This is a genomic window from Leptospira kirschneri serovar Cynopteri str. 3522 CT, assembly GCF_000243695.2.
Lineage (GTDB): Bacteria > Spirochaetota > Leptospiria > Leptospirales > Leptospiraceae > Leptospira > Leptospira kirschneri.
In genome coordinates this window covers 155,001-212,671 of the sequence record NZ_AHMN02000013.1, presented here as the reverse complement: position 1 = coordinate 212,671, position 57,671 = coordinate 155,001, and the positions used below count along the sequence as shown (strand labels likewise).

51 protein-coding genes and 1 pseudogene (2 of these 52 cut by a window edge) are annotated in these 57,671 nt (G+C 35.0%); 23 read left to right on the top strand and 29 right to left on the bottom strand.

Going from position 1 to position 57,671, the window contains the following annotated elements; all coding sequences use genetic code 11:
• A protein-coding gene (locus LEP1GSC049_RS210705; protein WP_004757167.1) for a hypothetical protein crosses the window boundary here: on the top strand, positions 1-740 show its 3' portion. The gene continues 373 nt to the left of window position 1, outside the view; 740 of the gene's 1,113 nt are visible here — the last part of the coding sequence; its start codon lies beyond the left edge, outside the window; its stop codon occupies positions 738-740.
• 975 nt (positions 741-1,715) lie between these two features.
• Here LEP1GSC049_RS210705 and lenF read toward each other — a convergent pair.
• The 3 genes and pseudogenes from lenF to LEP1GSC049_RS210720 form a co-directional block, all read right to left on the bottom strand.
• Positions 1,716-2,516: pseudogene (gene lenF / locus LEP1GSC049_RS210710) on the bottom strand (endostatin-like outer membrane lipoprotein LenF); the annotation flags it as partial.
• 1,594 nt (positions 2,517-4,110) lie between these two features.
• Positions 4,111-4,599 carry an immunity 26/phosphotriesterase HocA family protein gene (locus LEP1GSC049_RS210715; protein ID WP_002732428.1) on the bottom strand — a complete coding sequence of 163 codons (489 nt, stop codon included), beginning with the start codon at positions 4,597-4,599 and terminating at the stop codon, positions 4,111-4,113.
• 148 nt (positions 4,600-4,747) lie between these two features.
• Positions 4,748-6,562 carry an apolipoprotein N-acyltransferase gene (locus tag LEP1GSC049_RS210720; protein ID WP_016748352.1) on the bottom strand — a complete coding sequence of 605 codons (1,815 nt, stop codon included), beginning with the start codon at positions 6,560-6,562 and terminating at the stop codon, positions 4,748-4,750.
• A 167-nt stretch (positions 6,563-6,729) separates the two neighbouring features.
• Between LEP1GSC049_RS210720 and murA the strand changes: the two genes are divergently transcribed.
• Genes murA through LEP1GSC049_RS0206945 form a run of 3 tightly spaced genes read left to right on the top strand, consistent with a single transcriptional unit; the run spans position 6,730 to position 9,102 of the window.
• Positions 6,730-8,028, top strand: coding sequence for a UDP-N-acetylglucosamine 1-carboxyvinyltransferase (murA, locus tag LEP1GSC049_RS210725; RefSeq protein WP_016561031.1), 1,299 nt, complete (start codon positions 6,730-6,732; stop codon positions 8,026-8,028).
• Positions 8,025-8,681: a 4Fe-4S dicluster domain-containing protein gene (locus tag LEP1GSC049_RS210730; protein ID WP_004757275.1), complete on the top strand. Its 657-nt coding sequence runs from the start codon at positions 8,025-8,027 to the stop codon at positions 8,679-8,681. Before murA ends, LEP1GSC049_RS210730 begins: the two co-directional genes overlap by 4 nt.
• 40 nt (positions 8,682-8,721) lie before the next feature.
• Positions 8,722-9,102 carry a hypothetical protein gene (locus LEP1GSC049_RS0206945; protein WP_004760225.1) on the top strand — a complete coding sequence of 127 codons (381 nt, stop codon included), beginning with the start codon at positions 8,722-8,724 and terminating at the stop codon, positions 9,100-9,102.
• A gap of 401 nt (positions 9,103-9,503) precedes the next feature.
• Here LEP1GSC049_RS0206945 and LEP1GSC049_RS210735 read toward each other — a convergent pair whose 3' ends face one another.
• The 5 genes from LEP1GSC049_RS210735 to LEP1GSC049_RS210755 all read right to left on the bottom strand — a co-directional run bounded on the left by LEP1GSC049_RS210735 (position 9,504) and on the right by LEP1GSC049_RS210755 (position 12,400).
• Positions 9,504-9,992: a hypothetical protein gene (locus LEP1GSC049_RS210735; RefSeq protein ID WP_004757170.1), complete on the bottom strand. Its 489-nt coding sequence runs from the start codon at positions 9,990-9,992 to the stop codon at positions 9,504-9,506.
• Between the two features lie 9 nt (positions 9,993-10,001).
• Positions 10,002-10,337: an LIC13255 family lipoprotein gene (locus LEP1GSC049_RS210740; protein WP_004755605.1), complete on the bottom strand. Its 336-nt coding sequence runs from the start codon at positions 10,335-10,337 to the stop codon at positions 10,002-10,004.
• Between the two features lie 161 nt (positions 10,338-10,498).
• A complete protein-coding gene (locus tag LEP1GSC049_RS210745) occupies positions 10,499-11,050 on the bottom strand; it encodes an LEA/WHy family protein (protein ID WP_004755642.1) in 552 nt (183 codons plus the stop codon).
• Positions 11,051-11,054: 4 nt separating this feature from the next.
• Positions 11,055-12,077 (bottom strand): zinc-binding dehydrogenase, encoded by a 1,023-nt coding sequence (locus tag LEP1GSC049_RS210750; protein ID WP_004755640.1) that lies wholly within the window; start codon positions 12,075-12,077, stop codon positions 11,055-11,057.
• On the bottom strand, positions 12,077-12,400 hold the full coding sequence (locus LEP1GSC049_RS210755; protein ID WP_004755570.1) for a (2Fe-2S) ferredoxin domain-containing protein: 324 nt from the start codon (positions 12,398-12,400) through the stop codon (positions 12,077-12,079). The genes LEP1GSC049_RS210750 and LEP1GSC049_RS210755 overlap by 1 nt, the downstream gene beginning before the upstream one ends.
• A 408-nt stretch (positions 12,401-12,808) precedes the next feature.
• Here LEP1GSC049_RS210755 and LEP1GSC049_RS210760 point away from each other — a divergent pair, with 408 nt between their 5' ends.
• Both LEP1GSC049_RS210760 and LEP1GSC049_RS210765 read left to right on the top strand, forming a co-directional pair.
• On the top strand, positions 12,809-13,276 hold the full coding sequence (locus tag LEP1GSC049_RS210760; RefSeq protein WP_004762831.1) for an LIC13259/LIC11441 family protein: 468 nt from the start codon (positions 12,809-12,811) through the stop codon (positions 13,274-13,276).
• A complete protein-coding gene (locus LEP1GSC049_RS210765; protein WP_004755636.1) occupies positions 13,255-14,244 on the top strand; it encodes a hypothetical protein in 990 nt (329 codons plus the stop codon). Before LEP1GSC049_RS210760 ends, LEP1GSC049_RS210765 begins: the two co-directional genes overlap by 22 nt.
• Positions 14,245-14,252: 8 nt before the next feature.
• On the opposite strand, the gene LEP1GSC049_RS210770 is transcribed toward LEP1GSC049_RS210765, so the two are convergent.
• Both LEP1GSC049_RS210770 and purF read right to left on the bottom strand, forming a co-directional pair.
• Positions 14,253-15,035: a PhzF family phenazine biosynthesis protein gene (locus LEP1GSC049_RS210770; RefSeq protein WP_004757261.1), complete on the bottom strand. Its 783-nt coding sequence runs from the start codon at positions 15,033-15,035 to the stop codon at positions 14,253-14,255.
• 316 nt (positions 15,036-15,351) lie between these two features.
• A complete protein-coding gene (purF, locus tag LEP1GSC049_RS210775) occupies positions 15,352-16,824 on the bottom strand; it encodes an amidophosphoribosyltransferase (protein ID WP_016561037.1) in 1,473 nt (490 codons plus the stop codon).
• A gap of 41 nt (positions 16,825-16,865) precedes the next feature.
• On the opposite strand from purF, the gene LEP1GSC049_RS210780 reads away from it, so the two are divergent.
• On the top strand, positions 16,866-18,032 hold the full coding sequence (locus LEP1GSC049_RS210780) for a ribonuclease D (RefSeq protein ID WP_004757152.1): 1,167 nt from the start codon (positions 16,866-16,868) through the stop codon (positions 18,030-18,032).
• 31 nt (positions 18,033-18,063) lie between these two features.
• A complete protein-coding gene (locus LEP1GSC049_RS210785; protein ID WP_004764331.1) occupies positions 18,064-18,735 on the top strand; it encodes an NUDIX hydrolase in 672 nt (223 codons plus the stop codon).
• A gap of 580 nt (positions 18,736-19,315) precedes the next feature.
• Here LEP1GSC049_RS210785 and LEP1GSC049_RS210790 read toward each other — a convergent pair.
• Positions 19,316-19,504: a hypothetical protein gene (locus tag LEP1GSC049_RS210790; protein WP_004768247.1), complete on the bottom strand. Its 189-nt coding sequence runs from the start codon at positions 19,502-19,504 to the stop codon at positions 19,316-19,318.
• On the opposite strand from LEP1GSC049_RS210790, the gene LEP1GSC049_RS2000000227600 reads away from it, so the two are divergent.
• The 10 genes from LEP1GSC049_RS2000000227600 (at position 19,504) to LEP1GSC049_RS210835 (ending at position 29,270) form a co-directional block, all read left to right on the top strand.
• Positions 19,504-19,677 carry an LIMLP_16695 family PerRB-regulated protein gene (locus tag LEP1GSC049_RS2000000227600; protein WP_004755685.1) on the top strand — a complete coding sequence of 58 codons (174 nt, stop codon included), beginning with the start codon at positions 19,504-19,506 and terminating at the stop codon, positions 19,675-19,677. The genes LEP1GSC049_RS210790 and LEP1GSC049_RS2000000227600 overlap by 1 nt on opposite strands.
• Positions 19,674-20,069 (top strand): hypothetical protein, encoded by a 396-nt coding sequence (locus LEP1GSC049_RS210795; protein ID WP_004755611.1) that lies wholly within the window; start codon positions 19,674-19,676, stop codon positions 20,067-20,069. Before LEP1GSC049_RS2000000227600 ends, LEP1GSC049_RS210795 begins: the two co-directional genes overlap by 4 nt.
• A complete protein-coding gene (locus tag LEP1GSC049_RS210800; RefSeq protein WP_004755665.1) occupies positions 20,069-20,653 on the top strand; it encodes an RNA polymerase sigma factor in 585 nt (194 codons plus the stop codon). The genes LEP1GSC049_RS210795 and LEP1GSC049_RS210800 overlap by 1 nt, the downstream gene beginning before the upstream one ends.
• Positions 20,637-21,008 (top strand): hypothetical protein, encoded by a 372-nt coding sequence (locus LEP1GSC049_RS210805; RefSeq protein WP_004755554.1) that lies wholly within the window; start codon positions 20,637-20,639, stop codon positions 21,006-21,008. The genes LEP1GSC049_RS210800 and LEP1GSC049_RS210805 overlap by 17 nt, the downstream gene beginning before the upstream one ends.
• Positions 21,005-21,442, top strand: a complete 438-nt coding sequence (locus tag LEP1GSC049_RS210810) for a hypothetical protein (RefSeq protein WP_004755660.1) — start codon at positions 21,005-21,007, stop codon at positions 21,440-21,442. Before LEP1GSC049_RS210805 ends, LEP1GSC049_RS210810 begins: the two co-directional genes overlap by 4 nt.
• Positions 21,443-22,300: 858 nt before the next feature.
• Positions 22,301-23,002, top strand: a complete 702-nt coding sequence (locus LEP1GSC049_RS210815) for a response regulator (RefSeq protein WP_000795919.1) — start codon at positions 22,301-22,303, stop codon at positions 23,000-23,002.
• On the top strand, positions 22,992-24,383 hold the full coding sequence (locus LEP1GSC049_RS210820) for a HAMP domain-containing sensor histidine kinase (RefSeq protein ID WP_025182137.1): 1,392 nt from the start codon (positions 22,992-22,994) through the stop codon (positions 24,381-24,383). The genes LEP1GSC049_RS210815 and LEP1GSC049_RS210820 overlap by 11 nt, the downstream gene beginning before the upstream one ends.
• A gap of 75 nt (positions 24,384-24,458) precedes the next feature.
• Positions 24,459-25,610: a bifunctional glutamate N-acetyltransferase/amino-acid acetyltransferase ArgJ gene (gene argJ / locus LEP1GSC049_RS210825; RefSeq protein WP_016748346.1), complete on the top strand. Its 1,152-nt coding sequence runs from the start codon at positions 24,459-24,461 to the stop codon at positions 25,608-25,610.
• On the top strand, positions 25,591-26,895 hold the full coding sequence (locus LEP1GSC049_RS210830; protein WP_004757162.1) for a hypothetical protein: 1,305 nt from the start codon (positions 25,591-25,593) through the stop codon (positions 26,893-26,895). The genes argJ and LEP1GSC049_RS210830 overlap by 20 nt, the downstream gene beginning before the upstream one ends.
• Positions 26,892-29,270 carry a PP2C family protein-serine/threonine phosphatase gene (locus tag LEP1GSC049_RS210835; RefSeq protein ID WP_004755610.1) on the top strand — a complete coding sequence of 793 codons (2,379 nt, stop codon included), beginning with the start codon at positions 26,892-26,894 and terminating at the stop codon, positions 29,268-29,270. The genes LEP1GSC049_RS210830 and LEP1GSC049_RS210835 overlap by 4 nt, the downstream gene beginning before the upstream one ends.
• A 338-nt stretch (positions 29,271-29,608) precedes the next feature.
• Here LEP1GSC049_RS210835 and LEP1GSC049_RS210840 read toward each other — a convergent pair whose 3' ends face one another.
• The 13 genes from LEP1GSC049_RS210840 to LEP1GSC049_RS210895 all read right to left on the bottom strand — a co-directional run bounded on the left by LEP1GSC049_RS210840 (position 29,609) and on the right by LEP1GSC049_RS210895 (position 43,025).
• The gene (locus LEP1GSC049_RS210840; protein WP_004755683.1) at positions 29,609-30,295 is read right to left on the bottom strand and encodes a hypothetical protein; all 687 of its coding nucleotides are present in this window, start codon (positions 30,293-30,295) and stop codon (positions 29,609-29,611) included.
• 205 nt (positions 30,296-30,500) lie between these two features.
• Entirely contained in the window at positions 30,501-31,625 is a 1,125-nt protein-coding gene (locus LEP1GSC049_RS210845) for a suppressor of fused domain protein (protein ID WP_004755558.1), read from the bottom strand.
• Positions 31,622-31,876, bottom strand: coding sequence for a hypothetical protein (locus LEP1GSC049_RS210850; protein WP_004447378.1), 255 nt, complete (start codon positions 31,874-31,876; stop codon positions 31,622-31,624). The genes LEP1GSC049_RS210845 and LEP1GSC049_RS210850 overlap by 4 nt, the downstream gene beginning before the upstream one ends.
• Before the next feature lie 790 nt (positions 31,877-32,666).
• Entirely contained in the window at positions 32,667-32,894 is a 228-nt protein-coding gene (locus LEP1GSC049_RS2000000226755) for a hypothetical protein (protein ID WP_000250249.1), read from the bottom strand.
• Positions 32,895-32,972: 78 nt separating this feature from the next.
• Positions 32,973-33,329, bottom strand: coding sequence for a hypothetical protein (locus LEP1GSC049_RS210855; protein ID WP_004760231.1), 357 nt, complete (start codon positions 33,327-33,329; stop codon positions 32,973-32,975).
• A gap of 19 nt (positions 33,330-33,348) precedes the next feature.
• Positions 33,349-34,872, bottom strand: coding sequence for a thiolase C-terminal domain-containing protein (locus LEP1GSC049_RS210860; protein ID WP_016561048.1), 1,524 nt, complete (start codon positions 34,870-34,872; stop codon positions 33,349-33,351).
• A gap of 217 nt (positions 34,873-35,089) precedes the next feature.
• Positions 35,090-35,539 carry a MaoC family dehydratase gene (locus LEP1GSC049_RS210865; protein ID WP_004755619.1) on the bottom strand — a complete coding sequence of 150 codons (450 nt, stop codon included), beginning with the start codon at positions 35,537-35,539 and terminating at the stop codon, positions 35,090-35,092.
• 255 nt (positions 35,540-35,794) lie between these two features.
• A complete protein-coding gene (locus LEP1GSC049_RS210870; RefSeq protein WP_004755632.1) occupies positions 35,795-37,420 on the bottom strand; it encodes an acyl-CoA dehydrogenase family protein in 1,626 nt (541 codons plus the stop codon).
• Between the two features lie 850 nt (positions 37,421-38,270).
• Positions 38,271-40,316 carry an NAD-dependent DNA ligase LigA gene (ligA, locus tag LEP1GSC049_RS210875; protein WP_004755547.1) on the bottom strand — a complete coding sequence of 682 codons (2,046 nt, stop codon included), beginning with the start codon at positions 40,314-40,316 and terminating at the stop codon, positions 38,271-38,273.
• 18 nt (positions 40,317-40,334) lie between these two features.
• Complete coding sequence (locus LEP1GSC049_RS210880) at positions 40,335-41,306, bottom strand: M23 family metallopeptidase (RefSeq protein ID WP_004755627.1); 972 nt, start codon at positions 41,304-41,306, stop codon at positions 40,335-40,337.
• A gap of 282 nt (positions 41,307-41,588) precedes the next feature.
• A complete protein-coding gene (locus LEP1GSC049_RS210885; protein ID WP_004755549.1) occupies positions 41,589-41,948 on the bottom strand; it encodes a hypothetical protein in 360 nt (119 codons plus the stop codon).
• A 17-nt stretch (positions 41,949-41,965) separates the two neighbouring features.
• A complete protein-coding gene (locus LEP1GSC049_RS210890; RefSeq protein WP_004755621.1) occupies positions 41,966-42,472 on the bottom strand; it encodes an RNA polymerase sigma factor in 507 nt (168 codons plus the stop codon).
• Between the two features lie 7 nt (positions 42,473-42,479).
• Positions 42,480-43,025: a Spy/CpxP family protein refolding chaperone gene (locus tag LEP1GSC049_RS210895; protein WP_004760244.1), complete on the bottom strand. Its 546-nt coding sequence runs from the start codon at positions 43,023-43,025 to the stop codon at positions 42,480-42,482.
• Between the two features lie 168 nt (positions 43,026-43,193).
• Between LEP1GSC049_RS210895 and LEP1GSC049_RS210900 the strand changes: the two genes are divergently transcribed.
• Positions 43,194-43,886: a SanA/YdcF family protein gene (locus tag LEP1GSC049_RS210900; protein WP_004768240.1), complete on the top strand. Its 693-nt coding sequence runs from the start codon at positions 43,194-43,196 to the stop codon at positions 43,884-43,886.
• A gap of 1,020 nt (positions 43,887-44,906) precedes the next feature.
• Here LEP1GSC049_RS210900 and LEP1GSC049_RS210905 read toward each other — a convergent pair.
• From LEP1GSC049_RS210905 to LEP1GSC049_RS210915, 4 genes are all read right to left on the bottom strand, one after another.
• Complete coding sequence (locus LEP1GSC049_RS210905) at positions 44,907-46,040, bottom strand: sensor histidine kinase (RefSeq protein ID WP_004757291.1); 1,134 nt, start codon at positions 46,038-46,040, stop codon at positions 44,907-44,909.
• A gap of 203 nt (positions 46,041-46,243) precedes the next feature.
• The gene (locus tag LEP1GSC049_RS210910) at positions 46,244-47,374 is read right to left on the bottom strand and encodes a sensor histidine kinase (RefSeq protein WP_025186080.1); all 1,131 of its coding nucleotides are present in this window, start codon (positions 47,372-47,374) and stop codon (positions 46,244-46,246) included.
• A gap of 373 nt (positions 47,375-47,747) precedes the next feature.
• Positions 47,748-48,092: a hypothetical protein gene (locus LEP1GSC049_RS0206915; protein WP_025177969.1), complete on the bottom strand. Its 345-nt coding sequence runs from the start codon at positions 48,090-48,092 to the stop codon at positions 47,748-47,750.
• A complete protein-coding gene (locus tag LEP1GSC049_RS210915; RefSeq protein WP_004760188.1) occupies positions 48,092-48,592 on the bottom strand; it encodes an ankyrin repeat domain-containing protein in 501 nt (166 codons plus the stop codon). Before LEP1GSC049_RS210915 ends, LEP1GSC049_RS0206915 begins: the two co-directional genes overlap by 1 nt.
• Before the next feature lie 613 nt (positions 48,593-49,205).
• Between LEP1GSC049_RS210915 and LEP1GSC049_RS210920 the strand changes: the two genes are divergently transcribed.
• The 3 genes from LEP1GSC049_RS210920 (at position 49,206) to LEP1GSC049_RS210925 (ending at position 52,890) form a co-directional block, all read left to right on the top strand.
• Entirely contained in the window at positions 49,206-49,733 is a 528-nt protein-coding gene (locus tag LEP1GSC049_RS210920) for a helix-turn-helix transcriptional regulator (protein WP_004760189.1), read from the top strand.
• 882 nt (positions 49,734-50,615) lie between these two features.
• On the top strand, positions 50,616-50,735 hold the full coding sequence (locus tag LEP1GSC049_RS2000000229295) for a DUF4269 domain-containing protein (protein WP_078131458.1): 120 nt from the start codon (positions 50,616-50,618) through the stop codon (positions 50,733-50,735).
• Positions 50,736-50,910: 175 nt separating this feature from the next.
• Positions 50,911-52,890 (top strand): M48 family metallopeptidase, encoded by a 1,980-nt coding sequence (locus LEP1GSC049_RS210925; RefSeq protein WP_004755676.1) that lies wholly within the window; start codon positions 50,911-50,913, stop codon positions 52,888-52,890.
• 176 nt (positions 52,891-53,066) lie between these two features.
• Here the strand turns inward: LEP1GSC049_RS210925 and LEP1GSC049_RS210930 are convergent, their stop codons facing one another.
• Complete coding sequence (locus LEP1GSC049_RS210930; RefSeq protein ID WP_016561073.1) at positions 53,067-55,595, bottom strand: DUF1554 domain-containing protein; 2,529 nt, start codon at positions 55,593-55,595, stop codon at positions 53,067-53,069.
• A gap of 1,100 nt (positions 55,596-56,695) precedes the next feature.
• Between LEP1GSC049_RS210930 and LEP1GSC049_RS210935 the strand changes: the two genes are divergently transcribed.
• Positions 56,696-57,671, top strand: the 5' portion of a protein-coding gene (locus tag LEP1GSC049_RS210935; protein WP_004755564.1) for a 3-hydroxyacyl-CoA dehydrogenase family protein. It continues 335 nt past the right edge of the window; the window shows 976 of its 1,311 coding nt (coding positions 1-976); the start codon lies at positions 56,696-56,698; the stop codon falls past the right edge of the window.

Sequence of the window (57,671 nt, the reverse complement as noted above, 5' to 3'; positions counted from 1 at the left end):
TTGAGAACAATCGTATGTCCCTCAATTCAGAAGGAATTGAAATCCAACAAGACGTAGAGAATATTAAATTATTCTTATCTTTTAAATCCGATTTAAAACAAGGTGTTTCTCTTTCTGGGGGTAAACATACCGTCAAAGAACCTGGCGGTTTTGTTCAAGCCGACATGGCGTTTTCGTTTCAATCCGTATGGGGTTATTTGATCCAAGACGGCAAAAAAAAAGAACTTTTAGGAACCGGCGGTTTAGAACATCTTCTTACAAATTACGAAGTATACAAGTATAGTAAAAGATGGGAATTATTTCGATCAATCAACTCAAAAGAGTTTCGTTTTTATACGGGGGGTTTTTTAGGAAACGATTCTTTTCCGGGAGGTTATTTCAGAACGGCGGCGCTTTTAAATCCAGAAGGAAAAACGATTCTTTCCGGTAGAATTATAAAATTTGAAGTTTTGGATACGGAAAAAGAACCTTTTTCTGGTTATGATCTTCCTCTTAAAGAAAAATTTTATTTTGAGGATGGTTGTTCTGCGGAAATCATCCGCAAACAATCGGTGGGTAGTATTTACGTTCTTTCTAATATTTCTTCCGTTCTTCGCTTTTTTATTCGTTTGTTCTTTGCCAAACCTTACCAAATTTATTCATTAGCAGATTTGAATGTTCAGTGCCCCGGTAAAAATTTATCCTCTGATTCTCTGGAAACTTTTAGTGGAATCCTTTCGTATTATCTGATCAATCCTTAAAGAGCTTGTTTCAAAAACCATAAAATTCTAAAAGAACAAAAGTTTTAAAGAGGTCTTTTTTTTGAGACGGCCTCTTAGTTATTTTTGGTAAAAATAAATCATTCGTTTATAGTACCATTTTTATTTGTATTTACAGTAAGCTTTTATATCAAAAATAAAAATCTGTATTCAACTTTAAATTATAAAAACCATAAGAACATCAATTGGAACAATTACTAGAGTCGTTGAAAAATGAATTCGCCACTTAGTTTCTGTTTCATGAAACGGTCGATTGAAGCAGTTTTATTGATCCTCACTATAAAATTTCTCAAAAACTCTACTATATTTTTTTTGTGATCCAACAAATATTTTTTTCTATCAATAATCAAAGAAACCTTACGTTCTTTTTGAATTCCACTTTTTAGATTATCGTCAAAACGATAGCCCTCAGGTGGTTATAAAGTATTCCGAATCCGGTAATTTTTCGATCGTAAGAATACCCTCTGCCTATGATAGTAAATTCTTAGAAAAAATTTGAATTAGCAATAAGGATAAAAATAATGTTTTTTTCATTCAATATGATATTTTTTGAAAATTCCATAATTCTAATTAACCAAATTGATATTTGTTTAAACAAAATATAAACAAAGTTAAATCAAACTTTTTTTATTTACCGTAAATTAACGCGAAAGGGATCGATGCGGGGTCGATAAATTGGAACTTAAAGCGATAAATCGTATAACATTCTCTGCATGCAATTTATTGACCAGAGCAGAGAGCCCGGTCCGGCTGTTTATGGCAGCCGGATTCGCCCCGATTTTTCTTACGTCAAACTCATGTAAACACACATTTATTCAAATAAATATTCAAAAAACATAAACCTAAAAAATAAAAATAGCGGGGGTTTTTAAGTCCCGCTATCTAAATTAATTTCAGAAAATTGACTTTGTAATATTTTTACAAAATAAAATATTCTAAAATTATAATTTATTCTTATTGTTCTACACAAACCAGACCTAATTTATACGGACCATAACCTGAGCCAGCGCTAGCACAAGTTACTGTAAAGTTTCCTCCCGTCGAAGCGCTAGCTTTAAGAATTTCTGAATCTGTACTAGTCGAACTTCCAAACAGTCCATAAAGATTAAGAGCAGAACTATTCCAAGAACTACAAGTAATCGGTACACCTCCGGATGTCCAAGTAGTCCAATTCGAATTTAAACCAGTCCACTGACCTGACTCCCCCTTAAGTGCAAACGAATTTTCCAATCTTGCACCATTTGAAAAATCAAACATACCGGAACCATTGGTAGTCATTACAATCGCACCATCATCAGCTCTACGGTATTGCTGATTCGGTTGGAACACCCAATTTACTTGTCCTACTGTGGAATTCGGGCCTACCGTAGTAGCCACTCTATTGACTCCATCCACTATCATTGCTTTGTATATTCCTGTACTAGGCACACTCGAAGGAATATTGTTCTGACAAAACGCATCCGCTCCCGAAATTCCTCCAAAATTTCCATTGTGAACAGCGCCAAAAGACGATGTTGCAAAGATATACGGAAGATAACCTTGCGGAAAAGCAGCCTGTAAACTCTGTCCACTTTGAAGTTGATTACTTCTTAACGTTCGATTCTTTGAACAATCCAATCCAACACATCCTTGTTCGTTAGAAATAAGCGAAATCAATCCGCTTAAAACCGCACTGTCGTTACCAGATGACTTATCTAAACACGCAACGAATACCAGCGTAAAAGCTGATAAGATCGCAAATTTATATTTAATCTTCATAATCTTTGATTTACTCCTAAAATTACGAGAAACCTTGAATCTAATACATAAACACCAATGACTTAAAAAACATAAAAGATTCATATTTATCGTATTCTTTGATGTTTTAACAGGCTGGATTTCATTTTTTTCAAAAATTTGAAATATAATTATTTTTTTACATATTTGATACAGAATAAATCTTTTTAACTACAGCATTTAAATTTCAACTAACGTTAATTTAACGTTCCAAAAATTAATTTTACTTAAAAGTAAAATCGAAAGATTAAAACTATTATATTTTTTAATCCTTAAAAATCGAAAAATTAAGCATAAGAGCCTATTTTTATAAAATTAGAAAATCTTAATATTTTGAAAAATTTTTCTAATTCATTGAGCATAAACGAATATTTAAATTTTCACCTATAAGTAAGTAATACTTTAAGTATCTCTTACTTTTTATGATTTGATAGTTTTTGAATTACTAATCTGGAAAGGTTGAATTTTCTAGAAGTAAAAGTTCCTACATTCTTAAGGTTTCAATGTGAAATCTCAAACTTGTAAGAGGAGTTCCTATCATTTTGAAGATAAACTTTTTGTAAAATGTGATAGTCCCTACACTTTAAATAACATGAATTCATAGAGAAAGTCTGGGCGAATAAAAATACTCAACGCAATAACTCCCTATGGTTAACAATTCACAAATTTTATAGTTAAAATAGATCGTGATCTGAAAACACTTTCATAAAAAGTGATTTATTGAATTCAAAAAGCGAAACGCTAAGTTTTTTAAACGACCCGTGAAACTAAGTTTCGCAAAAATATGGGAACTACTATAAAAATTGAACGACATTAGAACTACTTGAAAGTTCACAAATTGTTAAATGCGACCTGCAGAGCGACCATAGAAGCGATGCATTGAGTTTCACAAAAATGTAGGAACTACTACTGTATTTTATTAGAGTTGTTGAAAAATTAATTCTTGATCTGTTTGTATTGGATTGAATGGACAATTGAAGCAATTTTACGATCTTCACTATGGAATTTTTCAACAACTCTATTAAAAATTTCTAAAAAATGATCGCGTAAAATTCTTTAAGGTTTTGAGACAAGATCTTCATAAAAAAATACCAAACTAAACTGGTTCTTCAAAATCATTTCAAAATAAAAACGCAGTTCCCACAAATTACGTTTCTTTAAAGAGAATTTACACATTGAAAACTTTATATTTGAATTTTATAAAGATCTATACAAGTAAAGTTTAAGTTTATATGAGTTCCCACATTTGAAACGTTAGAACAACATCCTTATTTAAAATACTTTAAAGTTTATTAGAATTATTAAAAAGTTCAATAGTTGATCTGAACGAAATCATTTCAATAAAATGAAAATTAATTTTTCAACAATTCTATTTTACTCATCCCTATAAAATTGAGTATTTCAATGTTTATCACGAAATATCGTTTCATGTAAGTAATGTGAAGGGATCGATGCAAGAGGACTCAGCGTTTCGCTTCTATAATCAATTGAAACTATAGATGATTGTTGTACAATGTTCCATGCAATTTATTGACTATTAATACTTTATTATACAACTCCGAGCAGTGAAGAAATTTTAAATCTTCTTTGATACTGACAATTCTTCCGCCAGAACACGAATCACATCATAACCCCAAGTAGAAAAAGTGGGATAAAGATCCGATTCATCTTTTGTCAAAGGCCGGATTTCTTGATATCCTTTCATCAATTTAGAAGTTCCCGACTGATAACCATCCTGAGATTTGAAAAAATCCGGTTCTATTTTATCCAAAGATAAATTTCTATACCCGATTATCATTCCATTCAATCCGGTTTGATGGATTGTTTTAATATGAACTTGACCTTGTTTTATAGTTTGTTTTCCAGCCAAATCGTTTTCTTTTGGAACGACTTCTCCAATCCAATTCATCAAACCTGCCAAAAACATTTTCGTTTCAAAAGGATGAACTTCGATGACTCTTCCACAGGCAAATTTCCCGTTATTCAACGGAATTACCCAAAATTGACCTGGGATCAAAGATCGATTGGATTTTGGAACAAACGGATATTTGACCTCATTTAACATTTATTAGTTTATAATATAAAATATTCGCTCTTTTTTTAGATTCAAATTTCCTTCTAAACAAACCCTAAAAAACGAACCTTCAGATTTATGTGCGCTTAAACAAAATACGAATAGGTTCAAATCCATTTTTCCTAAAAGAATTTTTCAATTAGGAGGACTTTCCTCTTCGGATTCCGATCAAAAGATTAAGGTAATAAATTCCAGTTAAAAAAAGCATCAACCAAGGAATTAGATTTCCATACTGAGTATAAAATGTAGGCGGTGAATCAATTACGTCTACCGTTTCAAAAAGCGCCTCCGCCGTCATCAATCCTGTTTTTTTATCTCCTACAAATCTACCGAGATGATCTATATTTGCGGAAATTCCAGAATTGGTAGAACGAACCATCCATCTTCTTAACTCGATAGACCGTAATCTTCCAAGTTCCATGTGTTGATCACTTTCCGTTGTTGTTCCGTACCATTTATCATTGGTAAGATTGACTATAAATTCTGGATTTCCGGCAGTTCTAAATTCTCTAACAAATTCCGGAAGAATTACCTCATAACAAATCAAAGGAAGAAACTTTCCAGCCTCCGAAACCTCTGTTTTTGCAGTTTCATAGTAAGAACGAACCGCTTCGTGACCTAAATTTTCCGTATCACGCCAATTTAAATGTAAACCCTTAGGAGATTTGTTTTTGTCTATAGGTGTATAATATCGAATCAGATTATGAGTCAATCCCGGCTCAAATCTTCCGGTTTGTTGACTGAGCTCATACAAAAAATCGAAAGGCATATATTCTCCGAACATCAAAAGAAATTTCTTTTGATAAGAATCTCTACGATCTCCATTCGGATCATATAATACATTATTATTATAATATCTTAAATTACGGGGGCTAGGAGCTCCTTTAAATCCTGCATCAATTTCGTTAAAAAATACGTTCGCCTTGTAGCGATTGGCAAGTAAAAACATCAAAGAATCAAATCGATCCCAATACATTCTACGAACCTTCGTAGTTATTTCCGTTTTGTGAGCGGAAAAAAACGGAACTCCCGCTTCGGGTAATACGATAAGGTCCGGTTTTTTTCCCATTCTTACTACACCTTCGTCAGTCAATTTTTCGATCCGAGCCATCAAAGCCTCGATGGATTCTTTAACTTCTCTTCCATCCCTAAAACTTAAAGGAGCGTCCGGCTGAACAACGAGTACATTTAAAGATTTAACCGGTTTTACATTTTCCCACTTTTTAAAAAGAAAAACGCCTGAAACAATAAACGTCAAAAGTAAAAGAGCGGGTAACGTAACAAAACGAAAATATTGTTTTCTTTTTTCCTTAGAATGTATAATTTCCTTCCAGTGCCAAGGATTAGATTGAAAAAGTGTATAAGAAACTATGAATACTAAAAAACTGATTCCATAAACTCCCGTAATTTCCGCATTCTGCGCGAGAATTATATTTCCAGCGGCTAAGTTTCCCCAATACCAAGGAAACAATTGTGGTCCGATCAACTCAGACAATAGCCCACAAAAGCCCGCAACCCAAACAGAATGACGTCCTATCTTTCCCGAAAGAAAAGAAAAGCTCATCATAAAAATCGGAAACTTTAAACCGAATAATAGACCTGCAAATAAAAGAATAAGAATTGCAACCACATACGGAAAATTTCCGAAAGTAATCGCCATGTGTACGATCCAATGGAAAGAAATTGCATAAAAAACAACTCCTACAATCAATCCGTGAAAGAATAATTTTTTATACCTTCCATGATATTTTAAACTCAACCAAAAAAATCCAAAAGGTGCGATCCATACAAAATGAGTTAGAGAGACAGGTGCAAACGCTAAAAAAGAAAAAATTCCAGTCCAAAGATAACAGAATATGTTGAACCAGATTGTTTTTTGAAACTGTTGAAAACGATGGTGTAATGTATCCATGAATAAAACGTTTATCTTGATTTTAGAAATAGAAGTCAACAAGAACTGCCTTTTAGATTCTATCGAATTAAATAGACCGAACATTTTACTTAGAACGATAAAAATTTAAGATACCCGAAGCCATTTTAAAAGCCAAACTCAACGATTCAAAATAACATTCTCCTAACATTTCGATTTGCCAGAAAGAACCTATCCTACAGTTTATCACTATGAGATCTTCGTATTTTAAGATCATTGGAAAGACCCCTCTTCATGGAACCGTAGTTCCGCAAGGAAATAAAAACGAAGCATTACCGTTACTCGGCGCTGTTTGTATGGTTCCGGGAACCGTTCGTATTAGTAACATCCCCGTAATCTCGGACGTACTTATGCTTATGGAAGTGCTTCGTCATCTCGGTATGGAAATCAACGAAGAAGAACCAGGAACCTATCTTTTCAAACACCACGGAAATCTAAAAAACCAACTCCCCGAAGAGCTTTGTTCTCGCATTCGAGGTGCGGTCACTTTAGCAGGTCCGATTCTTGCCATGACCGGAAGGGTTTTTTTACCAAAACCCGGTGGAGACAAAATAGGAAGAAGAAGATTAGACACCCATCTTCTCGCATTACAAGCATTAGGTGCAAGTATAGAAGTATTTCCAGACGGTTACGAAATCAAAGCGGATCAACTGAAAGGAACGGACATACTTATGGACGAGGCCTCCGTTACCGGAACAGAAAACGCGGTAATGGCTGCGGTTTTTGCAGAAGGCACTACAATCCTTCGTCACGCCGCAAGCGAACCTCATGTACAAAGACTTTGTCATTTTTTAAATTCTGCGGGAGCAAAAATTTCAGGAATTGGTTCTAACATTCTTACGATCGAAGGAGTTACTTCTTTAAAACCTCCCGCCAAAGAACACAAAATAGGATCGGATTATTTAGAAGTGGGTTCGTTTATAAGTTTGGCTGCGGTCACCGGCGGAGAACTTATGATTCGAGACGTAGAACCGGAAGACATCCGTATGATTCGAATGGTTTATTCTCGTCTTGGAATCGAAGTCCGTCCGCATGAAAACGGAATTTTAGTTCCTTCCGATCAGAAGATGGAAATCATTCCGGATTATCATGGCGCAACTCCTAAAATAGACGATTCTCCTTGGCCTGGTTTTCCTGCGGATATGACTTCTGTCGCGTTAGTCACCGCTACTCAATGTAAAGGAACTGTTTTGATTCACGAAAAAATGTTCGAATCTAGACTTTTTTTCGTGGATAATATCATCGCAATGGGAGCGCAAATTATTCTTTGTGATCCACATCGTGCAATCGTTATCGGTCATTCTAGGCTTTACGGTCAAAAAGTAGCTAGCCCAGACATTCGCGCTGGTATGGCAATGATCATAGCAGCTCTTTGTGCGGAAGGTACAAGTTATATTCATAATATAGGTCAGATCGATAGAGGTTTTGAAAACATAGATACCCGCTTACGTGCGTTAGGTGCAAGAATCGAAAGAGTAAACGCAGATTGAACCGAAAAGATTTTTTTAAAAAAGGACTGGCGAGAGTGTTAGACTTCGCTCAGGAAAACGCGACAGAACTCGTTTCCGGTTTTCAAGAAATCGTTTCTAAAGAAACCACGTCACCCGCTCCTAAAAAAACAAATACTAAAAAAGTTAAAAAACAAGCGGAGTTTCTTCTTCCAGAACAAATTAAACCCAATCGAAAAAGAAAAATCCGAAACGTTCAGCTTCCTCCAGGAGCGTTAGACGAAATAGAGTTTCTTCAGAAATGTACAGGTTGTGGAGATTGTATTTACGCATGTCCTTACAGCGTATTATTTCCGGTTTTCGACGAGGTTTCGGAAAAACATATTCCTAGAATGGACGTTAATCTAAATGCTTGTATGCTTTGTAAGGATTGGCCTTGTGTCAATTCTTGCAAAACGGGTGCTCTGTTTCCTTTGGAAGGTGCACCTAAATTTGGTCAGGCGAAAGGAATTTTTGAATATTGTATCAATTCTAAAACTGGAGAATCCACTTGTTCTAATTGTAGGGACAGTTGTCCCATCGAAGGAGTAGTGAATTTTAAAGGGAACAAACCTTCGTTTTCCAAAAACTGTACCGGTTGTGGTCAGTGCGTCAGTGCTTGCCCCACTTTTCCGAGAGCAATTCGAGTCGAATAAGAATACATAAGATTATTAGAATATTTAAATTTAGGAAAATATGAAACATTTACAACTTCTTTTTTTATCAGTCCTGTTCGCTTTCATTTGTACGTCAGGTCTATTCGCGGAATCAAATTCGAAAACTACTCCTTGTTCTAAAGACGCAGAAAATTTCTGTAGTCATCGTAAAAGCGAAGATCGTTTATCTCAAATGCAATGTTTGATGGAAAAAGAATCGGATCTTTCGACTACTTGCTCGGATTGGCTAAAACTCAAAAAAGAAGAAATTAGAAAAAGTTCGGAAGAATGTTCCGAAGATAGAAGTAAATTCTGTAAGTTTGTAATTCCGGGCGGCGGTAGAATTTTACGCTGTCTGATGAATCACGAATCCTCTCTTTCCAATTCCTGTAAGGAAATGATTCAAAAACATTTACCTTGAAAGTGTGTATTTTGTGGCTCGATTCAGCTATTCTTTGAACCACAATTAAGTTTGATTTTAATTTTAAAAAAATTTTAGAAAAGCTCATCATTTTTCATATATAGAAAATTATATTATTTTAATATACTAAATTTTCTCTATGCAATTTATTGATCAGAGCTAAAGAGCCGGGCCGGCTGCCTGTGGCAAGTCGGATTCGCCCCGGTTTTCTTACACCTGCTTACGTTAAGTAATAGAGTTGTTGAAAAATGAATTCTCCATCTGTTTCTATTTCATGGAAACGAGCAATTGAAATAGTTTTGTTAAACGCCACTATGGAATTTTTCAACAACTCTAATACTAATTTTAATCTCGTAAAACCTTGTTTCAATATAAAGTATTGGGAATTCTATTATATAGTTCTAATAACCTAAATTTTTTCGGATTTTTTCGGGAATATCTTCGAAACGTTTGTATTTATGTTTTTTTCCGTCTGGGAAAATCACGTAGTAGACTCCATTCAAAATTTCCATATAATATTTCCCTGCTTTTTTTTCGCCGGTGGCTCTGTGATCCATCTCTTTGACCATTCTTTGATAACGAGAAGGAAGGGTCTGCCAAGAACCATAAACTTCAATTTCACCGCCTGTGTTTACGGTATAAATTCCGTTCTCGTGCATAATTTTAATTCCATTATAGTCGAATACTTCTAAAACATTCATTTTAGAATTTCTACTATCTTCTGGATCGGAAATTCGACTGATGGAAGAATTTAAATCCCCTTTAGGAAGTGAGTATTTTACGATCGAATTACTAGCGCTCTTTTCTTTTCTTCTTACAAAAAGAAGAAACAAATAAATCAAACCCGCAAATAAAAGGCTCAATACAAAAAACCATTCTGCTGGTTTCATTTTACTGCCTCAATATCTAAACTCAATTGACTTACACGTAGTCGGAGTAGCATCAATAGAAGTAGAAGCCCAAGATTCACAACTTACAGCAAGAACTGCATTCACACAAAGATCGATATCTTTTTTTCTAGAACGCCCCGGAACAAACGCGGTAAGTCTTCGGTTCGTATTACAAATTACATCTTTTGATTCATACGCGGAAATTAATTTAGTATTTGCATCCTCAAACGAATAAAAATCCGCATCTGTATTTTTCTGATAACATCCAATACTTAAGAACAACGCCGAAATAAAAACCGCTGATCGGATTTTTATTTCTGTTTTGAATCGAACTTTTTGTGTCATACATTTTCTAGTTATTTTAGGAATTTCTAATAAACTGAATTAAAATCGCCAAACAGCGATTTCATGCAAAAATTTAAGATTAAAATCATAGTTTCATGTATTTGTGCGAGTTTCCAAGCTTGTGGAGCAAATTCAAAAAAGATCAAACCGCAAGAATCATTTTAAATTTCAAAACCTTTCTTTTTTCCCATTTTTAGAGGAATCTTCTCGTTTACAGGAATTCGAACCGAACCAAAAATTGTATCATATTCAAAGTTTCCTTGAATTTTAAATTCAAGTTCTTTTCCAACCAACCCCGCTTGCAGAATTCCTAAAACGACTTGTAAAAGATTACGATCCATCTTTTTTTCAAAAAGTGTTTCTACTTGCAAATCTACAGTTTTCTTTTGAAGAGCCGGAATGATAATTTTTTCTTCGGATTGTACTTTAGCGAGTAAGAATTCTTTTTCGAAATTATCCGGAACTATAAAAGAAAGATCAAACTTATAAAGGGTCACCTCAGTTTCATTAGGATTTTCAATTTCAATCTTTGTTAAAAAAACGACCTTCGGAACCGACGGAAAAGAAATCCATTCCGCCTTTTGAGTTTCTAAGGATAAAACCTGAAATTTACATTTTTGAAGCGCTTTATAATTTTCTTGTAAACTAGAACAAGAATATAAACAAACCAAAGTTAAGTATAAAAAAATCCAATGAAGTTTAGAATTTTTCAAAATTTTAATTCCCTTCCGCAAACGAAGTTTGAATCAATACCTTTCCTTTGGTCATGTTCACGGCGTAGTGTTCGATCGCTTCGACCGCTTTTTCCAAAGGAAATCGAGAAGCTATATCGGTTTTTAATTCCTTCTTTGCCAAGGATCTCAGTTCCTTTGAAAGTTTCCAGATCTTATACGGGGTTTGTTGCGGAACCCAAGTAGACAACCAAAATCCCTCTAACTTCTTGTCTTGAAATATCATCATTCCTGCATGGATTGGAATTTCTTTTTCAGAAAGCGCACCGTACACAATAGCTCTACTTCCATAAGGCATTGCTAATAAAACTCTGGAAGTTAATTCTCCCGCAACTGCATCTAAACATACTGTAGCATTCAAGTCTTTAGAAAGAATTCTAAGTTGTCTTTCAAAATTAGAAGATTCTGAATTTAGAATATATTCCGCACCAATCTTTTTTAAGACCTCTTCTTGTTCCGGTTTACGAACAATATTGATCACTTTCATTCCTTTACGAGCCGCAATTCCTACCACCATCTTTCCTAAAGCGCTTGCCGCGGCCGTTTGGACCAAAGCCTTAACTCCTAGACTTTGTACTCTTTCCACCATTGCAATCGCAGTAATTGGATTCACATACAAACAAGCCCCCTGTTCTAATGAAAGATCCTTTCCGATCGGAAGACAATTGAATGCATCTGTAATCATATATTCGGCATAAACCCCGTCTCCTCTACCAGAAGCCGTGCAAGCTACATTTTTTCCTTTTAAATAAGAAGCGTAAAATCCCCCGCCGGAAGAAACCACGTTTCCACTTCCTTCAAAACCGGGAACGATTGGAAGTTTCTTTTTAATTCCGTAAAGACCTCTCATAAACATCAAATCAGAAGGATTGATCGAAGCAGAGTGCATACGAATTAAAACCTCCCCTTTTTTCAAAGGACGAATCGTTTTTTCCACAATGCTGGCTCTGTTACGATTTTCGCTGTATTCCTTAAGTTCTAAAGCTTTGTACGTTTTTGGAAGGTTCATTAGTTTTCCTTGATAATCAAATGTTGTATTTTTTCCATCTGTTCTGATTGTATATAATATTTTAAGAATATATCTACGTCTTCCTCGGTTTTTAAAGAAAACCATCTACCTTCCGGATAACTTACTTGAACAGGACCTAACTCACATCGATCTAAACAACCCGCCCTTTGAATTCGAACTTTACCTTCGATCGAAAGGTCCTTCATTTTTTTCTTGAGAGAAGCTAATAATTGAATCGAACCAGAACGACCACAAGAAACCCTTTCCCCTTCGGCCCTTACGTTTTCGCATACAAAAACGTGTTTCGTATAAAAGTTCGTCATTAAATCAAAACCTCAATTTTTTATTTTTAATACGATCAATTTCAGGACGATTTCGCAACCCGTTTCCGTAAAAGAAACCATTCAAAAAACATCATACAGATACAATTTCAAAAAGTTACTATTTTGTATTTAAATACTTTCCGAAAGATTTGTAAGTCTTTTTTGAGAAACTTCTAATCAATTCTTTAACCAGAAAGGATTATGATAGTAACTTGTCATTCTGAATAATTTTGATACGATTTGCTTCTTTTCAATACTTGAAAAGATAAGGACCGTCTTTTAAGAAATTCCACAAACTCTTTTTCAAGAAACGTATTTTTTAGATCAAAAACGATTCCGTATTTACACCCAGATTTTTTCAGGAATTATAGACTTAAGTTTATATTTCTTTTTTGGAGATTGGGAAGAATGAAAAAATTTTTAATCTTAGCAATTGGTATTCTTATCTTTTTCTCGTCCTGTAAAAAACCCGATCCCGTTGTGACGAAACAGGAAAAAGATATATTACAGCAAATTCTTATGGAAAACGAATCCATTCATAAGTTTCTCATGAAGGAAGAAGAGAAAATTCCAGACACGAGTCAATTAATGGCCCGTGTAGTAGAACTCATTTCTCTAAACGGAGGGTTAAAATCTCCGGCCGAAAAAATGCAAAATTCTTTAAAAGATAAAGAGACACAAGACGTAGAAAAATTTTTCCAAGCCTATTCTTCTTTTTCCGAAAGCCTTGCGGAAAGTCTAAAACTTGCGGGGGGAACCGGAGTTTTCAATCGTTTCTACTGCCCTATGGTAAATAAAACTTGGGTAAGTCAGGGAACTAAAATTCAAAATCCTTATGCTCCCGAAATGAGAGATTGTGGGGACCTAGTACGTTAAACGTGGAAATTTGCCTGGATAAAGAAATTAAAACCCGCTGTAAAATCGGTGTCTCACTTGGAGAGCCGTGTCCTGCCAATTGTAGACAAAATCTACTTCACAACGAATGGAGTTCTGAAATTAGAGAATTCTGTATCGCAGGCGAAAAAATGAACGCTTTTGCGGAAGGAAAAGCAGGGATTAACGTAGGAGCTTCCGCATTTTTACAGGCACTTCCATTTGTTTTGGAAGAATTCATTTCCAAAGGAAGGGTTTATTTAGAAATTCTAATCTATTTTCTTTCCATCATAGAACCCGAAAAAGTAAAAGAAGTCATAGACTCGTTCAGCAATAAATTACTCTATAAAATTATAATTTACGAATATAATATATATCAACAAACCGAAGACGAAAGAAAAAGCCTAAAAAAGAACGCGTCTTTTCTGGATTTAAGAGAAAATGCATATTGGGGTTCCTTATCATCCGAAAGAATATGCAGTTTTATCGCCTACTGTCTCAAAGAAGCAAAAGATCCTGAATTCGCTTCTCAATTTTTAACCGTTTTACCGTCAGAAGCAGTTTCCGATTTAAGAAATCTGGCGGGTTTAAATGTCGAAGAAGAAAAGGAACTTTATCTTTCTCTTAAAGACGGAATTTACGAATTACCGATTCAAATCCCCGGAATCTATAAGCATATTCTAAGTTTGTTCGAAGACGATCCGGAAATTTTTTTGATCCTATCTACTATGGAAGAACTGGTTTTGAGAAAACAACAAATCATAGAATCCTCACATGCAATTCTTGAAAAATACAAATCGGGAAAACTCAATCACCAATCCTTGTTCGGAGATTTATCCGTTTTAGAACTCGAAATATCAATGGAAATTTTGGGAATTTTTGAAGAGAAAGAAATTTTGGGAAGGTCGGAAAAAAACCTCATCAAAGAGCTTCTTTTTAAACATAAACATCTTAAAAGTGAAATTACTTAAGAATTTCTTTATATTTCAATATACCCATCCAGGTAAGATACGCAAGTTCCTCCGATACGAACCCTTTCTCCTAAATCCTCACAAAAAAGTTTTCCACCTCGAGCAGAAGTTTGATACGCTCTCATTACTTTTTTACCCAAACGCTCGGACCAAAATGGGATGAGAGTACAATGTGCAGAACCGGTTACAGGATCTTCATACAAACCCACAGACGGAGCAAAAAACCGAGACAAAAAATCGTAAGAACCGTTTCCCACACAAGTGGCAATAATTCCTAACGTGTCCAGCTCTCTAACTCCCTGCACGGAATATTCTAATTTTTTAAGTTGGTTTTCATTTTCATACAAGAGCATATAATCCCTGGATTTAAAAACTTCTTTAGGAGAAATTGAAAATGAATTCAAAATTTCCCTTGGAGTTTCCACTTTTTCGGGTTTTCGAGAAGGAAAATCCAAATAAAGAATATTCTCTTTTTTGAATACGTTTAATTCTCCGGATAAGGATTGAAAACTTAACTTGTCTCCCACTACTTCACCTTCTCGAAAAAGATGATAAGCAGCGGCCAAAGTAGCGTGACCACAAAGATCCACTTCGCTTAAAGGTGTAAACCACCGAATCCGATACGTTTCTCCTTCGAGTACAAAAAAGGCGGTTTCACTCAGATTGTTTTCCGACGCAATCTTTTGCATCCATTCGTCCGAGATCCATTCCTGCAATGGGCAAATGGCGGCTGGATTTCCCTGAAAAACTTTTTCTGCAAACGAGTCGATTTGTCGTATTCTAAGTTTCATAGAGATAGTTTGAAACGCTCCGTCGTAAGATTAAGTTCGGAAAGAATTACCCCAAAACAAACTTTAAAAGAAATCAGATAAAATCCATTTCGCAAGTTTTTAACAAAACGTGAAAATGGTAGTTCCCACAAAAACAGTCTCTCTCGATAATTAGTGCTTCCAGCTGCTTTTTAAGTCGTTAGGTTTTGTATGAGTTCCCGCAGAAATTGTAGTACTTACAGTTCTTTACTCATGACTAGACAATAAAACAGCTATTTAATAGTTTATACTTTAATCATGTGAATTCAGAGAAAGAAAATCTGAGCGAATAAAAAACTCAATAAACGGCTCTTTCTTCCACTTGATATTCTTTAAAAAGACTTTTCTGATTTCCCAGCTCGCTTTGAAATTCCACTGGGTATTGAGCCGTAAAACACGCGTTACAAAATCCCCCACCTTTATGATCCATTACGGCGCGGTTCATAGACTCGACGGAAAGATAAGCGATACTATCCACTCTTAAATACTTTCGAATTTCTTCGATCGTATGCGTTGCAGCGATCAATTCGTTATGAGTCGGAATATCAATTCCATAATAACAAGGTGATATGGTAGGAGGTGCGGAAACTCTGAGATGAACTTCTTTAGCTCCCGCGTTTCGAATCATTTTGATGATTTTTCGACTCGTAGTTCCTCTCATAATCGAATCGTCAACTACGATCACTCTTTTTCCTTCGACTACGTTTCGAACCACGTTGTATTTGATCTTAGCTCCAAAATCCCGAATCTTCTGATCTGGTTCGATAAAAGTTCTACCAATGTAATGAGAACGGATCAAACCGGATTGATAAGAAATTCCGGATTCTTCCGCATAACCTAACGCGGCTATGTTGGCAGAGTCCGGAACTGGAATGACTACGTCCGCTGGAACGGGTAATTTTCTGGCTAAAAATCTTCCTAAGTTCTTTCGAACTTTATAAACCGATTCCCCAAAGATGCTAGAATCAGGTCTTGCGAAATAGATATATTCAAAAATACAAAGACTCGGAGAAGCTTTTGGAAACGGATAGTAAGAATTCATTCCATTTCTATCAACCACGATCATCTCGCCCGGTTCTACATCTCTTTCATATTTCGTATCCGTAATATCAAACGCACAGGTTTCCGAAGCAAACACAACCGATCCGTCTTCTCGACGACCCATCACCAAAGGACGAAACCCGTTCGGATCTCGGACCGCAATCAATTGGGTTTTTGTAAGAATTACAAGTGAATAAGCGCCTTTTACTTTTTTAAGAGCGGAAGAAAGAGCCGAAAGAAAATCCGTTTCTCCGGAACGAGCCATCAAATGAACGATTACTTCGGAATCAATCGTAGTCTGAAAGATACTTCCTTCTTTTTCGAGCTGACTTCTAAGTTCCCAAGAGTTAACCAAATTTCCATTATGAGCCAAAGAAACGGCTCCTAAGTGAGATTCCACTCGAAGAGGTTGAGCGTTTCTTAAAAAAGAGGCTCCAGTCGTAGAATATCGATTGTGACCGATAGCCGCGTTTCCTTGTAGTTCCTTTAACTTAGTTTCCGTAAAAATATGAGCCACCAGACCCATTCCAGCATAACGATATAAATGTTCCCCGTCTGAAGAAACGATCCCACTCGATTCCTGACCCCGATGTTGCATCGAGTAAAGACCTAAATAGGTAAAATTAGAAGCCTCCGATGAATTAAATATACCAAAAATCGCACATTCCTCTTTTGGTTTGTCATCCTGGGCTTGTCTTCTTATTTTGGATTTATCGGGAATTCGACTCATTCTCTGCCTTCTTAAGCTTAAAATCTCAGGTTGCGTTTTTCATGCAAATAAATTCCGATTACATAGTCGTTGACACAACTCGAAGCCTACAACTAGTCCTTATCAATCTGAGTCAGGCGGATTCTATCTCCGTAGATACGGAGTCCTCAGGTTATTATACGTATTTTTCTAAGGTATGTCTGATTCAAATTTCCGCTAAAGGAAAAAATTACATCATCGATCCTTTAAAGTTACAAAATTTAGAAAGTCTTGGAAATTTATTCGAAGATAAAAAAATTCTAAAAATATTTCATTCTGCTATCGACGACATTAAAGCCCTCAAAAAAGACTTCGGTTTTCAATTTCAAAATATCGCGGATACAGGATTTAGTTCCCGTCTTCTGGATCATGAACAATATTCCCTAACGTATCTTGTAGATTACTATCACAAGATTAAACTTTCCAAAAAAGAACAAAAGTCCAATTGGGAAAAAAGACCTCTTGAAAAAAGCCAACTTCAATATGCGGCCTTAGATACCGTTTATCTGGAAACGATTTGGGCGAAAATGAAGGAAGAGCTTATCAAAAGAAATCTTTACGAAGAAGCAATTTCTGAATTTGAAAAGATCGCTTCCGAAGAACCAGGACCTGAAGGAAATTCGATTTCTATGGATAAATTCCCGGAAATTTTGGAATATAGTGCAGACGAAAGAAGATTTATATACGACACGTTAGTTTTCAGAGACGATAAATCCAGAAAGTTAAACAAAGCGCCTTTTCGAGTATTCAATAATGAGAAAGTAGTTCTACTCGTGAAAGCAAGAAGAGATATGAACAAGTTAACCGAAATTGTAGGTAAAAAAGACGCGGAAACACTTTTTCAGATCTATACAAATCCGAGCGGACCCCCAATCCAAAAGTCAGAGCTTTTTAAAAAACCGGGAGAAAACCTGACCAACGAAGAAGGAGAACGTTTCAAACGTCTGAGAATTTGGAGGGAGACAATCATGTCGATACGAAGAATGAGTCATCAGATGATGCCTTCTAACAAAATGATCGCAGAACTCTCTCAAAAAAATCCAAAAACTTTAGACGAATTGAGGGAAATGAATCTTTTTTCCGAATGGAAAGTGATACACTACGGACCATCTATATTAGCGGCTTTAGAAAACGTACCTTACGAATCGAACATCAAAGGTCTAGTTCCGATTAATAAGAAATTCGAATAACTAAATTCTAATATTTGAATATAATTCAAAAATGCAGTTGGATTTTCAATCACTCAAAGAGCGACTTATAATACCTCAGGAAAATTTTATAGGAATTCCAGCTCCACCGATCGGACAAGAAAAATCCAGGGCTTCGTCAGTCATTCTTTCCATTTATGAAGAATCAGATTTTAGTCAAGGAATCATACTTCAAAAAAGAAACTCCAATCTAAAAGCGCATCCAGGACAAATTTCTTTTCCGGGAGGAGCCTATTCTCCAAAAGATAAAAATCTTTTAAATACCGCACTTCGGGAATGGGAAGAAGAAATGGGTGAATCCAGTTCTTTTCTGGAAGTTTTAGGAGAATATCACGGAATTTTTACTTTTACCGGATTTCATATTTCTCCGTTTATCGCGCGTTACAAAGGATCTTTTCTATTTAATACAAACCCGGAAGAAGTGGAACGTTTTATTCTTTTGGATCTAAATCTTTTGGAAAGTTCTCCGTTTTATTCGATTCGAATTCGAAGGTCCGGCGCAAATGAAATAGAAATTTATTATTTTGATTTAAAAGAAGGGTTACTTTGGGGAGCCACCGGAAGAATCATCGTAAATTTTCTGAGAGAACACGCAAACTTTAACAGAAAACCTATTTTTGTAGAACCGAATTTAAGCGGTCCGCCCTTTTTTGATCCCTCTCGTAAGTTTTCAAAAAAGAATTAAGGGATGCCTCTAAATCTCAAAAAAGTATAAACAAATAATCCTTTAGAAATTTCTAATAAACTGCTGTAGTTCCCACAAAACCGTCGTATATAGTTAACGCGAGTCCGAAGTAAAAAAACAATAATTCTGAAAAAAGTTGGAATCTGGACTTTACAGATCGATTCCTAAAATGTGGGAACTACCACAAATCACAATTTTATGAAAAAATTCCAAAATTGTAGGAACTCATACTTTTAGAAAATTCTTACTCCGAACTCACGTTATTTAGCAGAGTAACATTTTAAAAACCAGTAAACCCATAGAAATAAGACATAATTTATATGAGTTCCTACAAATTCTGTTCTTTTCGACCAATTATAATTTGCATAATACATTTTTGAAAGTTCCAATTTTAAGAAAAAGTCCCGTTTAAAGACAGAGTTTTAAACATTCTATTGTATAACTTTCCTTAAAATTTTGAAATAAACACCTAAAAGTATTTTTTTCTTCATCTAGTATGCGCCATAGAAATTGTGGATAAAATGATTCTTGAAAAATTTACTATCTGCCGATCATTTTAATAAGACATAAAATCGGCCGATCAAATAGAAAACCATCCGATTTTATAACAAATGAAAATAGAAGTAACTTTGAATCGTTTTCTAAAAAACTGATCCGAAGTGTGGGAACTCATACATAAAATAAAATTGTGAATGGTTAAATTTCGGAATAGTTCCAATAGAAAATTAAAATTTTCTAATATTGCAATCATAAAGGAAGTAAAAAACAATGAAGATTATCAAAAACTTATTTCAAGAAGAAATACGTAGTTCATTTTTAAAGGAGAGTTTTCAAGAAGAAGAATGGTATCAATCCTTAGTCAATCGTCCTGGAATCGAAGAAAGAATTCCTTATTTCAAGACTAAAGCCGAAAATAAAAAAGCGGCAGTCCTTGTAAGATGAATCCGGAAGAAAAAGCTAAACTCTTAGAAACCCTGGATTTGATTCTGAAACATCTTCAGAATCAAAGTTCCAATTCCGGATCCGATTACAAAGTGGTTCTCTACTTGGTTCCTATCTTTGGAATTGTATTCGGATCTGCCTTATTATTTTTTGTTTTTTATTGGTGGTATAGACAAAGAATCGAAATTATCAAAGCAGGACTTTATAAAAAAGAAACTTTCGATCTTAGAACTTATTCTTTCTTTTTAGGTTTGATTCTTACCTTTGTAGGAATTGCACTTTCCATCGGATTCATTTCTGTTTTAGGACAATCACTTGCAATGCTCGGCGGACTTGTCCCGCTTGGAACCGGTCTCGGATTACTCTGTTATTATAAATTTTCCCGATCCTGATGAGGGAACCTATCCTATGTAACCAGGAAGACTGGGACTGTATTCAAAAAGTTTTACACGGCGATTTCAATTCCTTTGAATTGTTGATGAATCGTTATCAAGGTTTGGTTTATTCTCAAGCGATCAAAGCGTTTCGTAACGAGACCGAAGCCGAAGACTTTACACAGGACATTTTCTTAAAAGCCTTTGAAAGTTTATCTACATTTCAAGGCAAATCTCAATTCTCTACTTGGTTATTTGTAATCGCTCGTAATGAAATTATTCGAAAATACCGTAAAGAACACCCGGAAATCTCTGGGTTAGACGCGCTTATTTTGGCAGAAAACGAAAAGGAAAAACAAAGCGAAATTTATTCAGAACAGGAATCAAAATTTCTAAAACAGGAAAACTCGGAGAAGATTAGAAACCTAGTGGCAAGATTACCAGAACTTTATCGAAAACCGATTACACTTCACTATTTTGAAAATATGTCTTACAAAGAAATTTCTAAAAAATTAAACTTGAAAATGAACACTTTAAAGAGTTATATTTTTAGAGGTAAAGAAATCATGAAAGATTGGTTAAACAATGAAAAAAAAGAATGATTTCGTTCCGGCGGAACTCGAGGAAAAACTTCACTTTTTCGAAGACGAAACTCTAAATTCTCAGACAAATACTCCCGTTCCACCAGACTTAAAGCGCAGAGTAATGTTACACATAGTTCCAGTACGTCATATTAAAATCATATTATCGGGTCTGTTCCTTCTTGGATTTTCTCCTCTATCCGTTTTATTTTTTCTGGATCTTGGATTTTTGATACAGACCGGTATGCTCGCTTTTATTTTAATCACGAGTAGTATTCTCTTTTGTGTTTTCGCAATTTTAATCGGAATCTATCTTGTCCATTATAGAAATCCATATACCAAAGAATGGAAAAATAAATTAGGCTTTTTTGAATGAATCCAACTACTTTTAGAACTTTTCTTTTCTCCTTATTGATTTTTTTCGTTTTGATTCCAACAAATAACGCTTTTGCGGATACAACTTCCAAACCCACAATGAGTGCAAAAGAATATCTCAATTCTGACCTTGATCGGATTTTTCCTTTTCTTCAAAAAATGAAAAAAGAAGAAGCTGCGGTCTTAATCAGTCAAATCCGAGAAGAATCTAAAAAAGAATGGTCCAAGGCGGACAACTTCTATTTTCTAATTTCCCATTTGGAAAGTATTAAAGCGATCGAAGAAGAACACGAAAGATTAAAGAGTTTAAATGAAGTTTATTTAATAGGCGCCTTACTACTTGGCGGATTTTTGGTTTTTTCCATTTTCCGTCAACGTACTCTAATCCGAAAAATCAACTCTCAGTTAGACAACAAAGGATTTTCGGAAGAGTAAGAACGAACAACTTACAGAAAAAATACCTTTTGTAATTGAATATTTTAATCTACTTTTTTGTTTCCGTTTCTCTAAATTAGGTTCTCGGGAAACTCAGGATTTATTTCTTAATTTTCTTATATTCTAGTTTACGCATGTATTTTGAGTTTTTATCAAAATTTGTCTTACTCAGAACTATACAATAAGGTAGCTAATCGTTTAAACATCAATCATGTGAATTCAGCGTAAGAAAATTTGAGCGAATCTAGGACCACGCTTTCAGCATCAGATTTGTTGAAAAATTCCATTGTGGTGATTTACAAAACTGCTTCAATTACCCATTTTAATTCAACAAAAACAAATGGTGAATTCATTTTTCAATAAATCTATTAGATTTATTTTTTGGAGCAAGTTTTAGTCTTTTCATTTTTTTTATTGAACTTTCTCAGAGTGGAAGTTCCCACAAGTCCGAGTTTTACGGTAAAACTTCTATTTCTTAACACGAAGTATATGTATTCTCCAAAATAAAATATCCAGATCGGAGCATGTTACGATAGCTCTTAAGTTGATTCGCCTGAAGTGGCTGCTTGAGTTCTTCCATTCAATTCCTCTACAATTTTTCGAGGAATGCTCAAAAATATGGAACTCTCCGCAAGTTATAATTGCTACTGAAAAGATGACATCCGGATAACAAAGTCGGTCGTCTTTGAAAAGTAGATCGAATTTCTGTAGTTTGTAATTTTTTCGTATTTCAATTGTAACGAATTTCTGAAATATTAAAAAGATAGAACCTACTGGTACTCTTGCAGTCCCGATTTTCTTTTTTAGAAAATCGGTTTGTAAAAAACTGCGATCAATCAGTAAAAAAGTATAGGAATCATGAAAAATCAATCAGGGAACCCAGGGCAAAAAGTTCTCGTCGTAGACGATGAAGAAGATATAGCCGAGCTGATCCGATTTCATTTAGAAGAAAACGGTTACCAAGTAGATACATGCCAAAACGGATTAGAAGTACTTCCAAAACTGGAAAAAAATACTCCCGACCTAATTATCTTAGATCTTATGCTTCCCGGAATCGGAGGTATGGATCTTTGCAAGAAGATAAAAGAAAAGTATTCTATGCCGATCATTATGGTTACCGCAAAATCTGGAGAAACCGAAGCGGTTCTCGGTCTGGAACTAGGAGCGGACGATTATGTTCGTAAACCATTCAGCACAAGGGAATTAATCGCTAGAGTTCGTTCCGTTTTAAGAAGAATCAAAGACGAAGAAGAAGATGAATTCGAAGGAAACATCACAATCGGAAATATCTTTCTTAATCTGAAAGCGCATAAGGCTTTTATAAACAACTCCGAAGTCGATCTAACTTTAATAGAGTATAAAATACTAAACCTTTTTATGACCAATCCGGGAGTCGCTTTTACCAGAGACAAATTATTAGATCGGGTTTGGGGAAAAGATATTTATGTTACAGATAGAGCGGTAGACGTAAATATCAAAAGATTACGCGATAAACTTGGAGACGAAAAGGAAAGGTTAGAAACGATACGCGGAATCGGCTATAGATTCAATGAGGCGTAGTTTATTTTCAAAACTTCTTCTTAGCAACTGGCTCCTTCTACTTGTGCTCCTTGTAGTCGCAGGTATTGCTCTTTTCGTAGAGAAGTTCGTTCATTCCGATTTTAAAATTCTTCTATTCTCTTTTTATGTTCTTTTTGCGATGTTCGGCACATTCTACATGTCTTACTCAATCGCTAAAAGTGTTATAGAACCATTAGATCGAATCGAAAAAAAAACCGGGGAAATTAACGCGGGCGATTTTGGTTCCGAGTTAACACTTTCCGATATTCGAGAACTTGCAGACCTTGCATCCTCAATCAACTTAATGTCTACAAGACTTAAAAATCAATTTGTGGATCTTACGATAGAAAAAGAAAAATTCGATTCCGTTTTACAAAATTTAAAGGAAGGAGTTTTTGCAATTGATCCGGAAAACGCTTCTATTCTTTTTCAAAATAAAAGTGTTCCAGGATCTTTGATCGAGCCAAATTCAAGATCCAGAAAAGTAACTGATGCAACTAGAGATTCTAGACTTTTAGAATTTGTATTAAATCATCTTAAAGGTTCTAGCGATTCTAAAATGGAACTAGATCTAGGACAAAATTTTTATACGATCAAAATGTACCCTCTCAAAACGAATGGTAAAATTCTAATGTACATCGGAGTCATCCGAAACATCACAGAAGAAAAACAATCTCACATCATTCGAGAACAATTCGTTCAAAACGCTTCTCATGAACTCAAAACTCCTATCACATCCATTAAGGGATACACGGAAACGTTACTCGATCGTTTACGTCTTTCGCCCGAAAGTCATGAAAAAAGATTTTTGGATGCGATTTCTAGAAACACAGATCGTATGGTTCGGATCGTAGAAGACATGCTCACAATCACACGAATTGAAAATCAAACCAAGATTTCGAGCGAAGAAGAATTCTCCTTAAAATCTCTTGTAGAAAACTTAAGTTATACGGTCGAAGGAGTTGTTTCATCCAAAGGTCAGAAGTTTGTAGTTGAGATGCCCAATCCTTTGATGATCTCTGCGGACTGGATCCTTTTAGAACACATGCTACTCAACTTGATTTCAAACGCGTCGTCTTATTCTTCCGAAGGAAAAACGATCACTCTCAAAATTCTACCTATCAAATCGGATCAAGTTCAATTTCAAGTAATCGATCAGGGAATTGGTATTCAAGACGAAGACAAGATTCGAATTTTTGAAAGATTCTTCCGAGTCGATAAAAATCGTTCCCGAAAAGAAGGTGGAACCGGTTTGGGTCTTTCTATCGTGAAACATATCGTTCGTCTTCATAACGGTTCCGTTAAAGTTTTTGATAATCCGGAAGGTGGAACCATTTTTTCAGTTACGATTCCCACACGTTATCAGACCGAAACATCCTGAATTTCTTCTTTTCGACAGAGATAATTTTCCAAATATAGATCCAATCAACTCGTTTAAGGGATCTTATTCATGACCATGCCTAAAGGATTTTTATCTTTTGGAATTAATATCGGTATCAAAGACGATACAAAGGACTTTGGAGTTATTTATTCCGAAATTCCGTGTAAGGCGACTGCCGTGTTCACTAAAAACAATTTTCCCGGAGCTCCGGTGATTGTTGGCAAAGAACACGTTCAGTCCGGAATTCTTCAGGCAATTGTTATCAATTCTAAAAACTCAAACGTCGCAACAGGCGAAAAAGGAATTCAAAATTCGAGAGAAATTTGTAAGGCAATTGGAGAATCTCTTGGTATCAAAGAAACGTTAGTCCTTCCTTCTTCTACAGGTGTAATCGGAGTTCCTCTGAAAATGGAAGTCATTCTACCAGCTTGTAAAAAAGCGAAATCTCTTTTAAAACCGGGCAACTTGGAAGAAGTCGCTGAAGCGATTATGACAACGGATACTAGAAAAAAAATTTCTTTCCGAAATATTAAAACGAAATCAGGACAAGGAACCATTTACGGAATTGCAAAAGGCGCCGGAATGATTGAACCCAATATGGCGACTATGCTCTGTTATATTCTTTCGGATGTCTCCCTTCCGGAAGGAACCGATCTATACTCTATTTTAAAAGCTTCGGTCGATCAAAGTTTCAATTGTTTAACGATCGATTCTGATACTTCAACCTCTGATACGGTCGCATTGTTTTGTAACGGTTTATCCGGAGAAAGTTCCGTAGAAGATTTTTCTAAAGCTCTTACTGAAATCTGTATCGATCTTACCAAACTCATTGCAATCGACGGGGAAGGTGCAACAAAATTAATTGAACTTACTATCTCAGGAGCTAAAAACGAAATACAAGCAAAGAAAATCGGTAAATCGATTTTGAATTCCCCTCTGGTTAAAACTGCAATCTACGGCGGAGATCCTAACTGGGGAAGATTGATTATGGCGGTTGGCAAAGTTTTTGACGAACCCATTCCATTCGAAGGCCTTCAGATTTATTTCGGAACACTTCCGGTCAAAGAAGCAAATCCGGAAACTTTAAAAAAGCTTTCCGAATATTTAAAAAATAATACTGAAATTTCTTTAAATGTAGTGTTGAATGTTGGAACGATTTCCATGAAATTTTGGGGTTGTGATTTTACGGAAAAATATATAGAAGAAAATGCTTACTATACTACCTGAAAGCAAAAATACCAACAGCAGATTTAAAGAAACATTCCGTTCTTTAGTTACGGATTATTATCTCATTTCCACAATCATCAATCTATTCGCAAAAGGAAGTTCGGTTCTGATCGCTTTGGGAATCTATTTTTTTATTCTCTCCGCAGTTCCAAATGCAATCGAATACTATATGGAAGTAAGTCTACTTTCTACTTTGATATTTGCGGTTTTTATACTATTTCCACTTCAAGAAAAACTCAGCGGTAAACTTAAGTCTATTCTAATTTCCGAATATTTAAGCGACGATCCGCGCTCTTCCCGATTGGCCTATAGAAAATTCGATCAAGAAGGTTTGATCAAAAATGTTTTCCCGGACTTAGTAAGGTTAACTGAAAGTAATTACGGAAAACTAGCTTTACTCAACAATGACTTAAAAACTTTTGAACTTTACACTTACGCAAAAAAGAAACAAAGAAAAGTGATCACTCACGACGGAATCAATCCAGATTCAAAACTTTTAAAATACATTTTGAACAAGAAAAACGGAGTCATCATAGGAGAACAGGATCAGAATCACGAAATCAACGAAGATTTTGTAAGTCTCAGAGCAAACTTTATATTACCTTTTGTTTATAGAGAAACCCTTTTCGGTTTTTTGGCCGTATCCAATATTCCCAAAGATTCAGTCAGGCAAGACCTAAGTTTTCTTTCTGGAAAATGTGGAATCGCGGTTCATAATCATATCCTTTCTTCTCAAGTAGCGGAAAATAAAAAATACAGAAAAGAGCTGGAGACGGCCGGCAAAATTAGAAAATTTTTAGAAGCAGCAGAACCGCCAATGATCGGAACCATTCGTATCGAAATCCTTTCCAGAGAACCTGGTGAACTTATTGAATTCCTGAATTCAGAAGGAGAAGAAACATACTTCGTCATTTTGAAGTTAGGGATCACAAATCAGGTTTCTGTATTAGTTCTTTGTTATATATTAGGAGCTTTATATTCCGTTAGAACCTCGAGAGCCTTTCAAAGTCTAAATAATATTAAAAATTTGGTGGAATCCTACTTAAAAGAAATCTCCTGGAACGAAGAATACGATCTCTTAGTAGGAGTTATTAGAAAAAGCGAAAATACCATTTCCTTAAAAACCTCTGGAAAAAATTTCAAAGTTCACAAAAATTCAGACTTCAGTAAAAACCTACTTTCAGCTGGCTGGGAAGTAGAAGAGAGTATAGAAAAAGATCCATTGGTTCTTACTTGGAAGAACCGCACGATGATTTCGATTCATGATCTGAGGTTTCCATCGTGAGAAATATACTTTTACTTTTTATATCTCTGATCCTACTCAGCATCGTTTTATTGATAGGAGTTTTACAAACTTCTTCCGAAACTTTAAAACCGCCTTTTTATTACTACCCGAATGGAACGATCATTCAAAGCAGCGAAGAGTTTCCAGGTATTTTAGGAAAAAAAGTTGACCTTTTAGAATTGGAAATCGCGATCAAGATGGCAGAGTCCGGACAATCTTATGAAAATGGAATACACGTTTACGATAAAGGAGTCAGCGAAACGATTCCGGTAATTTTAGCACCTAAATCATATTATTCGGTCGTTAAGGAATTCACAAGAGACATTCTTATATCGTTGTTGTATTTATCTGTCGCGATTTGGTTTTTCTTTTATACAAGAGATCTTTACATGCTTCTATTGTTCGGATCCTTGTCTTGTTTGAGTTTATTCAATTTCTTTTTAGTTGGATTTCACGAATTCCACTTTCTATTTTTCTTTTTTCTTTATTTTACCGCATTCGTAATCTTGAATATATCTTTCAGACTTAGAGGAAAAGAACTCCCCACTCGTTGGTTCGCGCCGGAAATCATTTTTTCTTTGATCGCCGGTTTTGTAGGTAGAACACAAAAAGCGGATCCGCATATCTTTGGAATACTCGCCACAAATGGAGTTTACTTTATACTATTCAGCTCCGTGATCTGTATTTTTTTTCTTGTAACGGATTCGATACGAAATCTTTTTCCGATTCAAAGTTTATTCAAAAAATTAAGTCTGATTTTAGCATTCAGTGCAATTTCCATTCTACCTTTTGTTTCCGTAGAATTTTCGGAGTTTATCTCCCCCGATTTTTCTAAACTTATGATTTTATTTGCATTTCTGATCTTTCCCGCATTGATCATATACGGAACCTTTACGTATTCCATTGTTCCGGTTCAAATCGCATTCAGTTCTTCTCTCACTTCTATTTATCTGATTCTTATATTAGCAGGAGGTTATTTGTTTTTGTTGGGAGCGTTTTTCAAATTCGATCCAATCGCAGCAGATAAGTATTTAGAAGAATTTAACGTTTTATTTCTTTGTTCCAGCATTTACACGATGAGCTCCATCAACAGACGTCTTTCCAATCTTGTAGATACTTGGAGTTTTAAACGAAATCAAAAGTTACACTCCGCTATGGAAACGATTTCTGCGATGATCAGCGCTCCAATTTCAATGAGAGCTACCATCAACAACATGATGAGAAAAGTTTCCGAAGCTCTGGACATTTCTAAAATTCTAGTTTTAATACCTGCGGATAAATTTCCCAGAACTGATCTGAAAAACATCAACTTCATTCGGATCTCTTCAAACTCCGAAATATGGCAGTATTTTGCGACAAATACGGAAGTTACGGTCACTACACATCTTGCCTATGGACTTGGAATTAGAGAATCAGTTTACAAGTTTCTACATAACTCAGGAGTACAACTTACATATCCGATTTTCAATTATTCCAGAGGAAAAGAGGTTTTGGCTGTGTTTCTTGTGGGAGAAAAGAAAAACAGAAAGAACTTCAATCTAGGAGAACTTCATTTTTTAAAAGAATGTACTCGAATGGCTTCGATGCTTTTACAGAACTACGCTTTATTAGCGGAAGAAGTAGAGAAAAAAAGAATTGTTCGTGATCTCAACATGGCTTCGATCATCGACAAAACGCTCCACGTAGCGGAAAGCAGACATATTCAAGGAGTTAAGATAGGTTTTTTTTCCATACCAGCCGTAGGAATCTCAGGTGATTATTTAGACATTCAAAAATTAGATTCAAACACGATGTTGTTGGCTTTAGGAGACGTTTCAGGACATGGATTAGGAACTGGTTATCTAGTCAGCGCAATCAGAGGTATCATACAAAATCAAATTCGAAAAAAATCGGACTTATCTACGATATTCAAAGTAATTAATTCGTTTCTCATTGAAAGATATAGAGGAAGCGAGTTTATGACTTTCATTTGTGGAGAATATAATTCTCAAAAAGAAACGTTTCATTACATCAATGCAGGTCATTCTTCTCCGATTTGTATTCGAAAAGATGGAAAAATAGAATTAAGATCGGAAACTCAAAGAGTTTTAGGTGTCTTACATACAGAATATAAACACTTAACGATTCCGATTTACTCTGGTGATAAATTAATTTTATTCACAGATGGAGTTACAGAAACGTTTAACGACAACGAAGAAATTTTTGGAGATGAAAACTTTTTAAATCTTTTAAAGAATAATCATCACTTAGATCCGCAAGATCTATCAGATCTTGTATTAAAAACGATTCAAGAGTTTCGTGGTAAGAAAGATCCTAGTGATGATATATCTTTCATCTGCATTGAAGTGAATAAAAATCACGATTCAAATCAGTAAGATAAATAAATTAAAAAAAAATGTAAAAAAATATTAAAACACTTTACATTTTTATCTTGATCCATTAATTATGTCTCTAATCACGGCGTTAAGCTTTAAGATCTCTTAAGACTCAACGTTAGTAACACGGAGGAATAGTCAATGGTTGCAAAAAAGAAAGCAGCAAAGAAGGCAGCTAAGAAAAAAGCAGCTAAAAAGAAAGTTGCAAAGAAGAAATAAGTAAATCTAGCAACACATTTTCATTCTAAAGAAGGGATGAAATTTTAAAACCCGCTTCGAGAAGCGGGTTTTTCTTTTTAAATACGATCTTTCAAACGTTTTCGCTTATCAATTCAGTCTTAAATACTTAAAAACTCCATTAAAAAGCTCATCTCATCCTTCATCTCGGGCAAGGTATCACCATAATTCTTAATTTGTTTGGATTCCCCATCTGAATTGATCTCATAAAGACAATATTCTTGATTGGTTGTAGATGATTTTTCTAATTTAAAGAACCGAGTTGGTTTCTTTGAAAAACGATTATACAAGGTGAATTTATGATAATAAAATCCGTCTTTGTTTGGATTGATAGGATAAGGTATAAAATATTCGGCTCCGACTAACATAGTATCCGGTTTTACGATTATCATCCTAGTCCAAGTGGAAAGATTGATCGGATAATTTTCCTCTACAAAGGTTTTCTTATACTTAGTTTCCCATATAGATAAGATTTTTTTACGAATATCATTAGCTTGTTTGTGTCTCTGAAGTCCGTTTAAAGAAATTTCAAGAAAAGATAACAAAGAGATCGTCTCATTTTTACCACTTTTAGCAAGTTCAAGCTGAACTAATTTTTTAGAAGAATGAAAATCTTGATTATAAATCTCCTGCCAGATCTTTTCACGTATTTGTGTTTCTGTACTTTCCGATAAAAGAGATAAAGGAAGTGTGACCCATATACAAGTCGCACAAGCCAAAGCCAATAAAAACGCCGAATGAGCGGTATAACATCTGATAGAACGTATCATTTCTTCTAAAAAAATCATTTTACAACCTATCCACCAAAACGATTCATAAAGAACAAAGCGACCTCAATTCATTTAAACGATCATAAAAACGGATGAGTTTCGTTTTTATCTCATCAAAAATTTCGCTTTAGATAACTTAAGTATCATAATTTTCAGAACCTAAAATTTTGAAGATAGTACATTCGTTTATTGTTATCAAATCAGCCAAAAATAATTCCTATTTTTATATTAGGGATTGTCTTTCGGAGTCGTGATACCAAGGAAATTTTTTTTCGTTCCATATACGCTCGAAAGATTGAATTCCATCTTTTTGCGCATATTCTTTTTCTTCTTCGGATAAAGGTAATAAAGTCAAAAAACGAACCCGTTTTCCGTTTTCGGAGATAAATCCCGTTAAATCCGGAGTATTTGAAAAAGAAGTAAGATCTCTAAAAAGAATAGAAGTAAAATTTAAATAAAGCGCTTCCGGGTCTTTTCTAGACATGGTGATTGTATGTCCATTCCCAAACCACTTGGCCATATTCCAAGGAAAACGAATCAATTCTCCGATTAAATGTGGAACCCAGGATTCTGATCTTTCCAATCCTTCCGAACCAATCTTAACCGCAAAAATCAGTTCAATTCTTGAATAGTTCTCATAATCCTTATGAAAGAGTTCCACGGTGGGCATATTTTGAGCGCTCATTCCTATCGTAGAATATATTAGAATTTCTGGATATTTCTCCGATCGAAAACGTGTTATTCCTAATTGAGGATATTTTCCTCCATCTGCAGACCAGTATTTATCATGTTTTCCGAATATAGATTCCAGGAAAAAAAGTCTTCTTTCCTGAATTTCCTTCCACGCTCCCGATTTAGAACGAGCCTCCCAAAAATTTCTAGAAACATTAACACGATCTGGAATCATTCCGAACTCTGAATTACCCAAAGGATACGCCGTAAGTGCTTCTACTTTGGCATGGATAGAATACCCATGAAACCCTTTGATTCCAGACCAAGGAGGAAGAAAGGCGATCAAGTTTTCTTTGTAAAAAAGAGCGACTCCATCCCCTTCTTCCGTCCAGATAAAATAAAGATCTTTTTCTTCTAAAGCAGGATGAGGTTTTGATTCGTTTACTTCAGTGTTAAGAAGAATCGGAGCCAAACCGTTAGAAAGATCTTCGATACTTCTTTTTTCGGGAGCTTCTATTCGATTACAAACCCATACGGACTTGATTCCAAATTCCGGATTTTGTTCCGCTTGAAGATAAAGATAAACTGTTCTTCCGTCGTCTTCTAAATACGCAGTAAAAGTTCCGTATGGATTGGCTTCTTGGTAAATTACTTTAGGTTCTGCAAAAGAAGTCATCGAATGGGAATCTCTACGATCCTTTGTTTAAATTTCTCTAAAAGAGATCGAATCGTTTGTTCAGATCTAGTTTCGTTTAATATTTCAGGAAAATAAAAAGAAGCATTGAGAAGACCAGTCAGTTCGATCTCGTTCCAAGATTGAAAAGAATCCAAAACTAAAATCACTTCTTCCGAAACCGGTTCTTGTTTTTTCTTGCAGAGAATGAAAGTCTCTACGGCTCGAGTAGGAGTCATTGGTTTTTTATACATAGTACTTAAGACAAGATTTCAATAGAATAGGAATGTTTCAACTCTCTAAAGTATGAAAATACTACCAAAAATTAACGGCATTCCATTATTCAATATTTTGCACTCAAACGAGTTTGGCGATACACTAGTTCGTGGAGAAAAACCCATGATTCTGAAAAAAATTGGAATCTGAACTCTACAGATTGATTCTTTAAATGTAGGAACTACCACAAAACTTAGGTTTGTCTATAAAATGACGTGGGAACTACTGCAAACCACGATTTTACGAACGAATTCTAAAATTGTAGGAACTCATACTTTTAGAAAATTTTTTCTCAGCCGAACTTACGTTAAAATGGGATTTAAATTTTGATGATGCTCGTAAAACAAGGATTTTTGTACAAAAATCTGATTGTACGATGATTCTTTTTGTATTTTATAGTAGTTCCCACATCCATTTTTTTTACGGTAAACGAATCGTAAATTCGCACACCAAATCGCTGTTAGATTAAAAAGTGGGAAACCGGGAAGCTCCCGGTCTCAATCAAGAATAGAATGTTAACGATGGACGTACTGTTTTAAAGCACGAATCGGAACTTTTTCCCGGGAAACCCTGGTTTTATACTGCTCAAATAAAATTAAGAATAGTAGAGTGATCAGAAATAAGTTTTCCATATCTATAGTTGACTACAATTCTCTTAAAAAATCGAATCAATTTTGGAAATTTTTTTCCAAAGTTTTATGAAACGTTTTCACTTTTTGGAAAAAAATTGACTCAATTAGAAAACGGATCATTTAAAAAAATCATTTATCAATCTTTTAGAATATTCTTAGCCGCAGTTTTGATAGAATTTTTGAGCTTTGTTCTATTTCCGGAAGTCAGCCTTGCCATAATTTCGATCGTTTTTACGAACTCTTCCGCGGCAAGATCCAACATATCAGAAAGTCGAATATCGTTTTTTGTAATCGAAGAATTTACAGAGCCTTTACTTTTTTTAGACGTCGTTTTTTGAACTTTGGTCTTCTTCTTTTGGACCATGATTGGATTCCCCTAGGAAAGAATGTCTCATTACGGATTCTATTTTTATAGGAGTTCAAATCCAGCAGAAAGTAATTCTTATTCTAAAAATATTCCCATAACTCGATAACAATCTATTTTACTTTCGGAAATTTCAAAAACAGACCCATCCGGTCCGATTTCCTGTAACTTAATTTTATCCGGAAATCCTGTTTTAGAGACAAAATCTGCAACTACAAAAAAAGTGGAATATTTTCTAAGATTGAGACAATTTTCGACCCTTCTTCCGTGAAGAAACATAGTTCCTTCTTTTTCATGGGAAGAATCAGGAACCAAAATTAAATCGGAACCGTTAAAAACCCGAACCTGCCCAGTTCGAACATTCTCAGCCTTTATGTGCATAAATCGATCCAATCCTAAATTTCGCGAAGTCTTGGAAGATGTCTGACTGATCATTTTAAAAATTTCTTTCAGTTTATATTAAAATTCCTTTCAAAATGCCGTTTTCATTTTGGATTTTTAATTTCGAAGAATCAAACCGAAGATCTTGATCCGTTTTTAAAAGTTCTCCTTTTGAATTGAATACGTTTACCATTACATAACGACCCGGTTTCATTTTTACGAGCGCTAATGAATAAGGTGTTTTTGTAATAAAACCTGGATTTAAATTTACAGTCGTAGAAGAATAAAGTGTTCCGATTTCATTCTCATCCGCCCAGTTTTGATTTAAAAAAAGCCGTTTTGTTTTTATCTTTTTCGGTTTTGACTTGGAAGGTTCGGATGAAAAAATAGCTACCGAATTAATACTGTCAATTCCTCCGTTTCCTCCCAATAAAGTTTTTCCGGGACGCGTAATTAAAACGTTAGGCGATTCTTTAGAATACAATCCGTAATGAGCCGCTACGTCGACCAAACCGGTCGCCGCAGAAACGGACATGGCGGCTTGATAATTTAAAATTCCTCCCATTTGATTAACCTGAATCGTTTTACCATTTTTGAATTTTATAATTCCGTTTTTTAGACTTTCTGAAACTTCTTTTTTTGAAATCCCGAAGTATTCTGAAGATTGAAGAATCACCATTCCGACAAAACAATCATAAATCCATGCGTAATCGATTTCTTCTCTTTCGATTCCTGCAGATAAAAAGGCCAGATCCCCCGCTCTTCCAGCAGGCGTGTCAAAATCCCCCTTAAACATAAAATATTCTGAATGTACTGCTTGCCCTGCTCCAATCAAATACATTGGATTGATTTCTTTTTTGATCCTTCCTTGAGTCTGCAGTTTTTTTGCTTTCTTTTCGGATACTAGTAAAGTGGCAAATCCATGATCGGTTACAATCGCAATCATAGGTACTGAATATGGGTCGACGACGGTTCTAGTGATTTGTTTTTCTGTGATTTCTTGTCCGTATACACTCGCTCTAGAATTTATAATAGCGTTTGCTCTAAATTTTTTTGTAATTTCTTCGAGATCTTCTTGGATAATGTCGTTTTCATACATCATCCTTTTCATCAAAAGTCCGTACATAGAAATCAAAGTTGCCCCGTAATTTAGCTCGTATAACGGATGACATACAGTCTCGTTCAAACGTTTTAGATCGGATATCTGTTTAAACGTGGATTTTGGAATATCAGCAGCCGCAATCAATATCACCGCCTCAGGATCGGATTGAAGAATTATTTTCGCTTGTCCCAGAGCGCCGGTTACACTGGCTCCTCCTAAATCTATAAGATGAGAACGAAATCCAGTATAACCGAGTTCGTTTGCGATCCGTGCGCTATGTCCGTATCCTGCTTTTCCCAAAGACGACGGTTCTATACTTATAAAATCAGTGAGAATTTCTTTAAGAACTTCCGGCTTCATTTCTAAAAATTCCAGAAGATCATATATTGATTTTTTATAATGTTCTAATACTTTTTTTTCTCCGGTCCATTTTTTATATTCCTCCGGAAAATCGGACGTTATCGAATCGCTTATTCCCAATACCACAGGATTCATAGATTTACCTTTTGGATTTTATTTCTTAAAATAGATTTAAAAATATTTATATATCAAAAAATTATAAAGCTTAAAATAAGTTTTAAATTTAGAATATTACTATTCGGACGCATAAATAAAATACTTGGGTTAAATTGTTTCAAAAATTTGAATATTTTAGCCCTGTTCTAAAGTGCCGTAAATCCCGAATTTGCGATACTTCTTTAGATGGTCGTTTCTAATCATAATCGATTGTTTCTAAATTGAAACTAGGAGGTAGAACTTTACATTCTCCTTTTCCAATTGTTTCCCCTTTCTGATTGGTCCAAAGTATTTTCATTTCAATCATTTTCATTTTTTCAATCTTATTTTTTACCTCCACGGCGCAGGTGATCGTGTCTCCGGGATAAACTGGTTTTCGAAATTTAGTTACAGTCTCCAAGGCCACCGTTCCAAGACCGGGCAATTTCATCCCAAGAACGGGCGCAAGTAAAGACGCTGCAAGTCCTCCATGTGCGATTCTGGTTCCGAATATCGTAGTTTTTGCATATTCTTCGTCTACGTGAAGTGGATTGAAATCCCCACTAATTCCAGCAAAAAGATAAATATCGGTCTCCGTAATCGTTTTAGTAAAACTCGCTTTTTCTCCGATTTCAATCTCTTCATAAGATTTTCCTTTTTTATACATTCTTAATCTCTCCGATCGTCCTATTTTATGTTTTTGAAATAAGTTTTTACTGACAGAGAACAGAGGAAGTTTTGTTAATTGAACTACGGAATTTTTCAACAATTTTAATCTGATTTTTTAAACCATATTCTAAATTACACATACAGATTTATTTCGGCTACAAGATACGTGAATTTATATATATTTACGCAACCAATCCTCAATTTATAATGAACAAGGTGAGGTTCGTCAGTCTTAGAAGCGCCTAAACTGCTCTTATTTTCCAAACGATACGTTATCCAAAATACCCGCCTTTAAATATTCGATACTCTCTTCTATTTCTTTTTCAGGCGCGTTCAACTTTCCAAACGCTTTTAACAGTTTGTTGACTCCGTCTTCATCTAACTCCTTTAAATATACAATTCCTCGAATATACCTGGCAGTGAGATAATATATGAGTATATTAAAATCTCTTTCTTTATCATTAGTTTTATAGTGACCGTCGATTTTTGTTAAGTCCCATAGGCTCAATTTTAAAATCATCGTCAAAGTCAATAGATCTGCAAATCCAAACTCAAAGGCTTGTCTTTTTTTCCTTTCTGGATTTTCTCCAACGGTTTGAATTAAAACATCTAAAGATTGTATCAATTCACCGATCGGAGTATCTTTCGTTTTTTCTCCGAAAAAATTTCTTACTTCTCCCGTAGCCGCACTTTGAATTGTTTTTTGATAAGGTTCGTATCCTCCGTAACTCGCAGATATAATACTTCTTTGAACTTCCGAAGTTCCTCCTCCAATTGTCCCCAACTTTACATCTCTATAAAATCGACTTACTGGAACCTCCCTCATATAACCCATTCCTCCATAAATCTGAACCGAATCAGAAGCAACTTCTTCACTTACTTCAGAAGCGAATACTTTTAGAATGGAACTTTCCATCGGTAAACTTACGTTAGGTTCAGTATCTTTTTTACGCGCTACAAAGTAGGTCATTCTTCTTGCTGCACATAGATAAACCCAGATTCTCGCAATCTTTTCCTTAATTGCAAAAAAGCTTAGAATCGATTTTCCGAACTGCTGTCTCTGCCATGAATATCGAATACAACTTTCTAATACGTTTTCCATTCCTCCCATCAAAGCAGCAAGAAGTACGGTTCTTTCCCATTCTAAAGTCGCTTTTCCGATTCTTAAAAATCCGGAGTGCAAAGGGCCCAATAAATTTTCATCCGGAATATACATATCTTCGAATGTAAGTTCTGCAGTTGTAGAAGTGTTATGTCCTAATTTTTTTAAAACCTTAGAAACACTGAACCCTTTGTTTTTAGATTCTACGATAAACGCCGAAATCCCCATCGGTCCACGAGATTTTGTAGTTCTTGCCATGATGATAAAAACTTGACCAATCGGTCCGTTAGTGATGAAAGTTTTACTTCCGTTCAAAATAAATCCGCCTTTCGTCTTTTCCGCGTAAGTTCTCATTCCTGCGGCGTCCGATCCGGAATCGGGTTCGGTCAATCCTAAACCTGCAATCCATTCTCCACTTGCTAACTTAGGTAAATATTTATTTTTTTGATCTTCAGTTCCTTGAAATAAAATCGGAAGACTTCCTATAATCATATGTGCTCCCCAAGAAAGTCCAAATCCGGAATCCAACGAACCCGCGTTAAACGCTTCTTGTGCAAGACAACATTGAAAACAACTCCCTCCTTGACCTCCATATTCTTCTGGAATAGGAATTCCTAATAATCCCATAGAACCCATTTCTTTCCAGATTTCGTTGCTCCAAGTACAATCTTCGTCCCTTTGTTCCACGGAAGGAAAAACCCTTTCCTTCGCAAATTCTTTGACAGTATTGTAAAAACCTCGATCTTCGTCTTTTATGTATGGATTTAAAAATAACATTTCAATTGATTCACTCCAGTATAATTTAAAGTTCTAAAGTATTTCATTTTACCAAACCCTCCACAACAAAGAACCTATAATTTTGCGTCTAAATTGGAAATTTATCTTAAAATAAACACTGCACGGTTATTACAAATCCGCAAGAAATTAAAACTAGCCATAAATATTAGAATTGTTGAAAAATTCTATAACGGCGATTAACAAAACTACTTCAATTGACTATTTCATGAAAAAGAAATAAGGTGGAGAATTCATTTTTCAAAAAGTCTATTTAAAAAAACATCATAGACGAATTCAATTTTTGAACAATTGATCAAATTAATTTTTTTATTATAAATTATTAATATAAGGATTTATAAAATTAAATTTCTAACGGTCGAAAATTCCCAAAAACCAAAATCATGTTTGTCACTACAAAAAAGTATAAAATAATACTATAAATTTGTTTCAAAGGTTAGAATATAAGATCTTCTTCAAAAAAATCCATTGGTTCCGGAATGGCTCATGTAATCTTTGCAAAATTTCTATTTTATTTTCGATATATTTTTGTGGGTCTTTATAATAGAGTTGTTGAAAAATTAATTCTTGATCTGTTTGTATTGGATTGAATGGACAATTGAAGCAATTTTACGAATCTTCACTATGGAATTTTTCAACAACTCTAATAACATTTACAACAAAACGAAGTAATTTTCACAAATTACGTCTCTTACGTTAAGTTTAGGCTTTTAGACAATAAAATTTGTAAGAGTTCCTACATTTTACGAAAAGACTCAAATCTCCGTAAATCTAAAAGACTAAATACAAAAAGTATAATTTTATAATATAAAAATCGGCTTTACGAAAAACCCTAAACAAGATTTTTGAAATCGATTTTCAAAGATTTTAACAAGTCCAAAAACTGCTTTTCGTCATAAACAGCAATCCCAAGTTCATTCGCTTTTTCTAATTTAGATCCGGCACCAGGTCCAGCTAAAAGATGAGTGGTTTTTGAACTTACGGCGCTTACCTTTCTTCCGCCATAATAAACGATCAGATCCATCGCTTTATCTCTTGGCTGGAAGTTTTCAAAAGAACCGGTTACACACCACGATTGCCCCGCAAACGGTTGTTGATCCGCAACCTGAATGGGATCCGCTTTCATTTTAAGACCGGCCTTTTTAAGACGTTCTATCAGTTTTAAAATTTTTTTATCAGAAAAATTTTCCTGAAAAGCTTGGATTGTAGAAGGTCCAATTCCAGGAATTTCTAAAAGAGATTCTATCTTTTTTTGATCTTTTGCAATGGAAAGAATTTCGTCTATAGAATCGATTCCGTGTTCGATTAACAATTCCGTTACCTTATGACCGAGTTCCGAAAGCCCGAGAGAAGGAAGTAAAAAACGAAAATCCTTTTGTTTGGATTGCTCTATCCCTTTGAGAATAATGTTTACACTTTTCTCTCCAAAACCTTCTTCCTCCATTAGCTTTTCTTTTTGATCCTTCAAATCATACAAATCTGCAATTGACTTTATATAATCGTGATCATACAAAAATTCGATCTGTTTATCTCCGAGTCCTTCAATATCCATCTGCTTTCTCTGGCAGTAAAAGATAATTCCATTTTTCACACGATCGGGACAATCCGGATTAGGACAAAACAGATCGACTAAACTTTCTTTCTTAATCGTTTGTGTATTACAAGAAGGGCAACGATCCGGAATTTTAAAAACTTCTTTACCAGGAACAACCACCTCTTCTACCGCAGGAATAATTTCTCCACGTTTTGCCACTCTTACGATCGCGCCGATCCCTACTCCAAGTTCGTCTATATAATCTTGATTGTGAAGAGTCGCAAACGTAACGGTAGTACCCGCAAGACTCACTGGCTCTATTTCCGCTCTAGGAGTAATTTTTCCGGTTCGACCAACCGCATAAGTTATATCTACGATCTTACTTTCTTTCATGATCGTATCAAATTTATACGCCCTTGCCCATCTAGGAGAATGAGAAGTATAACCAAGTGCATCCCGCTTAGAAATATCATTTAGTTTGATAACAAGGCCGTCGGTCGGAAATCCCAAAGAATCCTTTTGTTTTTTAAATTCCTGGATGGTTTTTGCAATTTTAGATCCACTCACAAAAGCTGTGTTAGGCGGAACTGGAAATGTAAGTTTTTCGAGTTTGGAAAAAATCTCTTGGTGTGTTTTAAATTTTTTTTCCAAATTAGGGAAAGTTGCGTCGTAAGTAAAAATTCGAAGAGGACGTTTTGCCGTATCCGAAGAATTTTTTTGTTTGATAGACCCGGCCGACAAGTTCCGTGGGTTTGCATATTTACCGGAAGAAAGTGTGTTAAATTCTTCAAAGTCCTTAAAAGTCATAAAAACTTCGCCACGAAGATAAACCGTCATCGGCTCCGGCAAACGAAGAGGAATATTCCGAATAGTCCGAATGTTATCGGTAACGTCGTCTCCAATTCCGCCGGAACCTCTAGTGACTCCATTTTTAAGAATTCCATTTTCATAATATAGTACGATGGAAGCCCCATCTATTTTCCATTCTACGGAATACAATCCATCCGGATCGGTTTTATTAACCCATTCTAATAACTCGTTGTCGCTATACGTATTGATAAGAGATAATACAGGAAGTTTATGTTGAAACTTTTCAAAGTCCTTATCTAAATCAGAACCTACGACCAGAGTAGGACTTGCAAGATCCTTAAACTGTGGAAACTCTTCTTCTAAATCTTGAAGTCGCCTGAACAACTGATCAAAATCAAAATCAGAAATTTTCGGATCGTTTTTTACATAGTAGAGATACTGATGATGACGTATTTCGTCGGAGAGTTTGGCTATAAGTGCCTTAGCCTCTTTCTCCGAAAGAGTTTTCTGAGAATCTTCCTTTTTCTTTGGCATATTGTGTCCGGGTTGAGATCAATAAACTGGAACTTTGAGATATTCCATCGGATCGGTGCGATTGGATTCTCCGATCCAAATTTCATAGTGTAAATGAGGTCCGGTGACGTTTCCCGTAGAACCGACTGTGGCGATCAAGTTTCCTTTTCGAATCTGTTGACCGTCTTTTACGAAAATTTTAGTACAATGTCCGAAAAGCGAAAAGTAACCGTTTGCATGTTGAATTACGATATGATTTCCATAACCTCGGTTGGAATAAATGACTCGATGAATCTTTCCATTACCGGTAGCATAAATCGGAGTTCCGGGAACGTTTGCTAAATCAATCCCGTCATGATATTCCATATAACCTGTCGTAGGCGATCTTCTAGTTCCAAAATAAGAAGTAAGATTGTAAGAATACAAAGGTTCTCCAAAAGGAATCGCATCCATTACATCGTATCTGAGATTTAAAAAATCGTAAACGCTATCCACTAAAGGGCGATGTTTATCCATATAAACCCGCGCGGTTCTATATCCGTAGATTTCGGAAAGATAACTTCTTCCCAACATAAGATCTTTGTCAGCAGATTCTTCGGTTTTTAATTCTGCAAGTGCGATCGTTTCTATATCAGACTCATCGGGAAGTTTTAACATTTCGTCTCTGTGTCCATCGATTAGAGAATAAATTTCCTCTAAATTCTCCGTAAGAGCCAAAAAGTCATCTTGAACTCCTTCTAATTGTTCCGAATATTCAATGTATTCGTCGAAATATTTCCCATAAACTTGAGATAGTGCGTTGATTTGTTTTCTTGTATTATTGTATTTTACAATTCCAAAAACTGCGATTCCCAAAATGGAAACCAAAAGACTAAAAAGAAAAAAGATCGTAAAAACTGATATTTGAAAATGAAAGGATTTATCAAAACCGTGAGGAATGAGAAGTACAGTTAATCTTTGATGACCCTTCTCTTTAACCCGATCCAACCGTTTGCGGATTTCTTTTTCCATAGGATTTAAGACTCCTGGCTAAGAGTCTACTTAGGGGAAATACAGGTCAAGTGGAAACCAAGCCCATAAGTATTACTTATGTAGATCTAATGAGACTAAAGACTTTAGATTCTAACTTAACGTGAACTCGATATAATAATCTGTCCCAATACCTCAGACAAATTTTTACAACTCAATCTTTTTGATAAGACAAATTCAGTTTTGAAACACTCTGTAATTAAAAACAGTAGAAAATAACGTTTAACCTACTCTAATGTTTAGAATTTTTTAATATACCTTACGTCATCTACGATCTAAAGAAGCTTCAATTAAAGTATCCACATCCAAAGAAACCGGATTTTTTTTCATGGTTTCTTGATTATAAATCTTATTTTGAACTTTGGATTCAGCCTCCACAGTTGTTCCATAAATTTGTTCCTGAACCCAAAACTGAAGTTCGTCACGTGCAAGTTCAGCTTCTCGGTTTTCAAAAAAAGCCAACCAAACAATCGAGCTGGAAAAAAACGCAAACAAGAATGCGATCAATCCAAATTGAATCATTCTCCAGCGGCGTCTTCTATAAACCGCGTCGCAGATTTTAGAACTCCAGACTTTGCTATAAAGTCTGTCTGAAATTTCTTTGTCGATTCCGTTCGATTCCATTCTGCTTTGATCCGATATCACTGCTTATCTATTAAATTCTTTTTCAACATCTGCTTTCCGCGAAATACTCTAGATTTTACGGTTCCTTCCGGAATACTTAGTTTTTCCGCGATCTGTTGTTCCTTATATCCTTCACCTACAAGACTTAGTACAGATTTATATTTCCAAGGAAGCATTGCTAAAAGATCCTTCAATTCAAAATCAGTAAAACTGATAGATTCTTTTTCTTGATTGGAATTATCAAAGATCACTTTTTCTTTCAACTTACTTGCAAGCGCCGTTTGTCTAGATCTCTTTTGATTCATTCTCAAAGATTCGTTTCTTGCAATCGTATAAAGCCAGGTGCTTACGGAAGAATCTCCTCGGAACTTATTTGCGGAAAGACTTTTATAAGCTCGGAAATAAGTTTCCTGTACTACATCGTCGATAGAATCGTGAAATTCTTCAAATAGACTCTTTTTAATCGCCGAAAGTACGATATGTTTCGTTGAATCAATTAATTCGGTAAATTCTTTTTGCTCCATGAATTCCTCAATGTAAAATTCCTTGTATTGGAAGGATGATTCTATCCGGAGAAAAAAGATTCACTGGGAATTTTGACTCCGGACGTTGTTCTTTGATTTTGGATTTTTGATCCTGAGTAAGTATTTTTTCTATAGCAAGACGGTGCGAAATTTGATTGATTCGAATTTCGGCTGAGTATTTCCCTATTTCGACAAGTAACTTTCTAATTTTCACAAGATCCACGTTAGGTTCCATTAAAAGACCTTCTAGTTCAATTTCGATAGGAGAAATTTTTTGAAGCCACCTAAGATGTTCTTTTTTATGTTTCTCATTGATCTTAGAAATTTCATCCAGCTGTTTTTCGGAAAGCGCGAATCTTTCTCTTACCGTATCTACGTTTCCAAATACTAGACCAAAACTTCTCAATTGTCGAATAGGTGCCAACTGCCGAACTGGAGTAGAATTAGTATCCACACCGGAACGTAAACCCATTAATTCCTGGGAAAAAATAACCGCCGGAGTTAAAAAACAACCGGCGACAGTAATTCTGACAAACGAATTCAGGAGATTCATTAGGTTTTTACTCAGTAGATAAGACCTGTAACTCAAAGTTTTGTTTCCTGTTTCGAAAATTTTTCCTGACTCAAATTGTCTGAAAAGTAAAAAAGGACTTTTTCTATTAAAATTCGGCTTGTAAGTTTACATGAAAAAATCGCTGATTTTGAAGGATTCCAAAATTCCGTGTTTCAGTTAGATTATTTTAAAAAATCCAAGTTTTATACTCGAAGTTTTTTCTTTTTTTGTATCCTTATATCCATTCCCATTGCGATCGATTTCAGTTTCGAAGAATTATATCTTCGTACGGAAAAATTTCAAAATCACAGATCGGCAAAACCCGCAACGGTCGCGGTAGTTCCCGGAGCTTCCGTTTATAAAAACGAACCTTCCGCTGTTTTAAAAGATAGATTAGACTGCGCCTTAGAATTATATCACCAAGGTAAGGTAAAAAAAATTCTTCTTTCCGGAGACAACGGTTCCATTTATTACAACGAAGTAAAACCCATGCTACTCTATATTCTTAAAAACGAAGTGAACGAAAAAGATATATTCGTGGACCATGCGGGTTTTAGAACGTTAGACACATTGGTTCGTGCAAAGGAAATTTTTCAGATTCAAGATTTGATTTTTGTCAGCCAAAGAGTCTACCAACCTAGAGCAGCGTTTCTTGCAAATAAAATCGGTCTTAAATTTCAGGCCTTCGAATCCGATCGAAGAATTTATACGAGCGGACCTTTCAGCAGATTTAGAGAATTTTTTGCCAGGACTCTAGCTTGGATTGATATGAATCTGTTCAAAACAAATCCGAAATATTTAGGGGATCCGTTTCCGATCGAAGGAAGCGGAGTCAAAACCTGGAAAGGTTCCGTTCTTTAAAATTTTTGAATTTAGAAATCGATAAATTCAGACCCCAACCTTCGTAAATTTTTATTGAATCAGTATTCTTTTTAAGTAATAAATACTTTCCAGTTTATCTAAAACAGATGCCAAAACATAAATTAAGAAAATTTAATTATAGGCAACTACTACAGATTAAGTATTTTCGAGAAGTTTATAAACTTTTAAATCGTCTTTGCGTTGTTAAATGAGTAGTTTCTATATTAACGTGAGCAGGGCGTAACAAATGCGAAAGCGATTATTATGCTGCGATCCGTAGAGAGTCGTTGCACCTGAGTTTATTATTCGCCCCAATTTTCTTACATCGAACTCACGTTATATTAGAGTGATAAAAAAATCTGTATTACTATATTCAGAATTATTTTATCCATTCGTTTTAGACAAAATGGCGCCCTTAGAAAGTGGGATTGAGTTTCACAAAAATGTGGGAACTATTACAAAAATTGAACGAGATTAGAACTGCTCAAAAGTTCATAAATTGTCAAATGAGACTTAATTTGTAGGAACTACTGCATTTTATTAAAAATTTCTAAAGAATTATCACGTAAAATTCTTTGAGGTTTTAAGATAAGCTCGATATAAAAACAGAAGAAAATGAATTTTTCAAAAACTCTATTTATTATGAATTCGATGTAGGGAAAAATTTTTCTAAAAATAAGAGTTCCTACATTCATTTATGGAAATGATCGATCCTAACTTTTAAAGACTAAAAAAACAGGGTAGTTCCCACAGATTAAATCGTATTACAAATTTTTAAACATTCATTTTTTGTGATCTGAGCCAAAGAGTTCCCACATTTTATTTTTATGGAAAAAGTAGTTTATAAAACAAATCTTTTAGATTTCGCTCGTGTTATTTAATACAAGTTCGATATAAAAACCGAGTTTGTATAAAGTTAAGTATTTCCAAAAAAGTTAGCCGTAAGAACTCAACATATAAAAACTATTCTGCAAATATCAACATAGATGTTTAAAAGTATATTCTAAATTTTGAATACGACTAAGCGTTAAATTCAATTACGGCAATAGAACCAGAATCCGAAAGGATTTGAAAACTACCTTTGATCTGTTTAGTCAAAAGTTGAATCAATTTAAAGCCAGAAGTTTTTGGCTTTAACCAAGTTTTAGAATCAGATATTCCAAAACCGTCATCCTCGATTTGAAGACGATACTTATTTCCTTCTTTATGAAACCGAATGACAACTTTCCCCACATCAGAAGAAAACGCATGTTTTAAAGAATTAGATAAAAGTTCGCTAAAAATCATAGCGCAAGGAATCGCATATTCGATTCTTAAAAAAACCTGTTCCGTTAAATTTTCTATTTTTACAGATTGTTTACCAAATTTATGAACAAGATTTATAACAATTTTTTCAATCACTTCCGAAAAGTCTATGTCAAAATAATTTTCGGACTTATACAAATAATTATGAACTTCAGATATTGCTAATATACGATTTTGAAAATCGGACAATATATTTCTAAGATTTCCTTGGTCAGAATCGCTGTGCATTTCCACCAAACCGGAAAGAACTTGAAGATTATTCCTGACTCTATGGTGAATTTCCTGTATCAATTCGTTTTTTTCTTCAATCGATCCATGAAGAGTTTTTACAGCGATAATCGAAATTACAGAAAACATAAAAAATAGAGCGATCCGATCCGCCATATGAATAGATTCGTGGCTTTTTTGCATTAAAAGTTCTTCTATAAAAATTAAAAGAAAACAGTACACAGCAATCAGAAGAGTTCGCTTTACATTTGCAAAATATAAGAAAATCATAATAAATATAGCCAAAACAATATTCTTATTCCCTTCATCCAAAGGAGAATTTCCCCGCGAAAGCCCAAAAAACCAACCAACACTAACAGCGATTACACTTGCGATCAAAACGATTTTGAGAGCCAATTCAAATTTTTTTCTCAATAAAAAAAACAAGGATATTGCAGATGCAACCATGATGATTAAAAAACCAGGACGTAATAAATTACCTTTCGCAAACCAAACATAAAAATTCACAGACGTACCCAATAAAAGTGACACCACATTAAAAATGAAAAGATGGAACGCCCTATTTCGAGTAAGGTAATCTCTGTCTTTATAAATATGATTGGTCAATCCTGAAAATTTCATCCGCTTACCCTCGTCTTTCCGCTCGCCCGAAAAACAAAAAACTCACTCTATTTAATCAGACTTGAAGAGAAAATATTTTTTTACAAAACAATTCGTAAAGTATAGTGAATTCAAATACAACGACAGTTTTTTGAGAAATTAGATGGATCATTCATTTCTAACATCACTCAACTATTATAAAGCTATCACTTGTTCAGCCTTTTTTAGATCGAGTTGAACTCTAAAACCGTAGTAAAACCACCTTTGGAGAAAATTTGAAAACGACCTTTGATTTGTTTTGTCAATATTTGTATTAAAGTGAAACAGGCCGTTTTGGGTTTGGACCAAATTTTAGAATCCTTGATTCCAGAACCGTCGTCAGAAACTTGAAGAAAATATTTATTTCCTTTTTTTCGAAACGAAATTTGAACGGTTCCTTTTTCCGAACGAAAAGTGTGTTTTAAAGAATTAGATAATAATTCGTTAAAAATCATGGCACAAGGAATAACACTTTCAATCCTTAAAAAAGTAGACTCAGTTTCGGTTTCTATCTTGATAGAACGTTCTCCCAATCTATGAGAGAGATTTAGTATAATCTTATTCATCACTTCCGAAAAGTCTATTTCGAAATAATTTTCAGACTTATACAGATAATTATAAACTTCAGATATTACTAATATACGATTTTGAAAATCGGATAATATGATTTGCAGATTCTCCTTATCAGACGCGCTATGCATTTCCACCAAACCGGAAATTACTTGAAGATTATTTCTAACTCTATGATGAATTTCCTGTATCAATTTGTTTTTTTCCTGAACAGATTCATATAAAGTTCTTACCGTGAGAATTAAAATCACCGAAAACATAAAAAATAAACCGATTCGATCCGCTGTGTAAACGACGTCGTGTTTTTTAAGATAAAACTCATCTACAAAAATTAAAAAAAAACAGTAAAACATTATATATATAGTTTTTCTCACATCGGTAAAAAATAAGAAAATCATAATAAATATACTGAGAATGATATTTTTATTACCTACGTCCGAACCTACATTAGGAATTCCCCAAAACCAACCTGCAGTTACAAAAACGACACTTGCAAATAAGATTATATTTAAAGCCAGTTCAAACTTCTTTCGCAATAACAGTATAAAAGAAATCAAAGATGAGAACGTCATAACTGCAAATCCCACCCTAAAAAGCTCTCCTTTGGTAAACCACAGGAAAACTGAGGATGAAAACCCTAAGAGTAATGCAGCAATATCAAAAACAAAAAGGTGAGTAGCTCGTTTGTGAGTTAAATAATCTCTATCTTTATAAATTCGCTCAATCAGACCAAAGAATGACTTCACTTTTTAACTCCGCTTAGAAGAAATTTTTAAAATATTACTTTCTTCTAAAATAATAAGACGGAATTAGTTAAAAAGATACGATTCCATTTCAAATAAATTCAAAGTTGTTTTTTTAAAAATCCCTTTTTATTTTGATCGGAATCGTTTTGAAAAATCCATCCCGTAAAAATTTGAAACGATATTTTTGATCTTATAACAAAATCCCTATCAAGGATAAATCGAAACTTTCTTTTTATAATATTTGAAATTATTTTTAAGGACCTTACTTAATAAATTTATTGAACGATGACATTTAGAAAATATGGATTTCATACAGAAATTTGATTTTAAGTTCGTTATCCTTGGGTCTCATAGAAGTATACTTTACGTTTTTCTAAAATGTAAAATCCTCATAAACACTGTGCGCTCCCCCTCCGCCGTGACCAGTTCCGCCGCTGCTTCCCCCACTGCCGCTCGAAGAACTTCCTCCGCCTGTCCGTGTCCCACTACCCCGATTAGCCCCACTTCCTGAAGAAGTCTTTAATCTACAATTATCCTTACAAGTATCACATACTTGATAACAGAGAAAAGGAACAGCGGAGGATTCTGAATTGATCGCAGCGAGAAGACAGATAGACAACTGAGCCTCACAATTCTTTTCGCAGCCAGAGGTATCCATTTTACAATGCTCTAAAAAAAATATAAAAATTATAAGTAAAAAATAATGTGCGAACTTCATCATTTAGCACCAACACCGGCTTTAATAAGAATATCTTGAATCATTTTATAATATTCTAATGTAGACTCTGACCAAGCCGTATGCCCTTGTAAGGTCATTGTATGTATATCCGCACCCGAAGTTTTACGATTTCCGGGATAACGGTTAAAAGATGCCTTCATCAAGGCTGTATGTCCGTCTCTTGTTCTTGCATTTACGTGTCTAATTAAATATTCCGAAATTAAGTATTCTCCTTCCTTTGCTGCGATCATAAGAGGAGTATAATTTTTAAAAAACGGATCTTTTTGATTGATTCCCCCTCCCAAACGGAGACAATTCTCCAAACCTTGTAAGTCACCTTTATAAACGTAGTCAGTAGGATAATAAGAAACGTATCTTTGTTGTGGAAAGACACATGCCGTAAAAAATAAACTCGTCCCAAAAACGAGGTGAATATACTTTATCTTATTTTTACAAAAGCTCTTTTCAAACTCTTTTAGAATCAAACTTAAAAGTTTCATTATATATTCTTCCTTCAATATCCGTTCATTCTATCGATTTCCAAATCCACTTCAATAGGTGTAAACAGTAATTGCGGAAACTACTCAGAAACGATTTTACCATTAGTGGTTTTTACCTATAGAATTTTCGGTGATCCCAATAGAGCTTGACTTTTAGATATAAAAATTTTTCATTTAGCACAAGTTTCAAATTTAATACTCATTGTAAAATTACTCATAACTTATAATAGAATACACAAAGTTTTACGATAAAAATTCAGGTTACTCCAATTTTATAAAGATCAGTAAGAATTTTTTTGGAAATGAATCTTTAAATTTTAGAAATAAGTTTTAATAAGGAATTTCTATAAAACTTGAAAATAAATATTTTTTACAAGAAATACCCGCATGAAATTTAAAAAACAAAAGTATATTAAAAATTCATTTTATAGAGTTTCTATCAAGTTATTTGAAATTAAACTTACTTTTGGTGTAATTCAATAATTACATAAATAGAATTGTTGAAAAATTAACTCTCCATCTGCTCTATGGAAATAGTTGATTGAGGTATTTTTTTAATCTGAACTATAGAATTTTTCAAAAACTCTAATAAAATTTTCTTTAGAAGGTAAAAATGAAACTTTGGTTTCCACAAGAAAGGCGATTTTATTTTTTTTCGATGTATATCTTTTTAATTTTACTTTGGATCATTGAAGAAGTTTTAACCTTCGCATTCGATATTAATTGGATAGAAAGATCTCAGGCTTATTTCACTACGATCGAAGCTGCATTCGGTCTATTATCTATTATTGGAATTTATTTTTTATTTCAGGAAATTAGAAACACAAAAGCGGATATTGAATCCGCTAAAGTAATGATCGAAGGACTCAAAAATAAAAATCAATTTTTAGTTCAGAACAATCAATCTTTCTGGGAATCTCTTCAAAAACAATTGGAAGAATGGGACCTCTCCGATAAAGAAAAAGAAATTGCCCTTTTACTTTTAAGAGGTATGTCTAATCACCAAATCGCTGCTATTCGAGGAAAAAGTTTGAAAACGATCGAGAACCAAACATTTTCCATCTATCAAAAATCTGGAACTACCGGTAAATTGGAATTCATTGCGTATTTCATTTCTCCTTTGTTGCCCGAAGAAGATTGATCCTAACCCTTTTTATAATTAAAATTGTTGAAAAATTAATCCTCCTATCTATTCCATTGAAATGGATAACTAAAACAGTTTTACGAATCTCCGCTATAGAATTTTTCAAAAACTCTAATATTTTTACCCACCCCTATCAAATTGAGCACCTAAATATTTATCCCAAAGTTTTGTTTTACGTTAGTTCGATAGAATCCAATGCGAAAGCGATTTAAAGCGTAGAGAAACTCAGCAGAACGCTTTCCTACGGGTCGCGTTCTATAATTAAATTGAAACTAAAGAAGAAATATTGCATTCAGTTTCCTTCATACAATTTATTGACTGTAGCTGAAAGCACGGTCTTGATTCGCCCAATTTTCTTACGTTGAATTCACAGGATTGAAGTGGTAAACTTATTGGTTTGGATTTTTTATTGTGCAGTTCCGAATAGTTTTGTGTAATTACCTTATCTGTAAAATCATCCTAATCTGAATATTCAATAAATATTAATTTATTTAAATATTCTTATTTATTAATTTTAAAATTCAATTTTATCCACAAACCATTTCAAAATTGGAAACAAAAATTTCCGATGCAGGATCTTGAAAAATATCTAATTTTAAACCAGTCATCGCGGAACTATTTTTTTAAGTATAGATCATAATTTTAGAGAAGTAGATATTCTTGTATGTTTTTAGATTCCAAAAACTTTAAGAAATCCATTTTGTAACTTTTTGGAATCTAAATTTGAAGAAAAAATTTTGCAAAATAAAAATTCAATTCTAGTTCGTTTTAAAATTAAAAACTTTTTTTACGAAATGTTTGGATAAAGATCGAGCAAATGGGATTTATTCATCTCGAAATAGAAAATAAAATTCTGCCGGATCACAATTTAGATAAAAAATTCGTCTTCTTAATAATGAAGGTGGGAAAACCGAGTCTGCGTTTGCTCATCTTTTAGGAATTAAAGAAGATCCATATTGTACTTTATTTGACCTGAACGTTTTTTCCGAAGAGGACTAAGAAACTTTATTTTTAAGTCCGCGTTTTTTTCAACTTCGGATAAATGTATATAGTAGTTAAAAGTTATATGTAATTTTTGTATGAAAAAAATAGAATTGAATCAAGCTTGACAACGAAATTTTTTTGATCATCTTATACTGTCCCTATCGATATTTTTTCTAAAGGTCTCAACAAAATGAAAAGGTTTTTCAAATTCATCTTCTTCGCTGGAACGTTATCAATTTATTTTCCTACTAACGCTCAAAAAAATAATACGATTGATTTCGACGCCGAGTTGTATGCTCAAATCGTTCGTCAAAGCGCTTATCAATACGGAACGATTCTTAAATCTAGAAAGGTTCTCAAAGATCATAATCATTGGAAAAAACCCATCGATTCGGCGTTCCGTAAACTGGCTGATTCCTCAGGGAATCCTACTTTTCCGATCGTTTATAATTTAATTCAGGACAATTCTTTCAACGCTTTCGCTATGGCGGGCGGACAGTTTTGTATCAATTCGGGTACTTTAGATATTTTAGATCAAGTAATTGCAAATTCAGAACCGGACGTAAAAGATAAACTGAATTTTTATAGAGAAAGATACATTGCGGGTGTTTTATCCCACGAACTTTCACACTACTATAATAAACATACCTTTAATTCTGTAAAAAAATTCTATCAGTTGAAAGGAAATCCAAGCGGAGAAGTTATATTAGAAAATATTAAATTTTCTCAGGACCAGGAAGTAGATGCAGATCAAACCGGATTTCAACTTTTAAATAAAGCGGGTTACGGCGGAGAATATATGATTCGTACCTTGGAATTGATGAGCGATATAGATAATCAATATAAAGAATATATCGCGAAAAAAAAATTAGATAAAACCAGTCCGGAATCTATGACTTCTTTGTATTTTACAAGTCATCCTTCTCCGAACGATAGACTTTCCAGATTCAGTAGCGATAAACAGGAACTCTATTCTTTACTGGCTACATTGGAAAAAACCTTTGATGATATCCAATTCGGTAAAAATCTAGATCTGGCTAAATCCAATTTAGAAAAGGCTCTTTCTAAATTTCCCGGTAATACTCATTTAGAAAAATCTTATGCAATTTGTCTTCATAAAATTTGGATGTCAACCGCAAGCAACGAAGATTTAAAAATTAAGCCGATTATCGATATGCCTTCTTTTCGGGATTCTATGTTGTTTCCAGGCGGACTTCGTAAAAGAGCTGTTATGCGAACGACTCCTGGCAACCAAGCCGCGTATGCAAAAGCGAAAGAAGCTTATCAAAAGGTAATTATAAAAACAGAAGATCCTTACTTTATTTCAAACTATGCAGTCCTTCTTTCTTATTCCACCGAAGAAAACGACATGAACGTTGCAAAGTCTCTTGCAGGAAGCACCGTAAGAGCTGAAAATTCCATTCCTCTGGCAAATAATTTTGGAGTGGTTTTGTATTGGACCGACGATGAAGAAAAGGCCATGGAGATTTTCAAATCGGTTGCAAATATGGTGGATAAAAGAGTACAAAGTTTCAGTGAAAAATCTAAATCGAATCCGGACATTCAGGCTTATTTACAAGGAATCGGAAATTCAATTCATCAAAAATTACAATTAGATCCGGATTATATTTACGAAAACTTTACTCCTATTTTAAATTACGTTCTTTTAGAATCTTACAAAGAAAAAACTCCGAAAACGAAACAATTAGCTTTATATTATTTAGAAAATTATGATTCTTTTTCTGGTTGGGCAAAGTATCTCGCAAATATTCAAGGAATCAATCTGCCGGAACCATCTCAGAACACAAAACAAAATGTTTTCAAGGTCGGTGGGATTGGTCCTGGTGATAAACTAGAGGATCTACTAAAACTATGGGGACAACCGGATAAGATCCAAGTCGATAAATCTTCCGGAAGTGAATTTTATATTTATAGTAACAAAGAAACTTCCTTTTTATTAAATATTGGTTCGGTTCTTCAAGTCAATGCATACGGAGACAATAGCCCTGGTATCGATAAGGGTGTGACTATTGGTTCAGATAGAGGAATTGCCGAAAAAGTTTTCGGTAAACAATTCCAAAAAAACGGACCCTATCTTGGATATTCTCAAAACGGAAATGCATTTGTTAAATATAGGAAGAATAAAGTTGATCAGATCATTCTTCAATAGAGTTGTTGAGAAATTCCTAATTCAATTGACAAAACTACTTTAATCGACCGTTTCCATAAAATAGAAACAATTTTGCTAATCGTCACTATAGAATTTTTCAAGAACCTATGACGATCGCGAGAGTAATCGTAATATCTCGCGATCGATCGTTTAAACTAGAAGGATTTTACCCTATCTCATTGACAATCTGGTAAAGCCCAAGGATAACCGCAGATGTTTGCGAGTTGATCCATTCCCACCGCACGAAATAAATTATCCACTTCGCTCTTAGAAATAAGTCCCTTTTGGATCAATTTCCATCCCAGAGATTGGGGAGAAAAAGGACTTTTGATCGAAAGATATTTGTCGTTGAATCCCGGACTTCCGTTTGCAGGAAGAGGAGAACCGTCGTAGAGTTCATTCAAAGTGGTTAACAAATCTTTCAAACTCACTCTAGAATTCTTAGGATGAACCACGTCTCCATAATAGACCCACTTGAAATTTACCGGCCCACCGTCCAACATTTCTCCCAGTAACTTCATTTGATCGTATCGATATTCAAATTGATTTAAATAAGGAGCATAGTTTCCAATTGCGTAATAACTATCCACATGATACGGAGGCACTTGCAACAGATAATGAACAAAGCCGTCATAACGATATTCATTGTTTGAGTTTGTGCTATAATTTGTAAAAGTAGAATTGATGCTTTGGATATTTTGCAACCTGGAGTTCCACTCCGGAGAATTTTCTGAGATTCCTCGGACCCACATTTCATACCGAAACCTTTGGTAATCGGAATACGCCTGGTCCACGATCGGATCCAACTGCCAACCATTTTGGTATGTACCCAGATAGTAGTTTCCTTGCACCCAGTTCCCCCGATTTCCGCTAATCAAATATCTACCGATAGGATTTACAATCCCCTCCGTCAGCGCCATATTCATATCTTGGTATTCATACAGATTGTGCGCCCGTGCATAGTTTTGATTATTAGAATTTCTAAACTGTCCCGCCCAATTATTAGTCGTAGTTAATGTCCAAGGAGCTGCAGATTGTACTATGGTATGTCCGAACTCATGACCCAAAGGAATATCAACCGAAAGTTCTGATGCGATGATAATATTTGCCTGTGGCGCGCTCAAGAAAAGATTCCCCGGATAGGCTCCGGAACCGTATGTGCCATTAAAATTAATTGTGTAACAAGTTACACAATTCCGAGCTGGATTGTTGATAAACATATCAAAGTGAATCTTTTCCACGGATTCGGATGGAGCTTCCATTCGATTATGAAATTCCACCACTCCCTGCCAACTTGAAAGAGTCAACTTCATGCTATTCATGAGACTCGTGGGGATTGAACTCAAAAGGTTTACGGTTCCTAAATCGTACGTTTTCGTAGTTGCATTCCAATATTCACTCAAGGGCAACACTACTTCAAAGTAAGGCTCCACCTGACTCTTTTGTGTATTCGGGTCCACGAATAGAGTTTGGAAAAATTTACTCTGGTCGTATGGAAAATAATTGAGAGCTGAAATTGTTGTCTTCTCCCAAACGCTACGGATTGTACCGATCGAATTGTTATATACAAGACTTGTTTTGTAGTCCAGCACAACCGTAATTCGAACCCGATCCGGAGCGGGGATGGTCTTCAAACAAGTGTTTATCTGAGGAGCACTTATATTTCCATCCAGACCACTTTGTAAATTAGATACGTAACAACCCGCCGGATTTGTCTGAGTGCTGTTGAAAAAATTCAAATGAACCTGACCGGGAACTGGTCTGTAACTTCCAGGACTTGCAACGTCGCTCGAAACGGCAACTCCGGTCACGGGATCAAAATGACGTTTGAACTCGTGGCATTGACTCCAAGGGATCGTGAAAGGAGAACTATGAGCATTATTATTATGACACTGAGAATCCTCTAAAAAACCGATCTTTGCTTTCAATGTGACAGGTTTTTCTTGTACACAAAGTATTCCCATCTCCATACTTCCTTGAGAATTTGGGTCTTGGGTTTCCTTCCATTGACAAGGAATAGAACCCGCCGAAATAGAAGTCCCTGTTTTGTAATTTGCATATCCAATCCCTCCTTGAACGGAAGCATTTCCGTTTGTCCAAGGCTGCGATCCAGAAGAACAAAGTTGTGTAGATGGAGCCGTTTTCCAGTTAGACTGAAGTCCAGTCCAAATCCCAAAATCCCAGAGGTAAAAAAAATCGGCGAACGCATAACTTAGATTTCCAGTCGAAAAATCAAAAAGCCCAGAGTCGTTCGTAGTAAACACCATCTTTCCATCCGGTCTGTAATACGAAGTATTTTTTACAAAGACCCAATCCTTTTGTCCTGACGAAGAATTCGGTCCGACCGTAGTCGCAACACGATTAACACCGTCTACAATCATCGCTTTATAAGGCCCGGTCCCGGATAGGCTAGAAGGAATATGAGAATTACAATATGCATCTGCGCCGGAAATACCCGAGAAGTTTCCATTGTGAGTAAGAGGTAAAACGGAAGTACTATTTGTATAACTAGTTACAAAAACATAAAGTCCTCCGGTAGGAATCACAGTCAAATTGTTAGAGTGTGAATCGATCAAATTTAAAAATGAACTTTTTAAAGAAGAAATTCCAAATGAATTTGAATTTTCTCCCCCACATCCCGCAAAAAATGTGACCATCAATATAAAAGAATAGGAATATATTGTTTTGAATATGTATTTCAACATTAAAGTCTCCTTAAGAAAGAAGAACAAAGGAATGATTACTTTTTTGCACATGTTTGGCAAATAGGTGTTTTTTAAAACCGATTCAAGAAAATTTCACAGGGGAGTAATTCAGTTAAACGTAATGCTTGTCTTAATCCGAGTTCGATAATAATATCTAAAAGGGACCTAAGCCCTAAATAAAAAGAGCGGCACTCACCGAAATACAAGGCGCGGGCCCTAAATTGTAATTTCAGAATATTTAAATATTTCAAATACTTCATAAATGACTAACGTATTCTTTATTCATTCTCAGTAAAACCAAGAAAATAATGATCACAGAATATTCATTTTATATTATAATAATTTCCAAAAATGAGGCGTGTTTTTCAAAAATTTACACTTAGAATATAATAAGACACTGTTATTTTTGATAAAGTAAAATTGAGTTTTAGGACGCACTCTAAACGACTAATAGAGTTGTTGAAAATTCCATAGTGGCGATTAACAAAACTGCTTCAATTGCCGATTTGCATAAAATAGAAACAGATGGAGAATTCATTTTTCAACAACTCTAATATGAATTCTCTTTACTACTGACAAAACCAATCGAATAGCTAATAGTTTTGGACAGTCGGATGTTTCCAGCTAAGAATTGCAGATATTTTTCAGATTGGATCTCTGCTTTCAAAATTATAGACAAACGACACCTTAAGCGTTTTAAACAAAACATTCATTCTGTTTTGTTTATCTCCGGGTCGCTCGGCACGTGAGCGATCGATGCGGAGTCAAGTTATTGGCTTTTTCGATCTCCATCTTGAATTTCGTTCGTATTCAATAACTTGACTGAAGCGGAGAGCGCGACTCTGCGCATTTACAAATCATTACACTTTTTCCAAACCATTTCGCAGAGGCACGCCCAGCGAGAAATCCTCGAAAATTTTAAAAATCCTTTTTGAATCATTCTGATCTTTTCTTTTTCACTTTCCGTTACTTTAAAACAGAACATTCGTTCTGTTTTTTAAATTCTCTATCCGTCCAGTCATGAAAAAAACTTTCCTCCCCGCCTGGCTGTTTTAAACAAGTCCTATTCCATTGGGAAATCCAAGATTTGGTATAGTTTCATGAGAGAAATCAAAACAGTAACAGTATTGGGCGCGAACGGTACCATGGGCGCCGGATCTGCGGCAATTGTTGCCTCATTCGGAAAGGCAAAAGTTCACATGCTCGCTAGGGACACGAACAAAGCAAAAGAAGGTATCGAAAAAGCGATCGGTTCGGTTAAAACAGATACAATCCGTCCTAGACTGATTCCAGGTTCATATGATGAGGATCTAGAAAAAGCGGTCGCTGAATCCGATTGGGTTTTCGAACTCGTTGCAGAAAGTTACGAAGTAAAAGAACCGATCAACAAAAGAATCGCAAGCTCGAGAAGACCGGGAACCATCGTTTCTACAGTTTCATCCGGTCTTTCTATCGAAAGACTTTCCAAAGCATTCGACGAAGATGGACAAAAACATTATTTTGGAACTCACTTCTTCAATCCTCCTTACAAAATGATTCTTTGCGAACTTGTTTCTCACAAAGGTTCGGATAAAAAAGTTCTCAAAAAACTCGGTGAATACTTAGAAAAAGTTTTAGGCCGCGCAGTCGTCTATACGAACGACACTCCCGCGTTTGCCGGTAACAGAATCGGTTTTCAGCTCATCAACGAAGTCGCGCAGATTGCTGAAAAATATTCCGATAAAGGTGGAATTGCTCTAATGGATGCGATCATGAGCGGTTACACTGGTAGAGCGATGGCTCCTTTAGACACCGCGGATTTTGTAGGACTAGACGTTCACAAGGCGATCGTAGATAATCTCTATGAAATGACAAAAGATGCGGCTCATTCTACTTTTAAACTTCCGGGTTACTTTCAAAAGCTCATCGATAAAGGTGATCTGGGAAGAAAAGCGGGCGGTGGTCTTTATAAGATGTCTAAAACCCCAGATGGTAAGAAAGAAAAATTAGTCTATAATATAGGCGCCGATTTGTATGAACCACTTCCTAAATTCGACATTGATTTTATTCGTCAGGCAAATAGAAAAATTTCCGAAG

Coding starts and splice junctions, on each gene's coding strand:
- LEP1GSC049_RS210860 (WP_016561048.1), bottom strand. CDS start 34,872: ATGAATCCTGTGGTATTGGGAATAAGCGATTCGATAACGTCCGATTTT.
- LEP1GSC049_RS210735 (WP_004757170.1), bottom strand. CDS start 9,992: ATGAAACCAGCAGAATGGTTTTTTGTATTGAGCCTTTTATTTGCGGGT.
- LEP1GSC049_RS210920 (WP_004760189.1), top strand. CDS start 49,206: ATGAAACTTTGGTTTCCACAAGAAAGGCGATTTTATTTTTTTTCGATG.
- ligA (WP_004755547.1), bottom strand. CDS start 40,316: ATGCCAAAGAAAAAGGAAGATTCTCAGAAAACTCTTTCGGAGAAAGAG.
- LEP1GSC049_RS210840 (WP_004755683.1), bottom strand. CDS start 30,295: ATGATTTTTTTAGAAGAAATGATACGTTCTATCAGATGTTATACCGCT.
- LEP1GSC049_RS210870 (WP_004755632.1), bottom strand. CDS start 37,420: ATGTTATTTTTAAATCCATACATAAAAGACGAAGATCGAGGTTTTTAC.
- LEP1GSC049_RS210805 (WP_004755554.1), top strand. CDS start 20,637: ATGAAAAAAAAGAATGATTTCGTTCCGGCGGAACTCGAGGAAAAACTT.
- LEP1GSC049_RS0206915 (WP_025177969.1), bottom strand. CDS start 48,092: ATGAAGTTCGCACATTATTTTTTACTTATAATTTTTATATTTTTTTTA.
- LEP1GSC049_RS210915 (WP_004760188.1), bottom strand. CDS start 48,592: ATGAAACTTTTAAGTTTGATTCTAAAAGAGTTTGAAAAGAGCTTTTGT.
- LEP1GSC049_RS210885 (WP_004755549.1), bottom strand. CDS start 41,948: ATGGAATCGAACGGAATCGACAAAGAAATTTCAGACAGACTTTATAGC.
- LEP1GSC049_RS210785 (WP_004764331.1), top strand. CDS start 18,064: ATGCAGTTGGATTTTCAATCACTCAAAGAGCGACTTATAATACCTCAG.
- purF (WP_016561037.1), bottom strand. CDS start 16,824: ATGAGTCGAATTCCCGATAAATCCAAAATAAGAAGACAAGCCCAGGAT.
- LEP1GSC049_RS210845 (WP_004755558.1), bottom strand. CDS start 31,625: ATGACTTCTTTTGCAGAACCTAAAGTAATTTACCAAGAAGCCAATCCA.
- LEP1GSC049_RS210800 (WP_004755665.1), top strand. CDS start 20,069: ATGAGGGAACCTATCCTATGTAACCAGGAAGACTGGGACTGTATTCAA.
- LEP1GSC049_RS210855 (WP_004760231.1), bottom strand. CDS start 33,329: ATGATCAGTCAGACATCTTCCAAGACTTCGCGAAATTTAGGATTGGAT.
- LEP1GSC049_RS210820 (WP_025182137.1), top strand. CDS start 22,992: ATGAGGCGTAGTTTATTTTCAAAACTTCTTCTTAGCAACTGGCTCCTT.
- LEP1GSC049_RS210895 (WP_004760244.1), bottom strand. CDS start 43,025: ATGAATCTCCTGAATTCGTTTGTCAGAATTACTGTCGCCGGTTGTTTT.
- LEP1GSC049_RS210850 (WP_004447378.1), bottom strand. CDS start 31,876: ATGTATAAAAAACCAATGACTCCTACTCGAGCCGTAGAGACTTTCATT.
- LEP1GSC049_RS210770 (WP_004757261.1), bottom strand. CDS start 15,035: ATGAAACTTAGAATACGACAAATCGACTCGTTTGCAGAAAAAGTTTTT.
- LEP1GSC049_RS210810 (WP_004755660.1), top strand. CDS start 21,005: ATGAATCCAACTACTTTTAGAACTTTTCTTTTCTCCTTATTGATTTTT.
- LEP1GSC049_RS210815 (WP_000795919.1), top strand. CDS start 22,301: ATGAAAAATCAATCAGGGAACCCAGGGCAAAAAGTTCTCGTCGTAGAC.
- LEP1GSC049_RS0206945 (WP_004760225.1), top strand. CDS start 8,722: ATGAAACATTTACAACTTCTTTTTTTATCAGTCCTGTTCGCTTTCATT.
- LEP1GSC049_RS210755 (WP_004755570.1), bottom strand. CDS start 12,400: ATGACGAACTTTTATACGAAACACGTTTTTGTATGCGAAAACGTAAGG.
- LEP1GSC049_RS210890 (WP_004755621.1), bottom strand. CDS start 42,472: ATGGAGCAAAAAGAATTTACCGAATTAATTGATTCAACGAAACATATC.
- LEP1GSC049_RS210715 (WP_002732428.1), bottom strand. CDS start 4,599: ATGTTAAATGAGGTCAAATATCCGTTTGTTCCAAAATCCAATCGATCT.
- LEP1GSC049_RS210905 (WP_004757291.1), bottom strand. CDS start 46,040: ATGAAATTTTCAGGATTGACCAATCATATTTATAAAGACAGAGATTAC.
- LEP1GSC049_RS210780 (WP_004757152.1), top strand. CDS start 16,866: ATGCAAATAAATTCCGATTACATAGTCGTTGACACAACTCGAAGCCTA.
- LEP1GSC049_RS210930 (WP_016561073.1), bottom strand. CDS start 55,595: ATGTTGAAATACATATTCAAAACAATATATTCCTATTCTTTTATATTG.
- argJ (WP_016748346.1), top strand. CDS start 24,459: ATGCCTAAAGGATTTTTATCTTTTGGAATTAATATCGGTATCAAAGAC.
- LEP1GSC049_RS210740 (WP_004755605.1), bottom strand. CDS start 10,337: ATGACACAAAAAGTTCGATTCAAAACAGAAATAAAAATCCGATCAGCG.
- LEP1GSC049_RS2000000227600 (WP_004755685.1), top strand. CDS start 19,504: ATGAAGATTATCAAAAACTTATTTCAAGAAGAAATACGTAGTTCATTT.
- LEP1GSC049_RS210750 (WP_004755640.1), bottom strand. CDS start 12,077: ATGAACCTTCCAAAAACGTACAAAGCTTTAGAACTTAAGGAATACAGC.
- LEP1GSC049_RS210795 (WP_004755611.1), top strand. CDS start 19,674: ATGAATCCGGAAGAAAAAGCTAAACTCTTAGAAACCCTGGATTTGATT.
- LEP1GSC049_RS210880 (WP_004755627.1), bottom strand. CDS start 41,306: ATGGAAAAAGAAATCCGCAAACGGTTGGATCGGGTTAAAGAGAAGGGT.
- LEP1GSC049_RS210925 (WP_004755676.1), top strand. CDS start 50,911: ATGAAAAGGTTTTTCAAATTCATCTTCTTCGCTGGAACGTTATCAATT.
- murA (WP_016561031.1), top strand. CDS start 6,730: ATGAGATCTTCGTATTTTAAGATCATTGGAAAGACCCCTCTTCATGGA.
- LEP1GSC049_RS2000000226755 (WP_000250249.1), bottom strand. CDS start 32,894: ATGGTCCAAAAGAAGAAGACCAAAGTTCAAAAAACGACGTCTAAAAAA.
- LEP1GSC049_RS210865 (WP_004755619.1), bottom strand. CDS start 35,539: ATGTATAAAAAAGGAAAATCTTATGAAGAGATTGAAATCGGAGAAAAA.
- LEP1GSC049_RS210760 (WP_004762831.1), top strand. CDS start 12,809: ATGAAAAAATTTTTAATCTTAGCAATTGGTATTCTTATCTTTTTCTCG.
- LEP1GSC049_RS210830 (WP_004757162.1), top strand. CDS start 25,591: ATGCTTACTATACTACCTGAAAGCAAAAATACCAACAGCAGATTTAAA.